The sequence below is a fragment of the Microbacterium rhizophilum genome (genome assembly GCF_039605615.1).
In the GTDB taxonomy this organism is placed as follows: domain Bacteria; phylum Actinomycetota; class Actinomycetes; order Actinomycetales; family Microbacteriaceae; genus Microbacterium; species Microbacterium rhizophilus.
Genome location: NZ_JBCNUN010000003.1, coordinates 113,578 through 167,111 on the forward strand (window position 1 = coordinate 113,578; position 53,534 = coordinate 167,111).

Annotated in this window: 65 protein-coding genes (2 of these 65 only partly in view); 23 read left to right on the forward strand and 42 right to left on the reverse strand. The window is 71.2% G+C overall.

Annotated features, from left to right (window positions below):
* The 5 genes from AAD528_RS07080 to AAD528_RS07100 all read left to right on the forward strand — a co-directional run.
* Positions 1-104 carry the final stretch of a hypothetical protein gene (locus tag AAD528_RS07080; protein ID WP_345751366.1) on the forward strand. The gene continues 160 nt to the left of window position 1, outside the view, so 104 of the gene's 264 nt are visible here — the last part of the coding sequence; its start codon lies beyond the left edge, outside the window; the stop codon is at positions 102-104.
* Positions 101-244, forward strand: a complete 144-nt coding sequence (locus AAD528_RS07085) for a hypothetical protein (RefSeq protein ID WP_345751367.1) — start codon at positions 101-103, stop codon at positions 242-244. The genes AAD528_RS07080 and AAD528_RS07085 overlap by 4 nt, the downstream gene beginning before the upstream one ends.
* Positions 245-314: 70 nt before the next feature.
* Entirely contained in the window at positions 315-491 is a 177-nt protein-coding gene (locus AAD528_RS07090) for a hypothetical protein (protein WP_345751368.1), read from the forward strand.
* 119 nt (positions 492-610) lie between these two features.
* Positions 611-1,459, forward strand: a complete 849-nt coding sequence (locus AAD528_RS07095) for a tyrosine-type recombinase/integrase (RefSeq protein ID WP_345751369.1) — start codon at positions 611-613, stop codon at positions 1,457-1,459.
* Positions 1,460-1,478: 19 nt separating this feature from the next.
* Positions 1,479-1,733 (forward strand): hypothetical protein, encoded by a 255-nt coding sequence (locus tag AAD528_RS07100; protein ID WP_345751370.1) that lies wholly within the window; start codon positions 1,479-1,481, stop codon positions 1,731-1,733.
* Positions 1,734-1,787: 54 nt separating this feature from the next.
* Here AAD528_RS07100 and AAD528_RS07105 read toward each other — a convergent pair whose 3' ends face one another.
* The 20 genes from AAD528_RS07105 to AAD528_RS07200 form a co-directional block, all read right to left on the reverse strand.
* Complete coding sequence (locus AAD528_RS07105) at positions 1,788-2,033, reverse strand: hypothetical protein (protein WP_345751371.1); 246 nt, start codon at positions 2,031-2,033, stop codon at positions 1,788-1,790.
* Between the two features lie 12 nt (positions 2,034-2,045).
* Complete coding sequence (locus AAD528_RS07110) at positions 2,046-2,273, reverse strand: hypothetical protein (protein ID WP_345751372.1); 228 nt, start codon at positions 2,271-2,273, stop codon at positions 2,046-2,048.
* Entirely contained in the window at positions 2,266-2,874 is a 609-nt protein-coding gene (locus AAD528_RS07115) for a M15 family metallopeptidase domain-containing protein (RefSeq protein ID WP_345751373.1), read from the reverse strand. The genes AAD528_RS07110 and AAD528_RS07115 overlap by 8 nt, the downstream gene beginning before the upstream one ends.
* Positions 2,871-2,999: a hypothetical protein gene (locus tag AAD528_RS07120; RefSeq protein WP_345751374.1), complete on the reverse strand. Its 129-nt coding sequence runs from the start codon at positions 2,997-2,999 to the stop codon at positions 2,871-2,873. Before AAD528_RS07120 ends, AAD528_RS07115 begins: the two co-directional genes overlap by 4 nt.
* 15 nt (positions 3,000-3,014) lie before the next feature.
* Positions 3,015-3,569 carry a hypothetical protein gene (locus AAD528_RS07125; protein WP_345751375.1) on the reverse strand — a complete coding sequence of 185 codons (555 nt, stop codon included), beginning with the start codon at positions 3,567-3,569 and terminating at the stop codon, positions 3,015-3,017.
* On the reverse strand, positions 3,569-4,687 hold the full coding sequence (locus AAD528_RS07130) for a hypothetical protein (RefSeq protein WP_345751376.1): 1,119 nt from the start codon (positions 4,685-4,687) through the stop codon (positions 3,569-3,571). The genes AAD528_RS07125 and AAD528_RS07130 overlap by 1 nt, the downstream gene beginning before the upstream one ends.
* Positions 4,684-6,078 (reverse strand): hypothetical protein, encoded by a 1,395-nt coding sequence (locus tag AAD528_RS07135; RefSeq protein ID WP_345751377.1) that lies wholly within the window; start codon positions 6,076-6,078, stop codon positions 4,684-4,686. Before AAD528_RS07135 ends, AAD528_RS07130 begins: the two co-directional genes overlap by 4 nt.
* Positions 6,075-7,868 (reverse strand): coiled-coil domain-containing protein, encoded by a 1,794-nt coding sequence (locus AAD528_RS07140; protein ID WP_345751378.1) that lies wholly within the window; start codon positions 7,866-7,868, stop codon positions 6,075-6,077. Before AAD528_RS07140 ends, AAD528_RS07135 begins: the two co-directional genes overlap by 4 nt.
* On the reverse strand, positions 7,868-8,368 hold the full coding sequence (locus AAD528_RS07145) for a hypothetical protein (protein WP_345751379.1): 501 nt from the start codon (positions 8,366-8,368) through the stop codon (positions 7,868-7,870). Before AAD528_RS07145 ends, AAD528_RS07140 begins: the two co-directional genes overlap by 1 nt.
* Positions 8,369-8,383: 15 nt before the next feature.
* Positions 8,384-8,821, reverse strand: coding sequence for a hypothetical protein (locus AAD528_RS07150; protein ID WP_345751380.1), 438 nt, complete (start codon positions 8,819-8,821; stop codon positions 8,384-8,386).
* Entirely contained in the window at positions 8,818-9,228 is a 411-nt protein-coding gene (locus AAD528_RS07155; RefSeq protein ID WP_345751381.1) for a hypothetical protein, read from the reverse strand. The genes AAD528_RS07150 and AAD528_RS07155 overlap by 4 nt, the downstream gene beginning before the upstream one ends.
* Before the next feature lie 3 nt (positions 9,229-9,231).
* A complete protein-coding gene (locus AAD528_RS07160) occupies positions 9,232-9,597 on the reverse strand; it encodes a hypothetical protein (RefSeq protein WP_345751382.1) in 366 nt (121 codons plus the stop codon).
* Positions 9,598-9,668: 71 nt separating this feature from the next.
* Positions 9,669-11,570, reverse strand: a complete 1,902-nt coding sequence (locus tag AAD528_RS07165) for a head maturation protease, ClpP-related (RefSeq protein ID WP_345751383.1) — start codon at positions 11,568-11,570, stop codon at positions 9,669-9,671.
* Entirely contained in the window at positions 11,567-12,715 is a 1,149-nt protein-coding gene (locus AAD528_RS07170; RefSeq protein ID WP_345751384.1) for a phage portal protein, read from the reverse strand. The genes AAD528_RS07165 and AAD528_RS07170 overlap by 4 nt, the downstream gene beginning before the upstream one ends.
* An 11-nt stretch (positions 12,716-12,726) precedes the next feature.
* Entirely contained in the window at positions 12,727-12,975 is a 249-nt protein-coding gene (locus AAD528_RS07175) for a hypothetical protein (RefSeq protein ID WP_345751385.1), read from the reverse strand.
* Between the two features lie 9 nt (positions 12,976-12,984).
* Positions 12,985-14,469, reverse strand: a complete 1,485-nt coding sequence (locus AAD528_RS07180) for a terminase large subunit domain-containing protein (protein ID WP_345751386.1) — start codon at positions 14,467-14,469, stop codon at positions 12,985-12,987.
* Complete coding sequence (locus AAD528_RS07185; RefSeq protein WP_345751387.1) at positions 14,462-14,779, reverse strand: hypothetical protein; 318 nt, start codon at positions 14,777-14,779, stop codon at positions 14,462-14,464. Before AAD528_RS07185 ends, AAD528_RS07180 begins: the two co-directional genes overlap by 8 nt.
* An 82-nt stretch (positions 14,780-14,861) precedes the next feature.
* The gene (locus AAD528_RS07190) at positions 14,862-15,167 is read right to left on the reverse strand and encodes an HNH endonuclease (protein ID WP_345751388.1); all 306 of its coding nucleotides are present in this window, start codon (positions 15,165-15,167) and stop codon (positions 14,862-14,864) included.
* A gap of 79 nt (positions 15,168-15,246) precedes the next feature.
* On the reverse strand, positions 15,247-15,615 hold the full coding sequence (locus AAD528_RS07195; protein ID WP_345751389.1) for a hypothetical protein: 369 nt from the start codon (positions 15,613-15,615) through the stop codon (positions 15,247-15,249).
* A gap of 61 nt (positions 15,616-15,676) precedes the next feature.
* Positions 15,677-15,871: a hypothetical protein gene (locus AAD528_RS07200; RefSeq protein WP_345751390.1), complete on the reverse strand. Its 195-nt coding sequence runs from the start codon at positions 15,869-15,871 to the stop codon at positions 15,677-15,679.
* A 492-nt stretch (positions 15,872-16,363) separates the two neighbouring features.
* Here AAD528_RS07200 and AAD528_RS07205 point away from each other — a divergent pair, with 492 nt between their 5' ends.
* Positions 16,364-16,609 (forward strand): helix-turn-helix domain-containing protein, encoded by a 246-nt coding sequence (locus AAD528_RS07205; protein ID WP_345751391.1) that lies wholly within the window; start codon positions 16,364-16,366, stop codon positions 16,607-16,609.
* Between the two features lie 219 nt (positions 16,610-16,828).
* Here AAD528_RS07205 and AAD528_RS07210 read toward each other — a convergent pair whose 3' ends face one another.
* Positions 16,829-17,269 (reverse strand): MarR family winged helix-turn-helix transcriptional regulator, encoded by a 441-nt coding sequence (locus AAD528_RS07210; protein ID WP_345751392.1) that lies wholly within the window; start codon positions 17,267-17,269, stop codon positions 16,829-16,831.
* Between the two features lie 41 nt (positions 17,270-17,310).
* Here AAD528_RS07210 and AAD528_RS07215 point away from each other — a divergent pair, with 41 nt between their 5' ends.
* Complete coding sequence (locus AAD528_RS07215) at positions 17,311-19,086, forward strand: DUF2207 domain-containing protein (protein WP_345751393.1); 1,776 nt, start codon at positions 17,311-17,313, stop codon at positions 19,084-19,086.
* 239 nt (positions 19,087-19,325) lie between these two features.
* Here the strand turns inward: AAD528_RS07215 and AAD528_RS07220 are convergent, their stop codons facing one another.
* Positions 19,326-20,342 (reverse strand): hypothetical protein, encoded by a 1,017-nt coding sequence (locus tag AAD528_RS07220; RefSeq protein WP_345751394.1) that lies wholly within the window; start codon positions 20,340-20,342, stop codon positions 19,326-19,328.
* Between the two features lie 34 nt (positions 20,343-20,376).
* Entirely contained in the window at positions 20,377-20,931 is a 555-nt protein-coding gene (locus AAD528_RS07225; protein WP_345751395.1) for a DnaJ family domain-containing protein, read from the reverse strand.
* Positions 20,932-21,047: 116 nt separating this feature from the next.
* Here AAD528_RS07225 and AAD528_RS07230 point away from each other — a divergent pair, with 116 nt between their 5' ends.
* The gene (locus AAD528_RS07230) at positions 21,048-21,980 is read left to right on the forward strand and encodes an alpha/beta fold hydrolase (protein WP_345751396.1); all 933 of its coding nucleotides are present in this window, start codon (positions 21,048-21,050) and stop codon (positions 21,978-21,980) included.
* An 81-nt stretch (positions 21,981-22,061) separates the two neighbouring features.
* Here AAD528_RS07230 and AAD528_RS07235 read toward each other — a convergent pair whose 3' ends face one another.
* Positions 22,062-22,820, reverse strand: coding sequence for an NRDE family protein (locus AAD528_RS07235; protein ID WP_345751397.1), 759 nt, complete (start codon positions 22,818-22,820; stop codon positions 22,062-22,064).
* A gap of 193 nt (positions 22,821-23,013) precedes the next feature.
* Here AAD528_RS07235 and coaBC point away from each other — a divergent pair, with 193 nt between their 5' ends.
* The gene (coaBC, locus tag AAD528_RS07240) at positions 23,014-24,213 is read left to right on the forward strand and encodes a bifunctional phosphopantothenoylcysteine decarboxylase/phosphopantothenate--cysteine ligase CoaBC (protein WP_345751398.1); all 1,200 of its coding nucleotides are present in this window, start codon (positions 23,014-23,016) and stop codon (positions 24,211-24,213) included.
* Between the two features lie 157 nt (positions 24,214-24,370).
* On the opposite strand, the gene AAD528_RS07245 is transcribed toward coaBC, so the two are convergent.
* A complete protein-coding gene (locus AAD528_RS07245; protein ID WP_345751399.1) occupies positions 24,371-26,611 on the reverse strand; it encodes an LLM class flavin-dependent oxidoreductase in 2,241 nt (746 codons plus the stop codon).
* Positions 26,612-26,695: 84 nt separating this feature from the next.
* On the opposite strand from AAD528_RS07245, the gene AAD528_RS07250 reads away from it, so the two are divergent.
* Genes AAD528_RS07250 through AAD528_RS07260 form a run of 3 tightly spaced genes read left to right on the forward strand, consistent with a single transcriptional unit; the run spans position 26,696 to position 28,651 of the window.
* On the forward strand, positions 26,696-27,184 hold the full coding sequence (locus AAD528_RS07250; protein WP_345751400.1) for a MarR family winged helix-turn-helix transcriptional regulator: 489 nt from the start codon (positions 26,696-26,698) through the stop codon (positions 27,182-27,184).
* A gap of 26 nt (positions 27,185-27,210) precedes the next feature.
* A complete protein-coding gene (locus tag AAD528_RS07255; RefSeq protein ID WP_345751401.1) occupies positions 27,211-27,759 on the forward strand; it encodes a hypothetical protein in 549 nt (182 codons plus the stop codon).
* Positions 27,760-27,799: 40 nt separating this feature from the next.
* A complete protein-coding gene (locus tag AAD528_RS07260) occupies positions 27,800-28,651 on the forward strand; it encodes an aldo/keto reductase (RefSeq protein WP_345751402.1) in 852 nt (283 codons plus the stop codon).
* A gap of 3 nt (positions 28,652-28,654) precedes the next feature.
* Here AAD528_RS07260 and AAD528_RS07265 read toward each other — a convergent pair whose 3' ends face one another.
* The 4 genes from AAD528_RS07265 to AAD528_RS07280 form a co-directional block, all read right to left on the reverse strand.
* The gene (locus AAD528_RS07265; protein ID WP_345751403.1) at positions 28,655-29,122 is read right to left on the reverse strand and encodes a VOC family protein; all 468 of its coding nucleotides are present in this window, start codon (positions 29,120-29,122) and stop codon (positions 28,655-28,657) included.
* 149 nt (positions 29,123-29,271) lie between these two features.
* The gene (locus AAD528_RS07270; RefSeq protein ID WP_345751404.1) at positions 29,272-30,120 is read right to left on the reverse strand and encodes an NAD-dependent epimerase/dehydratase family protein; all 849 of its coding nucleotides are present in this window, start codon (positions 30,118-30,120) and stop codon (positions 29,272-29,274) included.
* Between the two features lie 43 nt (positions 30,121-30,163).
* Positions 30,164-30,385: a PLDc N-terminal domain-containing protein gene (locus AAD528_RS07275; RefSeq protein ID WP_345751405.1), complete on the reverse strand. Its 222-nt coding sequence runs from the start codon at positions 30,383-30,385 to the stop codon at positions 30,164-30,166.
* A 52-nt stretch (positions 30,386-30,437) separates the two neighbouring features.
* A complete protein-coding gene (locus tag AAD528_RS07280) occupies positions 30,438-31,253 on the reverse strand; it encodes a siderophore-interacting protein (RefSeq protein WP_345751406.1) in 816 nt (271 codons plus the stop codon).
* A 138-nt stretch (positions 31,254-31,391) separates the two neighbouring features.
* Between AAD528_RS07280 and AAD528_RS07285 the strand changes: the two genes are divergently transcribed.
* From AAD528_RS07285 to AAD528_RS07300, 4 genes are read left to right on the forward strand one after another with little or no spacing between them, the layout of a single operon-like run.
* On the forward strand, positions 31,392-32,432 hold the full coding sequence (locus tag AAD528_RS07285) for a siderophore ABC transporter substrate-binding protein (RefSeq protein WP_345751407.1): 1,041 nt from the start codon (positions 31,392-31,394) through the stop codon (positions 32,430-32,432).
* Between the two features lie 7 nt (positions 32,433-32,439).
* On the forward strand, positions 32,440-33,453 hold the full coding sequence (locus AAD528_RS07290) for an ABC transporter permease (RefSeq protein WP_345751408.1): 1,014 nt from the start codon (positions 32,440-32,442) through the stop codon (positions 33,451-33,453).
* A gap of 34 nt (positions 33,454-33,487) precedes the next feature.
* The gene (locus tag AAD528_RS07295) at positions 33,488-34,471 is read left to right on the forward strand and encodes an iron chelate uptake ABC transporter family permease subunit (protein ID WP_345751409.1); all 984 of its coding nucleotides are present in this window, start codon (positions 33,488-33,490) and stop codon (positions 34,469-34,471) included.
* On the forward strand, positions 34,468-35,226 hold the full coding sequence (locus AAD528_RS07300) for an iron ABC transporter ATP-binding protein (protein ID WP_345751410.1): 759 nt from the start codon (positions 34,468-34,470) through the stop codon (positions 35,224-35,226). Before AAD528_RS07295 ends, AAD528_RS07300 begins: the two co-directional genes overlap by 4 nt.
* Positions 35,227-35,334: 108 nt before the next feature.
* On the opposite strand, the gene AAD528_RS07305 is transcribed toward AAD528_RS07300, so the two are convergent.
* From AAD528_RS07305 to AAD528_RS07325, 5 genes are all read right to left on the reverse strand, one after another.
* The gene (locus tag AAD528_RS07305; protein ID WP_345751411.1) at positions 35,335-35,763 is read right to left on the reverse strand and encodes a hypothetical protein; all 429 of its coding nucleotides are present in this window, start codon (positions 35,761-35,763) and stop codon (positions 35,335-35,337) included.
* A 219-nt stretch (positions 35,764-35,982) separates the two neighbouring features.
* A complete protein-coding gene (locus tag AAD528_RS07310; protein ID WP_345751412.1) occupies positions 35,983-36,171 on the reverse strand; it encodes a hypothetical protein in 189 nt (62 codons plus the stop codon).
* Between the two features lies 1 nt (position 36,172).
* A complete protein-coding gene (locus tag AAD528_RS07315) occupies positions 36,173-37,153 on the reverse strand; it encodes a DNA-3-methyladenine glycosylase family protein (RefSeq protein ID WP_345751413.1) in 981 nt (326 codons plus the stop codon).
* Between the two features lie 164 nt (positions 37,154-37,317).
* Complete coding sequence (locus AAD528_RS07320) at positions 37,318-38,043, reverse strand: winged helix-turn-helix domain-containing protein (protein ID WP_345751414.1); 726 nt, start codon at positions 38,041-38,043, stop codon at positions 37,318-37,320.
* Between the two features lie 381 nt (positions 38,044-38,424).
* Positions 38,425-38,988, reverse strand: coding sequence for a MarR family winged helix-turn-helix transcriptional regulator (locus AAD528_RS07325; protein WP_345751415.1), 564 nt, complete (start codon positions 38,986-38,988; stop codon positions 38,425-38,427).
* A gap of 61 nt (positions 38,989-39,049) precedes the next feature.
* Here AAD528_RS07325 and AAD528_RS07330 point away from each other — a divergent pair, with 61 nt between their 5' ends.
* Entirely contained in the window at positions 39,050-41,215 is a 2,166-nt protein-coding gene (locus tag AAD528_RS07330; RefSeq protein WP_345751416.1) for an MMPL family transporter, read from the forward strand.
* Between the two features lie 4 nt (positions 41,216-41,219).
* Here AAD528_RS07330 and AAD528_RS07335 read toward each other — a convergent pair whose 3' ends face one another.
* Positions 41,220-41,846 (reverse strand): hypothetical protein, encoded by a 627-nt coding sequence (locus AAD528_RS07335; protein ID WP_345751417.1) that lies wholly within the window; start codon positions 41,844-41,846, stop codon positions 41,220-41,222.
* Between the two features lie 103 nt (positions 41,847-41,949).
* Between AAD528_RS07335 and AAD528_RS07340 the strand changes: the two genes are divergently transcribed.
* Positions 41,950-42,249 (forward strand): GNAT family N-acetyltransferase, encoded by a 300-nt coding sequence (locus AAD528_RS07340; protein WP_345751418.1) that lies wholly within the window; start codon positions 41,950-41,952, stop codon positions 42,247-42,249.
* A 24-nt stretch (positions 42,250-42,273) separates the two neighbouring features.
* Here the strand turns inward: AAD528_RS07340 and AAD528_RS07345 are convergent, their stop codons facing one another.
* Entirely contained in the window at positions 42,274-43,731 is a 1,458-nt protein-coding gene (locus tag AAD528_RS07345) for an HNH endonuclease signature motif containing protein (RefSeq protein WP_345751419.1), read from the reverse strand.
* 109 nt (positions 43,732-43,840) lie between these two features.
* Between AAD528_RS07345 and AAD528_RS07350 the strand changes: the two genes are divergently transcribed.
* The gene (locus AAD528_RS07350) at positions 43,841-44,812 is read left to right on the forward strand and encodes an SDR family oxidoreductase (RefSeq protein ID WP_345751420.1); all 972 of its coding nucleotides are present in this window, start codon (positions 43,841-43,843) and stop codon (positions 44,810-44,812) included.
* On the opposite strand, the gene AAD528_RS07355 is transcribed toward AAD528_RS07350, so the two are convergent.
* A complete protein-coding gene (locus AAD528_RS07355; protein WP_345751421.1) occupies positions 44,809-45,690 on the reverse strand; it encodes a hypothetical protein in 882 nt (293 codons plus the stop codon). The genes AAD528_RS07350 and AAD528_RS07355 overlap by 4 nt on opposite strands.
* The gene (locus AAD528_RS07360) at positions 45,684-46,220 is read right to left on the reverse strand and encodes a hypothetical protein (RefSeq protein WP_345751422.1); all 537 of its coding nucleotides are present in this window, start codon (positions 46,218-46,220) and stop codon (positions 45,684-45,686) included. The genes AAD528_RS07355 and AAD528_RS07360 overlap by 7 nt, the downstream gene beginning before the upstream one ends.
* Before the next feature lie 77 nt (positions 46,221-46,297).
* On the opposite strand from AAD528_RS07360, the gene AAD528_RS07365 reads away from it, so the two are divergent.
* A complete protein-coding gene (locus AAD528_RS07365; RefSeq protein WP_345751423.1) occupies positions 46,298-46,726 on the forward strand; it encodes a pyrimidine dimer DNA glycosylase/endonuclease V in 429 nt (142 codons plus the stop codon).
* Here AAD528_RS07365 and AAD528_RS07370 read toward each other — a convergent pair.
* The gene (locus AAD528_RS07370) at positions 46,723-47,472 is read right to left on the reverse strand and encodes an alpha/beta fold hydrolase (protein ID WP_345751424.1); all 750 of its coding nucleotides are present in this window, start codon (positions 47,470-47,472) and stop codon (positions 46,723-46,725) included. The genes AAD528_RS07365 and AAD528_RS07370 overlap by 4 nt on opposite strands.
* 106 nt (positions 47,473-47,578) lie before the next feature.
* Between AAD528_RS07370 and AAD528_RS07375 the strand changes: the two genes are divergently transcribed.
* Complete coding sequence (locus AAD528_RS07375) at positions 47,579-47,977, forward strand: PNPOx family protein (protein WP_345751425.1); 399 nt, start codon at positions 47,579-47,581, stop codon at positions 47,975-47,977.
* Here the strand turns inward: AAD528_RS07375 and AAD528_RS07380 are convergent.
* The 3 genes from AAD528_RS07380 to AAD528_RS07390 form a co-directional block, all read right to left on the reverse strand.
* Positions 47,965-48,645 carry a nuclease-related domain-containing protein gene (locus tag AAD528_RS07380; protein ID WP_345751426.1) on the reverse strand — a complete coding sequence of 227 codons (681 nt, stop codon included), beginning with the start codon at positions 48,643-48,645 and terminating at the stop codon, positions 47,965-47,967. The genes AAD528_RS07375 and AAD528_RS07380 overlap by 13 nt on opposite strands.
* A gap of 195 nt (positions 48,646-48,840) precedes the next feature.
* On the reverse strand, positions 48,841-49,803 hold the full coding sequence (locus AAD528_RS07385; protein ID WP_345751427.1) for an SRA domain-containing endonuclease: 963 nt from the start codon (positions 49,801-49,803) through the stop codon (positions 48,841-48,843).
* Between the two features lie 9 nt (positions 49,804-49,812).
* Entirely contained in the window at positions 49,813-50,214 is a 402-nt protein-coding gene (locus AAD528_RS07390; RefSeq protein WP_345751428.1) for a (deoxy)nucleoside triphosphate pyrophosphohydrolase, read from the reverse strand.
* A 98-nt stretch (positions 50,215-50,312) separates the two neighbouring features.
* On the opposite strand from AAD528_RS07390, the gene AAD528_RS07395 reads away from it, so the two are divergent.
* Positions 50,313-51,500 carry an exonuclease SbcCD subunit D gene (locus AAD528_RS07395; protein WP_345751429.1) on the forward strand — a complete coding sequence of 396 codons (1,188 nt, stop codon included), beginning with the start codon at positions 50,313-50,315 and terminating at the stop codon, positions 51,498-51,500.
* On the forward strand, positions 51,497-53,534 hold the 5' portion of the coding sequence (locus AAD528_RS07400) for an AAA family ATPase (RefSeq protein WP_345751430.1). It continues 959 nt past the right edge of the window; only the first 2,038 of its 2,997 coding nucleotides appear in the window; its start codon is at positions 51,497-51,499; the stop codon falls past the right edge of the window. The genes AAD528_RS07395 and AAD528_RS07400 overlap by 4 nt, the downstream gene beginning before the upstream one ends.

A 53,534-nucleotide genomic window follows, 5' to 3' on the forward strand; every position in this document is an offset into this window, starting at 1 on the left:
GGCAGCGCTCGCGCGTCTCGTGGGCCGGGATCGCTCGAGCCACCGGCACGAGCCGACAGGCCGCATTCAAGCGCTGGGGTCACCTCGAGGCGGTCGCGTCGTGAGCCTCGATCACACGCTCGTCGTGTTCAACGCCGTGGACGTTCCCGAGGACGTTAAGTTTCAGATCGCCCGGCTCCTCGCGCCGTACAACTTCGACGTGTACTCGAGGCCGTGCGACGCGGACGGGTACACGTCGCGATGAGCACAATGCCCGAAATTGGCACGGCCGGCATGAGCACAATGCACGGTGCCAAGGTCGCGGGGCTGCTGTGGTGAGCGCCGTGCAGCGCCTCGCGGTCGGCGACCGCGTACGGCACCACGCGATCCCGCTCGAGGGCGAGGTCGTCAAGACGAGCCCGCGCAACGGCCGCGCGCTCGTCAAGCTCGACGACGGACGCACCATGACGCTCGAGGCATGGAAGCTCCGTCGCGTGTCTCCTGCTCACTAATAGTTTGGTGCGGTAACGATCTCCAAACGCTCGGCACGTCGCCCGGCGCTCCTATAGCAGACTCTCCCGCTGGGGGGAATAAGGAATATGGAAACTACATAGCGATGCACGCACGACCAGTGCCGCCAGAGTGGGCGGCAGCGATCGACGAGTTCATCCGGCACCTACGTGCCAAGGGGCAGCCCGCGACGACGCAGCGCGCGCGGATCGACCAGCTCCGGCACCTCGCGCGGCGCTCGCCCGTGGCGAGCCCGTGGGACTTGAAGTACCGGCAGCTCGAGGAGTACTTCGCCGAGCAGACGTGGGCGCAGAACACGCGGCGCGGGCGTCGGGACGCCTGTGTGCTGTTCTGGCGGTGGGGGCGCAAGCGCGGCTACTGCCGGAAGAACATCGGCGCGAGGCTGCCGATCGTGCCGCCCAAGAAGCCCCTCGCGCTGCCGGTGCCGGTGCCGGTGTACGAGGCCGCGATGCGTCGCGCCGACGAGCGGACGCGGCTCGTGCTGCGCATGGCCAAGGAGGCCGGGATGCGTCGCGGCGAGATCGCCGTCGCGGGCTCGTGGGATCTCATCGAGGATCTCGTCGGCTGGTCGATCATCGTGCACGGCAAGGGCAACAAGGATCGGCTCGTGCCGCTCACGCCTCGCCTCGCGCTCGAGCTGCGCACGCTCGGCGAGGGCCACTTCTTCCCCGGCGCGATCAACGGGCACCTGTCGCCGCGTCGCGTCGGCGAGCTGGCCGACGACGTGCTCGCCGAGCCGTGGACGCTGCACAAGCTCCGCTCGAGGTTCGCCACGGATGCGCTCGAGGAGTCGGGCGGCGACTATGGACTCGTGCAGGAGCTGCTCGGTCACGCGACGCCCAACACGACCAAGGCGTATGTCCCGGTCGATCAGTCGAGGATGCGTCGCGTCGTCGAGGCGGCTGCGCAGCCCGTCCCCAACAACGTCCGGCCGCTCCTGGCTGGCTGACCCGAAAGGATCCCCCCTCATGACCGAGCCCTCTCCCGAAGCGATCGCGCGCGTGCGCGAGCAGTACGGTACGCCCGTGCAGGCGGCGAAGCGACCGGCAAGCGGGCAGATTGCTGCCCTGTGGTGGATCGCGGCCGCTGCATGGGTGCTCGGCCTCGTGCTGCTCGTCGCTATCGGGCCGCTCGCGCTCATGCTGCTGGGCATCGGGTCGGTTGCTCCGGTCGGCGCGATCGTCCTCGCGGGCGTGCGCGAGCTGCTGCCGCCTCGAGCCTGACCAGACACGCGACAGCCCCGCATCCCTCGAGCTGGGATGCGGGGCTGTCTGCTGTCAACCCTCGGTTGACGCGTAATCCTCCGGGATGCCCCGGGCGGTGATGTCGAGCGCGGACGCAGTTCCGGCAAGCGCAGCGGTCACCACAGCGCCCGCCGCTCCGAGGGCGACGCCGAGCCAGAAATCGCCCGTCGTGCTGATCGCGATAGCCGAGGTCGGGATCGCCGAGGCGAGGGACTGCGCGGCCGTGCGGATGAAGCCTCGGGCGGCTGCGCGCTTCGTGTTCGCGGGAATGATGGTCATGAGGTAGCTCCTCTACTCGATGTCCTCGAGCCAGCCCTCGGGCGGCTCGGGGAGGGGAACGGCGTTGTGTCGGTATGCGTGGTCGATCAGTCGGCGGATGTAGAGCCACGACAGCCGGTCGCGGTGCTCGAGGCGCTTGATCCGGTTGTTGGTCCGGGCCTGCTGCGCGACGATCACGCCGAGGGCCGTGCCTGCCAGACCGATCAGCGCCACCACGACGGCGACGGGCAGCTCAGGCATCGTCGGCAGCCGCCTCCTTGATGAGCTTCGTCACGGTGCCGTCCGTGACGACGCCCTTCTTGCCGTTGCGGATCGCGGCGTCCACGCGCTCGATCATCGGCAGCGCGGCGACCACCTTCTCGAGCTTGGCGTCGAGCCCCTTCACGAGCTGAAGGATCGTGCCGTCGTTACGGACGCCCTTCTTGCCGCTGCTCACGGCGTCGTCGATCCGCTTGAGGGCTGCGGCCTGGTCTGCGTTCATGTCGTCCTCCTGGTCGTTGATGTGGTTGTCGAGGTAGGGGTAGTACTCGGCGTGCCACCACTCGCCGCGGGCGAGGGCGGTGCGCCGCCAGCCGTTGTCCTCGAGCACGGCGGCGGCGGCGGGGTCGAGCCACTCGTCGGAGTCCCATGCGTTGCCGGACTCGTGCTCGCTCGTGCCGACCGGCAGCGCGAACGGTCCGCCCGCGTTCATCCGATCGACCATCTGCTGCTGCTCCTGCGGGTCGCGCCCCGCGCTGTTGCTGTCAGCCGGTCGGCCGAGCTGCTCGTCGATGCGCAGCACGCTCTCGGCCGCGGGGCGGCTGAGCCAGCCGCGGCCATGCCCGAGGTCGGTGCGGATCATGCGGGCTCCTCGGGGCCGACGAGCTGCGCGCCGCACGGGCCGCAGATCACGACGTCGGAGGAGTCGGGCACGCTGATCGTGCGGCCCTTGTTGAGGCATCCCTCGGTGGTGCAGGTGACATCCATGCTGGCTCCTTGTGGTCAGAACGCGACGGCGATGAAGTTGACGGTGATCGAGAGGTTGCCGCCCGGGTTGTTGTGGCGCACGACGGCCGTGGCGCTGGTCGTGCCGTTCTCGCTGAGGTGGCACGGGAACTCGTAGGACGTGACGCCCGCACGCATGGCGATCGCGACCGTCGCGGGCGGCGAGCTGTACCCGGGCGGGAAGGTGACCGTCACGGTTGTCGGCGTGTTGGCCGGGACCGCTGCGGCCGACGCGCGGGCACGGAAGATGCTGCCGACCGCCGACGCCACGGCCGCGTCGCGCTGCGCGTCCACGTAGGACTTCGGCGTGGTGTGCCCGGCAGCGGTCGGGGCCGGGGCGATCGTGCGCCCGCTGGCGTCGCGGCGGACGAGCGCGCCGGGGGTCGCGTTGCTCGTCGCCTGGGCGAGCTCCTCGTCGATCTCCGTCATGCCCTCGACGAGCGTCTTCACGTCGAGATCGACCTTCTCGGCGAGCTTCTGCATGTCGAGCGGCACGTTGCCCGGGCCGTCGAGCGTCGGGTAGGGGTAGGCGCGGTTCGGGGTTTCGGGCATCATGCCTCCTCGGGCGTGCGGGTGCGGAGCTGCATCGTCGCGGCAGGCAGGTCGAACGTGACCGACGAGACGATGACGGAATGGGGCAGGTCGTCGGGCGTCGAGACGGTGACCGTCTGCGCGGCGCGGATCCACCACAGGGCGCGTGCGACCTCGGGCGCGACGACGCGACGCCGGGTGATCGCGCGGCCGAGCAGCGCGGCGGCGGCGTTGTCCGCTGCGGCCTGCGTGGTCGGCGTCGTGCGGACGATCGGGGGCAGGGTCTTGCGGCCGACCGTCTCGACGCCGAGCGGGCCGGTGAGGCGCTGCGCGCGGCCGACGATCTCGTGCTCGGTGTCGGTCGCGTCGCGCCAGCGGTAGACGATGACGACGGCGTTGCCCCACGCGCCGCGGTCGCGCGTGGCCTCGGTCGAGCGGATGAGCCCGCGACGGCCGGTCGTGATCGCGGCGACCGAGCCCGTATCGACGGCGGCGAGGTCGGCGCGCCAGCCGGTCAGGCCGTCGTGGTACGCGCGGCCGCTCACGCGGTCGGCGAGGTCGCGCATGAGCTGGCGCAGGTTGTCGTCCGCGTGCACGGTGAGCGTCTCGTCAGCGGGCAGGAACGTGGCGTGCTCGAGGGCAGGATCGACCGTGGCGGCGTCCGCGGCGGGCTGGCCGGCTATGGCTGCGATGAGCTGCCGATAGGCCGTCCCGAACGTCGTGGCGGCCGTCCACGGGCCGGGCACGGTCCACGGTGCATCGCCCATGAGGATCTCGTCGCTGTAGGCGTTGACCTGGATGCTCGGCGTCCCGCCCCGGCGCACGGTCGCGTCCTCGAGCAGCAGCTCGGCGACGACATGCGCGTCCTCCTCGCCGCCCGGGTAGACGTACCCGAGCGTCACGCGCAGCCGCACGGCCGCGCGCTCGTCGAGCACCTCGAGCGCGTCGGGCGTCGCGGCGATCGCACCGCTCAGCGCGACGTACGGCGTGCGGGCCTCGTCGTAGCTGAGCTGCGCGCTGACCAGCTCGAGCGCGCGCACGCCGAGCGTCGGGTGCACGGCCTCGAGGCGCGTGACGCACGTGAGGGCGGATGCGAGCGTGTCGTCGATCGCGCGGGCGTTCCACGGGGCCGTGCTCATGCCGTCTCCCGGTTGAGCAGCAGGTCGCGGTACGTCTCGAAGCTGTCGCGGATCCCGCGGTACGTGCCGTGCTCGGCGAGGATCGCGCCGTACGTCCACAGGGGCGCGGCGAGCAGCGGACCGGACGGGCGCTGCACCTCGACGAGGCCGAGCGTGACCGTCCACCGGACGCGGCCGGGGCGGGCGGTCGCGCGCTCGATGCGGGGTGCAACGCTGCGGATCTCGAAGTAGCCGTCGAGCCCCGGGAACGGGATCTGCCGGAGCATGACCGTCTCCTCGGCGGCGGCGATCGCCTCGAGCGCACGCACCGCGGTGTAGTCCTCGCACCACGCCTCGAGCGAGCCCGAGCGCATGCCGAGCGGGCCGCGGTTGACGATCGGGTCGGGGCGGTCGATCACGTCGCTCTGCGTGCTGTGCGACGTGCGGCTCATGGACCAGTCGGCGAACGTCACGCGCACGGCATCCTCGGGCACGACGGCCGGGTGCAGGATCCACGTGAACGGGTCGAGCGCGTCGAAGCTCACCACGGCGGACGCTCGCTGCTCGGTGCCAGCCGGGATGTACAGCTGCGAGGACGATGCGTTCGCTGCGCCGGTCCAACGCGCCCACGTGCCGGGGAGCGGAGTCGAGCCATCGAAGTACGGCAGTAGGTGATCGCCGCGCTCAGCGACCGCAGCCGAGATGCGAAGCGAGAAGCCGGATCCGATGCCTGCGAGGTTGGGGATTCGCGCACCGATCCGCACCCGCGTCGCCCCGGCCGGGACGATGGCTGTGACGCTCATGCGCGTCAGCTGGTCAGGCGGCATCGCCGTGAACGCCGTGCCCTGCACGTCGAGGCCGACGCCCTGACCGGACGCGTTGAAGAAACGCAGGATCGGGAACACATCGCGGGTCTGACTTACTCGCACGTAGAGGCTCGCCGTGATGGTCGATCCGGACTCGACGGTGATGTCTTGCTGCCCCGGCCGACCGAAGCCGAAGGTCGCGCCACCGCCTGCCGCCGCGGTCGTCCATGTCATAGTGGCCTCGTCGGTACCCGCGTGCCCGGTTGCGGGTGATGCCCCCAGCTCGCCGAGCCCACCCACGCCGTAACCATCGGTGTTCGCCGTGGTCGCGCCACGCGGGGACTTCACGAGGTTCTCGCGCAGCACCTCCTCGGCACCCGTGACGATCGTCGCCTCGTACTCGATGGGCCCGGTCAGCGCCGCCTCGTGGTCGTCCACGGTGAACGCCTCGAACGTCGAGGGCAGGATCGGCAGGCGCACGTCGGCCGCGCCGTTCGCGTCCGTGCGGCGCAGCGAGACGAGCGTCGAGCCGGGCGTGCCCGCGTCCACGACGAGGGAGACGGCGCGGCGCTCGGTGTCCGGCGTCGCGGTGATCGTGATGCTCACTGAAAGACCTCCACCTTGCGTGCGCCGATGTTGAGCCAGATCGTCGGCGGGACGACGGATCGCGCGGCGCTGTCCACGGCGTACTGCGGGTTCTCGACGTGGAAGCGGGCCGGGATGTCGGGGGCGTAGACGCTGCCGATCGCGTCGTTGACGCCTCGCTGCACGGCGCCGCTGTTGGCCCGGACACCCGCGCCGATGTTGTCGGAGACGGCCCCGCCCGTCGCACGCGCGTGCGCCTGGATCGCCTCGCGCTGCTGCTCGGGCGAGCTGGTCGCGATGACCTCGGCGACCGCCCCGGCGACGGCCGGTCCCTTGGCAGCCAGCTCGCGGGCGAGCGCGTCGCCACCGGCTGCGGCGATGATCGCGAGGCTCTGCTCGAACTGCGCGGCCTGCCGGGCCTGCTCGTTCCATGTGTCGATGAGCTGCTGCGTGCTGACCTTGGCGTCCTCGGCGTAGTCCTCCCAGCTATCCGACTGGTCGTCGGTGCTCTCGGCGATCGCCTCGGCCGTCTCACGGGCCTTGTCCTGCTGCTGCTGTAGCAGCGCGTCGTAGACCGCGACGGGATCGGCGAGCTGTTCGAGCGCGCTGCCGTACGCCTCCTCGGCCTGCGCCGTCTCGGCGACCTTCTTGCGGTACTCCTCGTACGCCTCGGTTGTCATGCCGAGCGCCTCGGCGCGGGCCTCTTGGATGAGGTTCTGCTGCGTCTGCACCTCGAGCTGCTGCTCGATCTCGGGGCGCAGCTTCTCGAGCGCGGCGCGCTCCTCGTCGAGCAGCTCGCGGGACTCGGCGCGCTTGAGTGCGGCCTCGTCGCTGATGCCGAGCAGGGCGGTCCACGAGTCGGCGTTGTTGTGCGCCGCCACGTCGTTGTCGGCGAGCCCGTCGTTGAGGTCGCTCACGCGGGTGTTGAGCGTGTCGAGCACGTCGGCCAGCTCGCGCTGCCGCTCGATCGGATCCGTGACGTTGAATGCGTCGGTGAACCGGGCCGCGATGTCGGCGTTGCTGTTGGCCACGTCGGCGACCTGCTCGATAGCCGTGATCGCGGAGTCCTGCCAGACCTCCCACCACTCGCGGCTGTCGGCGATCTTGGTGGACAGCTCGTCCCAGCGCTCGGCGAGGCTGGCGACGCGCTCCTCCTCGGTGGCCTGCTCCCACTCGATCGCGAGCTGACCGGCCTGCTCCTTGGCCTCGTTGATCTTGGTGGACAGATCGTCGAGCGACTTCATGCCGAGGCCGATGCCGAGGGCGATCGCGATACCGGCCGCTGCGCCGAGCGGGCCGAATCCGCCGAGCGCGTTGGCGGCGACCTCCTGCAGCGCCTCGAGCGCGTCGGCGGGCTCGCCCGAGAACGACGCGGCCATTTCGCGGGCGGTCTGCTGCGACTCGCCCTTCATCTCGTCGATGCCCTCGGAGGCGCGGCGGGTGCCGTCCTCTACGTCGTCGCCGATCTTCTTACCGGCCTTGCTCGAGTCCTTGGCGGCGTCGGCGAGATCCTTGAATCCGCGCTCGAGCTTGCCCGCGGCCTGCTCGCCGTCGCGCAGCTCGGCCGGGAGGTTCTCGGCCTTGAGCTTGTCGCCGACCTGTCCGCCCTCGCGGGCGGCGGACTCGAGCGCCGACTCGAGGTCGTCGGCGGCTCGCTCGCTGTCGCGCAGGCTGCCCTCGAGGTCGCTCGAGGAGGCGCGCTGCGCGAGGTCGTCGAGGCTGTCGGCGACGCCCTCGAACGCCGTCTCTACGTCCTCCGTGCCGCGCAGCAGGCGCGAGACGTTGGCGAGGAAGTCGATGTTGATGGGCATTAGCGGACCTCCGCCCCGGGCAGCTTGGCGAGCTGCTCGACGACGGTGCGGACCCACGTCGCCACGAGGCGCGTGCCCACCTTGCTCGCCGCGTCGAACGCGATCATTCCGTCACTGCTCCTTGATCTGAACTGCTTGCCCACGGTGGTGGTGCGGGTGAAGCGCTTGCCCTTGCGGGAGCGCTGCTCGACCGTCACGCGGCGGGGCGTCATGCCGAACTCGGCTGCCTGCCACTCGAACGACGGGACGAGGCCACCGGACAGTGCGCCGCCCGTCGCGGCGCGCAGCTTGAACCCGCGATCGCTCGGCGTCGCCGACGCGCGGTTCACGATGACCTGCCGCTCGAGCTGGTTGGCTGCCCGGGTGGACAGCTCCTCCCGCCACATGGGGCGGATGAGCTGCCGCGCATGCTTGTTGATGTCGCGGCGGATCTCGGCCCGCGCCGTGCGGAGCGCGAAGATCGTCGCTTGCAGCTCGCGCGACTTCATCACGTCCAGCACGGCGCGGGCTCCCGATCAGCCCTCGGCGGGGCCGGTGTACTCGACGGGCTCGCCGTCGCAGTCCATCGTCACCGTGTGGATGATGGGACCGGCCACGGTCACGTCGGTGTTGAGCGGCGGCTTGGCGAGGGTGACGACGACCGTCTCGGCGTACGTGCCGTCGTAGTGCGGCCACACGATGAGCGTGGCCTTCTTGCCCGCGTTCTTGCGCATGAAGCGCCACGGGCTGGCCTCGTTGTCGGTGTCCTGCGCGAGCTTGACGATCGCCTTCTGATCGACGCCCGCCTCGCTCACGCTGTTGCCGTCGCCGAATCGGGTGGTGGTCTGCTGCGGCACGGGCAGCTCGACGCCCTGCACGTGGCCCTGCCACTCCTCCTCGACCTGGGTCTCGGCGTTGGTGACGACGAGCTTGAGTCGCTTCGTCGCGCGGGCGGTGTTCTGGATCGCGGTCACGATGTCTCCTCGGTGATGTGTCCGGGTGCCTTGACGGTCACTCGGTATGCGGGCTTGGACTGGTCGAACTTGGCGCGCTCGGCGCGGCCGTCCCACACGTGATCGGGCAGGACGTTGAGGGCGCGGATCATGTGCTCGAGCGCCTCCTCGAGCCGGGCCTCGAGCACGTCGGGCTGATCGCCGCGCGAGCCGTCCACGACGATCCATGCGTGCAGCTCGGCCTCGACCGGGATGCGCTCCCCGTCCGACGACGTGACGCCGGACGCGATGCTGGTCTGCTCGACGACGAGGGCGACCGACTTGGCCGGATCCTCGAACGGGCCGAGGTTGACGGGGTAGGGGTAGATCGCCCACGACTCGGGGGCGTCGATCGCGATGAGCGCGGCGAGGTCGTTGCGTGCGCTCACGGATCAGCCGATCATCGAGCCGACACGGCCACGGTCGGCGGTCGGGCTGTCGGTCGCGTCAGGGCGGGGGATGATGAGCAGCGCCATGATCTTCCCGTCGAGCGGGCGGAGCTGCACGGTGTTGTCGCCGATGCCCCACTCGTCGGTCCCCGCCTGACCGACAGCGGTGGCGTTGCGGTTGGCGAGCGCCTGGTAGACCACGCCCTGCGCGAACGACTCGGACGGCGGCGCGGCGAGATCGAGCGGCAGCCCCTTGACGCGGAGGCACTGCTCGCGTGCGGCGGCGAGGCCCTTGTCGGTGACCGAGATCGCGAGCGCGCTGTGCGCGGTCAGGGCGTCGTACCACGTGGGCTGCTGGGGGTCGGGCATGATGCTCCTCGAGCTGCGGGGTGAACGGGGGACGCGGGGCGGGCCTCGGCCGGGAGGCCCGCCCCACGGGCTCAGGCCGCGGGCTCCTCGGCGACGGCGACCGTGTACTTGCGCAGCGCGCGGGCGTCGTTCGCGAGCACGCCGCCGTAGGCGTAGAAGCCCAGCTCGACGAGGCCCTTGCCGATGTTGTCGGCCTCGAGTCGCACGTTGGGCGACTGGCGCACCGTGAACGAGCGGCGGTCGTACGCGACGAGCGTGCGGCCGGTGAGCCCGAAGTCGATGTCGAAGCTCAGCGCCGAGGCGACCGTCGCGGATCCGTCCGTGAGGTTCACGAACCCGAGCTGGTTGGCGAGCCACGCGGGCAGCTCCACGATCTTGAGCTCGCTGAACTCCTCGAACAGCTCGCGGCTGACCCACACCTTGTTCAGCGCCGCGCCGATCGCCTTGAGGTCGAGCGCGGCGGCGGCGAGGGCGGCGACGATCGACGCCTTCTCGCCGCCCGCCGTCGCCGAGGCCAGCGCCTGCGTGCGCACCCATGCGTCGCTGTCGGCGTCGAAGTCGGCGGCGAGCAGGCCGAACAGGTCGGCGGTCAGGTCGCGCGAGCCGAGGTCCACGAGGATCCGATCGACCGCCGTGCCGACGCCCCAGCGCACGCCGTCCGCCTCGACCTTCTTGGTCTTGCGGATGCCGGTCGGCACGTCCGCACCCTTGCCCGCGTAGGACGCGACGCGCGCCTCGGTGTCATCGACACCGCCCGCGTACTCCTCCTTGCGAGCCCAGCGCCAGCCCTCGACCTTCATGCCCTGCATGGGCTTGACGCCGCCGAAGCTGTCGATCCACGGACGGCCCTCGGTGCGGGCCTGCCAGATCTCGCCGAGCCACTCGGGACGGCCGAAGTTCGCCTCGCCCGCGTCGTCGGCGTCGTCGATGATCGACAGCGCGTTGTTGATGGTGGCGATCGCCGCGCCGAGGTTCTGCGCCTCGATGTGCGGAAGGATCTCGGCGTGCACCTGGGCGAACGTCTTGGGGCGGTCGGCGACCTGGGCGCGCGGGCCGACGTGGTTCTGCGGCCCCTGCGCGTACTCGGGCGCGACGGGCTGACCGGCGTTGACCGGCAGCGCGCCGAGCGCGGCGGGCTGCGCTGCCGGGGCGGGCTCCGGCGTCGGTGCGTTGCCCTGCTCGAGCAGCGCGAGCGTGGCGATCGCGGTGTCGTGCTGGGCCTGCGTGATGGTGCCTGCGGCGAGGGCTGCGGCGAGCTGCTCACGGTTCACGGTGTTCTCCTTCGTGGGGTGCGCCAGAGCGGCGGCGGGACGGGGTGCCGGGGCGCTGGCGCGACCGGCGTGGGCGTACATGGACAGATCGAAGTTCGCGGCGGCGGCGGTCTCGCGATCGAGCGCGTCAGCGAGGCCGACCTCGACGGCCTCCTCGGCGGAGTACCACTGCTCGGCCTTCATGACGACGCGCCAGTCGGTGAAGTCACCGCCCGCCTTCTCGGCGTAGAAGGTGGCGATCGTGTCGCTGATCCGGTCGAGGTCGTCGGCGATCTCGCGCAGATCGTCGGCGTTGCCGATGCCGATGGTCCAGGCGTCGTGGATCATGATCTCGGCGCCGTCGCTCATGACGACGTGATCGCCCGCGGTGGCGATGAACGATGCGGCCGAGGCAGCGAGCCCGTCGATCACGACGCGAGTCGCGCCGGGGTGCTGCTTGATCGCGTTGCGGATCGCGATGCCCTCGTACACGTCGCCGCCCGGGCTATTGACGAACACAGTCAGCTCGTGGTCAGCGGGCACGGCGCGGATAGCGGGCACCAGCGCGGCGGCGGACACGTCGCCCCACATGGCACCGATCGCGCCGTAGACGTAGAGCGTGCTGACCTTCTGCTCGGGGTTGGCCTCTGCTGCCCAGTGGGCGGCGGGCTGCTGCGCGGTCGCGAACGCGAGGCGCGCGCGGAGCTGCTCGAGGAAGTTCACAGGCTGGATCCCTTCATGCGCTGGCCCTCCTGGGCCTCGATCCACGCCTGATCGATGAATCCCGCGTCGAGCCCGAGCTTGTACGTCTCGAAGCGGGTCTTCTGGTCGGGGCGCGTGAGGTCGTCTGTGTTGAACGTCGTGCGCCAGCCGAGCGGCGTTGCGTCGGGCATCGACAGGCGGGTCGCGATCGGCGTCATGTACGTGGCGAGGAACAGGTCGATCAGCTCCCACGCCCGGCTCGCGCGGTTCTGGTAGTTCAGCGTCGAGCCCTCGAGCGCGACGTCGAGCGCCCAGGCGGGAGCGCCCGCGACGCGAGCAAGCTCGAGATCCATCTGCTTGCGTCCGCCGAGGAGGAGCTGCGCCTCGGCTGCCGACATGGGCACGGCCTTGATCGTCTTGTCGGTGTAGGCGACGCCGTACTTCTTGCGGGCGCTGACCCACGAGTCGAGCAGATCCTTGATCTGGTCGGACTCGAGCGGCTGGTTGCCGCTGTACTCGAGGTTGACGCTCGGGACCGGGTTGGCCTCGGCGAGCGACGCGGCGCGGTTGAGGACTGCTGCGCGACGGATGAGCACCTTCTGATCGGCGAGCAGGCCGCCGTCCGGCGCGTCGAACTGGATCACGTCGCGGGGCTTGATCTCGTTGTCCTCGCCGATCTCCATGCCCCACGCGCTGCGCAGCTTGCCGTCCTTGTCGAACTGCGCGTCCGCGCGGTCGAGGAGCTTGATCCCGCCTCGAGCGGGCCAGCCGTAGGCGTCGCGCTTGCGCACGATCCACCACGTGCACGGCTGGAAGTACAGGGCATCCGCCGTCCATGTGAGCGTGGCGCTCAGGGGGCGATCGGCCTCGGGCTGCTCGAGGTAGGGCATCGTCGGGGCGGACGCGCTGCCCTTGGTGTTGACGAGGCTCATGCGACCGAGGTTGGTCGCGAGCACGCGGCGTCCCTTGGCCAGCGGCGAGAGGCCCATCGCCATGCCGCGCGTGACGATCAGGTCGCTGCGGTCGGCGAGGCCGTACAGCTCCTCGATGACCGACAGGCTGGCGGCGTCGCTGTACGGCGACGCGAGCGGACGGCCGTCGCCGAGCGACACGGCGACGGGCTGCGCGCTGAGCGCGTCGCGGATGCGGTCGAAGATCTTGGGCACGATGTAGACCCTCAGCGAGACATCTCAGGTTCGCGCGGCATTTCGCGTGCCGCGGCGGCGCGTCGCGCGTAGCTCTCTCGCTCGTAGCGCGCCTGTCGGTAGACCTGCGGCAGCTCGGGGTGAGCGATGCGCTCGTGCTGCTCGGCGCTCGTCCAGGCGTTCGGCTTGCCGATCGCGAGGGCGCTCCACCACGGGCACAGGTCGCACGTGAGGACGATGCTCGAGTCCGACTTGTCGAGCTTGATCGGGGAGGTAGGCATGGGGGCTCCTCAGTACTTGGTGACGGGCACCCACGTGGATGCGGGACGGTTGTCGTAGAGGTGGAGGCCGACTGCCGAGGCGATCACGGCGGCGACGGGGCCGGTCGAGTGCGATCGCGAGATCTTGGTGATCTCGCCCGCGTTGCGCAGCACCATGTGATCGACGGCGTGCTCGAACGTCTTGGATCCGTCGTGGATGAGGTCCTTCTCGTCACGGGCGGCGGTGAGCCATGTCTCGTCGGCGATGCCGCGGTCCTTGCCGCTGAGCATCTCGAGGCCGGGGCCGGGGATCTCGTCGTCCTCGCCGAGCTTGTACTTCTTGCGCAGACGGCGATCCACCTCGGCCGTGATCCGCCGCGTCGGCCCGCCGTCGTCAGCGCCGAACGCCGCGGGGGACCAGTCGTGCAGCTCGACGAGCAGGTCCACCATCCACTGCGTGCCGGGGGCCGCGTGCAGCACGCGCGTGCACGGTGTGCCCGCCTCGTCGCGCCACGTCGCCACGATCGCGCCCATAGCGTTCTCCGGCGCAACCTCCCACGTGATCGCGATGTCGCTGCGGCGCGCGCCGATCGTCGGGTCTGCCAGCGTGTCCCAGTGCGGGATGAGCGGATCCTTGGCCTCGGTCCAGCGGTTGCAGTAGGCGCGGATCCACGTCGCGTGATCGACGCGCTCCTCCTCGGGCGCGCGGCCGTCCACCTTGGACATGAGGTCGTCGATGTGCTGCGTGTAGCCGACAGCGGGGTGGAACGCCGCGATCGCGGCGGGGTCGTAGGGGTCGGCGTCGTCGGGCAGCGACGCCTCGAAGTACGCGAACCGGGGGTGCGACCCGGGCTCGGTGACCGAGCGCCGACCCATCGCGACGAGCCGCTTCATGTAGGTTGACTCGGCCGTGCCGGCTGTGGACATGAACCAGATCTGACGCTTGCCGCGCAGGGTGATCTGCGCGGGCACGATCGCGTCGTCTACCAGCTCCTTGCCTTGCAGCTCGTTCCATACCCAGATCTCGTCGAGGCCCACAAGGTGCGGCGTCTTGCCGTGCATCTTGTCGGCGGTCGGAGGGAACGCCCAGACCTCGGACTTGTTGGGCGGGAACACGAGGCCCGTCTGCGCGGCCGACCGCTTGCCGTCGATCCAGCGGCGCAGCGGCGACGCCTCGACGCGGCCGATCAGCGTCTTCATGAGGGTGCGGGCGTCGTCGCCGGTCTGCGCGCTGAAGTAGATCCGTGCGCCGTCCATCTCGAGCGCGCGGTGAATCTCGACCGGGCCGAACATCGTGGTCTTGCCGGACTGCCGAGGCACCGTGACCATGACGCGCTCGTAGACGTAGTTGCCGTCGTCGTCCAGCTCGGTCGCGACATCCCACACGTGCTGCTGCCACGGCATCGGCGTCCAGCCGAGCATGCCCGCTATCTCGGCGATCTTGTTCCCGCGGCTGCGACGAGCAGGGTTGCGCTTCGTCGCGTACGTGAAGCCCGCCCACGTCGGCTCAGTCATCGGACCTGAGCTGCGCGACGAGAGCGCGGAACTCGTCATCGCCCTGCGCGGCTGCGGCCTCGTGCAGCAGCTTCATGATCTCGACGGCCTCGCGCGTCGCCTGCGACACGGCGTACGCCTTCCGTTCGCTGTCGATGATCTCGGCGAGGCGCAGCAGGTTCACGCACAGGCCCTCGTGCATGTCGTCGAGCACGCCGTCGCGGCGCATGCGGTCGATCGTCTTGGCGTAGGCGTCACGGACGCCGCCAGTCAGCGGAGCGGGCTCGAGGCCGGGGATGAACGGCGAGGATCCGGCGAGGTCCGTTGTCATCTCGGGGCCTTTCGTCGCGGGCGGGTTTTTGTGGGGTTGATCGGGAGAAAATAGACGGGGCTGCGCGTGGGTGTCCTCAGAGTCATGGCTTAAAGAACGCGAGCCCGCTCTCGATCGGGATGCCGATCGGCTTGAGCGCTCGCTTGCCGCGCGCGTAGTTGCAGCGGCGATGCGCGGGGCCGAGGTTCTCGAGGTCGTAGACCGCGCCGCCGTCCGCTCGAGGGATGATGTGGTCCGCGCTGTCGGATCCGGGTCGGCCGCAGATGATGCACAGGTCGCCGTACTCGGCGATCGTGCGCACGACGTACGCCTGCGCCCTCGGCCCGCCCCATCGCTCGGGCTTGGCGTCGGGCTCGGCGTACTTGCCGGGGCCGTGGCGGAGCTGCATCAGCGTGCCCGGTGGATCGCGGCGACGAGCCACAGCGCGGTCGCGACGACGGCGGCGAGGGCAATGCTCGTGGTGTCGATCATCGGACGGTCCCGGCGAGGGCGGCGTCGAGCTGGCGGCGGCGGCCGAGCATGGCCTCGAGCTTGCGGCGCTTGGCGATCGTGCTCTTGAGCAGCTCGAGGGCCGCGTCGCGGTACGCCTCGACCACCGCACGGGTGGCGGGCTCGCCGCCGAGGACGATGCGGCCGAACGCCTCGAGCACGTGGGCCGAGTTGAGCAGCCGACGACGAGTGAGGCGCATGCCCTCGTGGGACCAGTGGTCGGCCTCGATCTCGAAGCGGCCCGCAAGCTCGAGCAGCTCGTGCGCGAGGCCGATGCGGTCGGTCAGCCCCTCGGCCTCCTCGTGGCGCAGCATGGCGTCCCACGCGCCCTCGCTCATGCGATCCACCGAGCGACGAGCTTGGCCACGCGCTCGCGGTGCTCCTCGGCAGTGAGAGCGAGGGGATCGATCATCGGGGGTATCTCCTGTCGTGCACGGTCTGTATGCGGGTCTGGATCTGGGCGAGCTGGTCGGGCGTGTAGTTCGGGCCGGGCTCGAGGTCGGTGCCACCGGGGGCGGATCGTCGTCCGTCGTCTCGGTGGGGGTAGGTCTGGCACGTGAGGCACCAGCCCGAGGCGTCGTCCCAGACGTGGTGTCGAGGCATGGCAGCTCCTGCGGGGATGGTGAAGGGTTGAGGGAGCACGGCCCCCCTACGCACGAGAGATGTGCTTCGGAGGGGCCTGCGGTACACGGAGCCAGAGCTTCGGTCGCGTATTGGCACGGCCCTCTCGGGCCGTCACGGACGGGATATGCGGATCGGGGTCGTGGTGTGGGTGCAGCGCCCGGTCATGCCTTGACCGCTGCTCCCGATCCGCTCGGGTTGGTACCTCGTGCTCGTGAGGTCGGGGGCATCTTGTTTCGCGGAGCGCCTCCCGCGTGTCTCGCTCACGTGATCGTGAGCGGCTGCCCTTGGCCGTCGTCGCGACGGTCGAGCGGGCGTCCCCTATCCACGAGGGGACCGCTGGTGGTGGGCGAGCTGCCCAGATGGTGTGATTTCGTTCCATGTCGAGCATGGGAACACCACTCACACCATTAGGTAGGGATTTCCTACGGCGTGTCGCGTTTTCGCACCACGTGGCGCGCTAGCCTGCTGACCATGACGATGATCCAGATTGAGGCGAGCACGCTGCCGGATCTCCTCGCGGCGACGAGGCGGCTGCTTGGCCTGTCAATGCGAGCAATGGGCGAACGCCTCGGCGTCGCCCACACGACGATCGCGGCGTGGGAGCACGGGGTGAGCGAGCCGTCGTTCTCCCAGGTGGTCACGTGGGCTCGGCTCACGGGCCAGCCCCTCAGCGTCTTCGTTGACGCCCTCGGCCGTGACTACCAATCAGAAGGTTAGGGGTTCGAGTCCCTTCGGGCGCACAGGTTCTTCGGAACCGCAGGAACTGTGTTGAGACAGTAACGAAACGGCTCGCTTCGGCGGGCCGTTTCTCATTTCCGCGTCGGCGCGGACCTCACGCCACGGTCCCGCTGGCGGCCGCTGCTCGGTGCGCCGCGCCGACCGCTCGGCCACGCGCCGCCACCACGCGGTCCCGTTCGCTCAGAGCGAACAACCGTCTCACTCGCTGGGACGGGTGCCGCGGAGCTTCTGCGTGAGGTCGCGCAGCTGCCGCAGCTCGTCCTCGTCCAGCACCGACATCCGCTCGGCGATCGAGCGGCCGTGCGCGGTGGCGATGGTGCGGAACGCGTGGGCGCCCTTGTCCGTGGCCGTGATGATCGCGCCGCGGCCGTCCGACGGATCCGAGCACTTCGTGACCAGGCCGCGCGTGACCATCCGGTCCACCAGGCGCGAGACGCTCGGCTGGCTGATGAGCATGTTCGCGGTCACGTCGCGCAGCCGGGCGGCCATGCCCTCGGCGCGCGTCACGGTGAGCAGGACGTCGTACTCCGGCTGGGTCAGATCCGTGCCGCTGAAGTCGGAGGCGACCTGCGCGAAGACCTCGTACTGCGCGCGGAACAGGCTCTCCCACGCCTCCACGGCGAGCCTGCGATCAGCCATGACTCCAGAGTATCCGCGCGCCCTGGCCATAGCGTGTGGGCATGACCTGGATCAGCGGAGCGGGGCGCGCACGCGCGGCACTCGGAACGCTCGCGGGGCTGATGCTCGCGATCGCGATCGCGGTCCCCGCGGCGGCCGACGTCGACGACTTCGCCTTCGACGGCCTCACGGTGGATGTCGCGCTGTCGCGCGACGGGGACGGCGCGGGCGTCGCGCGGATCACCGAGACGTTCGTCGCGGTGTTCCCGGACGTCGACCAGAACCGCGGCATGCAGCGCCGCCTCCCGCTCGACGACGAGGGAGTGCCGCTGCATCCGACGCTCGTGTCCGTGACGGACGAGCGCGGCGGGCAGCGTCCGGCCGAGACCGAGACCGACGACGGCGAGCTGATCATCACGTCCGCCGTCCCCGAGGGCGAGTTCGTGCACGGCCGGCAGACCTACGTCTTCACGTACACGCTCGACAACGTCGCGGGCGCGAAGGACAGCGGCGTCGACGAGTTCTACTGGAACCTGCTCGGGGCTGAGTGGTCGCAGCCCTTCGGCGCGGTCGAGGTCGCCGTGACGGTGGACGCCTCGCTCGCGGACGCGCTCACCGGGGATGCGCGCTCCTACGCGGGCGACGCGGGATCCACCGACTCGGCGGTGCTCGAGCCGGCGCGGCAGCCCGACGGATCCGTCCGGTTCGAGGCGCGCGCCGAGGACGTGCGGCCGCACCAGGCCGTGACGTTCGCGATCGGCTTCGAGCCCGGGACGTTCACGCCGTTCGACGCCTCGGTCGCGTCGTCGCCGGCCGCGCTCGCGCAGATCGGCGGCGGCGTGCTCGGCGCGGTCGCGCTGGTGTGGGCCGTGCTCGTGCGGCGCCGGCGGCTGCGGGACGACCCGGGCCGGCCGGTCGTGATCGCCGAGTACGACCCGCCGTCGGGCATCGACGCGGCGACGGCCGCGGCCATCCTGGGACATGCGGGCAGGATCGTGCCCGCCGAGATCCTCGAGCAGGCCGTGAACGGGACGCTGCGCATCATCGCGTCCCAGGGCTTCCTCGGCACCTCGAAGTTCACCGCCGAGCTGATCGACCCGCGCCGCGCGGACGAGAACGGGCGGATCATCCTGAAGGGCCTGTTCGGCGACGACCTGCGCCCCGGCGAGACCTTCGTGTTCGGCACGACCAGCACGCGCTTCTCGACCGCGGCGCACCGCCTGATGTCGTGGGCGGGCGCGCGGAACAGGTCGTACCGCCGCGGCACGGGCTTCCGCTTCGGGACGTGGCCCGTGATCCTGGCGATCGCCGGATTGGTGGTCACGGTCGGGGCGGGGGTCGCGGCGCTGCTCGCCTACGTCACGCCGCTCGTGCCGATCCTGCTGCTGATCTTCGGGTCGCTCGCCTTCGTGGGAGTGCTCGTGATCCTGGCCCGCAACCCGCTGACGAGCGAGGGTGCGGAGATCCGCGATCACCTGCGCGGGCTCGAGCAGTTCATCGCGTGGGCCGAGGAGGACCGTATCCGGATGCTGCAGTCGCCGCATGGCGCCGAGCGCCGGCCGGTCGACGTGAACGATCCGCGCGAGATGCTCGTGCTCTACGAGCGGCTGCTGCCGTTCGCGGTCGTGTTCGGACAGGAGAAGCAGTGGGCCGAGCGCCTCGCGGTGATGTACCCCGGCGATTCGCCCGGCTGGTACGTCGGATCGGGGCCGCTGAACGCCAGCGCGTTCGCCGCGAGCATCAGCGCGATGTCGAGCGCCTCGAGCTCGTCGGGCGGATCGTCCGGCGGCGGATCCGCGGGCGGTGGCGGGGGTGGAGGCGGCGGCGGGGGTGTGTGAGCCGCCGCGTCCGGACATGGTGAGGGGCCCGTCGGAGAGGCATCCGACAGGCCCCCTGTCCCTTGCACCAAGAGTGTCCTGCAATCACATGTCCGACGTCCGCCACAGCAAAACGTCCGCCGGTGAGATGACTCTATAACGGTGCGGTAACGGCGCACAAGGGTTCGTCGTTACTTTTTCGTGACTCATATCCCGGGCATAGCGGACGGCCAGGATCGGCCCGTTCCGACGCCGCCCGGCTACTGCGCCACGGGCTCGCTGCGGTAGCCGAGCTGCGAGTGCCAGTCGCCCAGGACCTCCTGCTGCGACGCGTCACAGGTGCGCCCATAGCCCACGCTGACGTCCCAGTACTGGAACGAGCTGACCCACACGCGGTGGTCGAGACTCCACCCGTCGAGGTAGGTGAGGGCGAAGCAGTCGGCCATCCACTCATGGTCGCCGTCGAATGCCGCGAGGGCGCTCTCCGTCGGCGCGGGGTTCGTCAGCTGCAGGACGTGCGCGTACTCGTGGTACGCGATGCCGGTCTTCAGCCAGTCGGTCATGTAGGGCAGCGCCGCGCCGGCGGCGTCGATGTGCACGGTGCGCGGGCCGGCGCTGTCGACGCACCCGAGCACGTCCGCGCCGCAGAGACGGTCGGCGTCGTCGATCGAGGTCGTGGCGAACCCGTCGCCGAGCCGGTCGACGACCTCCTCGTAGACGCTGCCGGTGGAGTTGCCGGATGCCTGCGACCTCGCGTCCATGAGCCGCGTCGAGAGCTGCGCCATCAGCGCGATCGCCTCGTCGGTGCCGCGCTCCACCGCCGCGGCGTCGTAGCGGTGCCGCCAGGCCGACTCGGCGAGATAGCTGAGCTGCCACGAGGGTACGAGGCCGCCCACCCCCACTCCCTCGAACTCCCGGGCGGTCGCCGTGAGCTCCTCCATGGCGGTTCCGAACGTCTCCTTCCGGTCGATGAGGCCCTTCTGCTCCTCGATCTGCCGCTCCTGCTGCTCGATCCGCTCCTGCTGCCGCTCCATGCGGGCGTTCATGCTCTGGAGCTCGAGCAGCAGGAGCGCCACCCCGACCGCCAGCGCGATCACGCCGATGCCGAGGGCGACGATCCATCCGGTGCGACGTCGCGGTCGTGGAGGGCTGACGGGCTCGGCGGGGGCATCGCGCGGGACGTCTTCGGCGTCGTGCGCCGCACCGTCCTGCGCGGCCGCGGCGGCCTGCTCGTTCGCGATGACGACACCTCCTTGCGGGCAAGCGTAAGCGGACACGTGCCCGTGATGGCGCGGCTCGTCCACCGCGCGGTCAGGCGCGCTCGCGCCGGCGCCACCGCCGCCGGCGGGGCTCGGGCGCTTCGGCCGCCGCGGCCTCGCGCGCGGCACGGCCGCGCTCCTCGCGGCGCTCGTGCCACGCGGCGATCTCGGCCTCGACGTCGCGCGTCGGCGTCACGACGGGCGGCCCGCCGAGCAGCTGCAGGCGGGCGTGCTTCACGCGCCGGTTGAAGTCCTCGAGCGTCTCGCGCACGTCCTGCTCGCGCGTCATCCGGTCGAGGCGGTCGTCCAGCTCGGCGTCCTCGACCCGCAGCGCGAGCGCGGGCGGGCCGAGACCGCGCAGGTTCTCTTGCTCGATCTTGCGGCGGATCCACCAGTCCGGGTCGTGCGACTGCCCGAGCCCGGTGAGCGGCTTGCCCGCGCCGGGCAGGTTCTCGAACTCGCCACGCCGGATCGCGTGCTGGATCGCCTGCTCCACGACGGCCGCGCGCTCCTCCGGGGTCGACCACGAGGGCGTCTCGTCCTCCGCGGCCTGCCCGACGTCACGCTCGACCCGGTAGCGGGCGGCGGCTTCCCGCGGATCCGTCATGGGCACCCCCCCGGGGACGTTCGGTCCCTCCAGGCTATGCCCGTCGGGCCTGCCAGAGCTCGTCCGGCGCCGCAAGGGGCTCGCCCCGGCGACGCCCCGGGCGCGAGAGTGGGGCGATGAGCGACGACGCGATCACGTTCCGTTCCGTCACGATCCGCACCAGTGCGCTGGAGATCGCCGCCCAGGTCGCGGGGCCGGAGGGCGGCAGCGCGGCGGTCCTGCTGCACGGCTTCCCGTACGGGCCGCTCTCGTACGAGGCCGTGGCCTCGCGCCTGGCCGCGGCCGGCATGCACGTCGTCGTGCCGTACCTGCGCGGCTTCGGCCCCACGCGATTCCGCGACGACCGGATCGCCCGGTCCGGTCAGCAGGCCGCCATCGGACGCGACGCGGTCGAGCTGGTCGAGGCGCTCGACCTGGACCATCCCATCCTGGTCGGCTACGACTGGGGCGGACGCGCCGCGAGCGTCGCCGGCGCTCTGCGGCCGGATCTCATCGGCGGGGTCGTCGCGCTCGGCGGCTACACGATCCAGGACATCGCGGCGGCCGGCGAGCCCGGCGTGCCGGCCGACGAGCGGCTCGCGTGGTACCAGTACTACTTCCACGGCGAGCGGGGCCGGGCGGGGCTCACGCGCCACCGGCGCGCGCTCGCGTTGCAGCTGTGGCGGGAGTGGTCGCCCACGCGCGAGATCGACCCCGCCGAGTTCGATCGCACGGCGCCGGCGTTCGACAACCCGGACTTCGTCGACGTCGTGATCCACTCGTACCGCCACCGCTACGGGCTGGCGGAGGGCGCGCCGGAGTACGCGGCCGACGAGGCGCGCCTCGCCGCCCTGCCGCCGGTCGCCGTGCCCGCGATGGTGCTGGACCCCGTGGACGATCCGATGATCGTGCCCCAGGGCCGCGCACATCATGAGCGGCACTTCGCGGACCTCCGTGATCACCGGCTCGTGCCGGGCGGGCACAATCAGCCGTTCGATGCGCCCGCGGAGGTCGCCGCGGCCGTCCTCGACCTCGACCACGAGGTCCGGGGCGGCGTCACCCGAAGCTGAGCGCGTTCTCAGGAGATGACGGCTTCTCCGGATCGATCCCGCGCGCCCGCACCTGAGAACGCGGCATCTCCGGAGAACCCGTCAGTCGAAGCTGAGCGCGTTCCAATGGCCGGGGCGCTCGAGTTGCGCGTAGTGCACGTCCGAACCGTCCGGCCGGATCTCGGCCACGCACGCGAGCAGCGACACCGTCGGGTAGCCGTGCGCGTGGTTGTCGCGGATGATGGCGCGGTCGTCCGACGGATCCAGCATCGCGCTGTCGCCGAGCACGCGGATCCACGGCTCCCACCACTCCGGCCCGTCGCCCCACTCGTCGTCGACGCCGCCCGGGGCGTCCGCGAACGCCGTGTCCTCGAACGAGTGGTGCCACGCGGCGATGCGCGGCGTCGTGGCGTCGTCCACGTCGTCGTGCGCGAGCATGTGGGTGCCGGGCGCGAGCGTCTCGCGCCGCAGCGCCACGCCGTCCCACGCCGTGACCGCGACCTCTGCGCCGGCCGACGTGCCGTCCACCTCGACGAGATTGAAGCCCAGGGTGCGCGGCGCGCCCTCGGGCGAGGTGCCCGCGACCGACGCGAGCACGATGCCGCCGCGCGACTCGACCTCCTCGGCGCGCACGCCCGACGGCTCCCCGGCCCGATTCAGCAGCACCGCCAGCCGCGGACCCTGCGCGGCCAGCCACGCGCCGCCCGCGACCCGGTCCTGCACGCCCACCAGACCCGGGCGATCCGGCCACCACTCGCCGAGCGGATTCCACGGGCGCTGCGGATCCTCGTCGCGCACCGCGAGCAGGCGGACGGGTTCGGACGAGCCGGGCTCGGGGACGCGGATCACGACGGTGCACATCCTTGTCATTGTCTCGCACGCTCGGGGCCGCAAGCGGCGCCCTCGCGAGCGAGGGCGCTGTCGCTTCGCTCCATCGCCGGCAGCGCTGCGCGCTGCGGGGCCGCATCCGCGGCACGCTCGCTTCGCTCGCACAGCGGCAGGACCCCGCCGGGTTCGACCACGCGCGGCCGGGAAAGACGGCAGACTGGCGCGCGTGAACATCGTCGTGGGAGTGACCGGCGGGATCGCCGCGTACAAGACGGTGCAGCTCGTGCGGCTGCTCGTGAAGGACGGGCACGACGTGCACGTCGTGCCGACCGACGACGCGCTGCGGTTCGTCGGGGCGCCGACGTGGGAGGCGATCAGCCGGCACCCCGTCACGACCTCGGTGCACGACGACGTCGCGCGGGTGCGGCACGTGGCGCTCGGCCAGGAGGCGGACCTCGTGGTGATCGCCCCGGCGACCGCCAACACGATCGCGCGGATGGCGGCCGGTCTCGCGGGCGACCTCCTCGGCACGACGCTGCTCGCGACGCAGGCCCCCGTGCTGATCGCCCCGGCGATGCACACCGAGATGTGGCTGCACCCCGCGACTCAGGCGAACGTCGCGACGCTGCGTGCGCGCGGCGTCCGGCTGATCGGCCCCGACAGCGGCCAGCTCACCGGCGACGACAGCGGCCCGGGCCGGATGAGCGAGCCCGACGCGATCCACGCCGAGGTCGGCCGGCTGCTCGCCGCCGCGCAGGACCTCGCCGGCATCCGCGTCCTGGTGTCGGCGGGCGGCACGCGGGAGCCGATCGATCCGGTCCGCTTCATCGGCAACCGCTCCAGCGGACGGCAGGGCATCGCGATCGCGGTGGCCGCGGCCGAGCGCGGCGCCGATGTCACGCTCGTCGCGGCGCACGTCGAGGAGGGCGTGCTCGCGACCGTGCCCGACCGGATCCGGATCCATCACGCCGGCACGGCCGCCGAGCTGGGGGAGCGGATGACCGCGCTCGCCGCGGACGCCGACGTCGTGATCATGACCGCCGCGGTCGCGGACTACCGCGTCGCCACGGTGTCGGATCGCAAGCTCGCCAAGGAGGACGGCGCGCCCACGCTCGCGCTCGTCGAGAACGCCGACATCCTCGCGGGCCTGGCCGCCACGCGCAGGCCGGGCCAGACCGTCGTGGGGTTCGCGGCCGAGATGCCGACGGACGACGAGACCGTGCTGGAGCGCGGCATCCGCAAGCGCCGCCGCAAGGGCGCCGACCTGCTCGCGGTGAACGAGGTCGGCTGGGAGGCCGGCTTCGAGCGTGCCGACAACACCGTGGCGGTCATCGGCCCGGACGACGCGGTGGTCGCCGAGGCGACCGGCTCCAAGCGCGAGGTCGCCGACGCCCTGCTGGATGCGGTGGTCGACGTGCGACGCTGAGCGGGCCGAAAAAGCTCACCCGGGCGACATGTCCCTGTGGGAGCGAAGCGACCGTGCCGCGGATGCGGCCGACCAGCGCGCGGATGGAGCGAAGCGACAACCCATGGAGCGCGAGTGCCGGCGCGAAGCGTCGGCCGAGCGATCGATCCGCGCGCGGCTAGGGGACAGTGATCGGGAAGTTCGCGCGGAACACGTTGTCGGGGTCCCAGGCCCGCTTGACCTCGCGCAGGCGCGGGAGGTTGGCGCCGAACGCGTCGACGAGGCGCTCCGGGCGCTGGTCGGTGTCGAACGACAGGTAGAGGCCGTTCGTGTGCGGCGCGACCACGCCGTCCCAGAACGGGTCGAGCTCGGCGTGCGAGCGGCCGAGCGCCGTGAGCAGGAAATTCTGGTGCCGGTGCGGGTAGGCCATGGCGTCGGGCGCCACGTCGTGCGCCGCGCCGCCGGTCGCGCGTACCTGCAGGAAGTACGCCGCGCCGGATCCGGCGAGGTCGGCGAACGCGCGCGCCGTCGCAGGATCGAGGTGGTCGACGAGCCCCGTGCGGGAGACGGGATCGCCGCCGCCCTGATGGTGCCGGTCGCCCGGCGCGACGACGCCGGAGTACGGCATCACGTACGCCTTGTGGTCGAGCAGCGGTCCCGCGTCCGCGAGCCTCTCGAGCGCCGTGATGGCGGCATCCGTGTCGTCGCCCGCGAACACCGTCATGAGCTGCGCGACGGACTGCTGGCCGGGCCGGATCGGCGACAGGATCAGGAAGCTCGTCAGCTCGCGCGGCGCCGCCTCGACCGCGGCGCCCCATCGCTCGAGCAGGCCCGTCGTGTCGCTCGCGTCGAACACCATCTGCGAGTACACGACGTTCCCCAGGCGCATGGCCTCGATCTCGACCGCGGTCACGATGCCGAGGTTGCCGCCGGCGCCGCGCAGCCCCCAGAGGAGATCCGGATGCTCGTCCGCGCTCGCGCGCAGGATCCGTCCGTCCGCGGTCACGACGTCGGCCGCCACCACGTGGTCGATCGTGAGGCCGAACGTGCGGCCGAGCAGGCCGATGCCGCCCGTGGTCGCGAGGCCGCCGACACCCACGCCGCCGTAGTCGCCCGAGCTGATCGCGAGCCCGCGCGGGGCGAGCGCCTGCGCGACCTCGCCCCACGTCGCGCCCGTGCCGATCCGGATCCGGGTGCCCGCTCCTTCACCGGCTTCGAGCGGCTCGATGGCGGCGAGCCGGCGCAGATCCACCACCACGCCGCCGTCGTTGGTCGAGCGGCCGCTGACGCCGTGGCCGCCCGAGCGGACGCCGAGGGGCACGTCCTGCGCGCGGGCGTAGCCCAGCGCCTCGGCCACCTCCGCCGGCGTCGAGGGCAGCAGCACGAGCCCCGGGCGACCGGAGCGCAGGTAGTTGTGGCGCACGTCGTCGTAGCCGCGGTCGCCGGGCTCGATCGCGCTCGCGGCCAGCGAGGCGGGCACGGCGTCATAGTCGATGCCGTCGCGGCGCAGGGCCAGCGCGGTCGCACCGCGGCGGGCGTTCGCCGCCACGGTGCCGCGGTCCGCGCGCTCGCGCCCCACGGCCTCGCGCACGGCCGGCGCGATGTCCTCGCCGAACGCTTGCAGCGTCGCCGGGTCGTCGCTCGCGAGGATGAACGCCGAGACGCCGTCCTCGAGCGCGAGGCCCGTGAGCTCGTCGATCCAGCGGTCGGACTGCTGCTGCGGCGCGATGTTGAGCAGGCGCCGGATCTCCGACGGGCTGCGGCCCGCCTTCTCGGCCGCCTCGTCGATCGTCGCGTTGCCGCGGCGCAGGTCGCCCGGCTGCATGTACGCCTGCGACGGCAGCCAGCCGTCCGCGGCCGTGCCCGTCAGGCGCAGCATGCGCGGCTTGTACGCGCCGAGCCAGATCGGCACGTCGTGCGCGGGTCGGGGGCCGCGCTTCGCGCCCGCGACGCGGTGGAAGCGCCCGTCGACCTTGAGGGGCCGCCGATTGCCGGCGTCCCAGATGCCGCGGATGATCTCGATCGCCTCGCCGAGGGCGGTGACGCCCTCGCCGGGCGTGAGCCGCGTGCCGCCCATGCCCTCGATCGCGTCCCAGAAGCCGCCGGCGCCGAGGCCCAGCGCGAAGCGCCCGCCGGACAGCAGATCGAGCGACGCCGCCGAGCGCGCGAGCACGGCGGGCTGGCGCAGCGGGAGGTTCAGGACGTTGCCCGAGACCGTGATGGTGCTCGTGGACGCCGCGACCCAGCTCAGCAGCGTCCACGTGTCGTGGAACGCCGGCTGGTAGGGGTGGTCCTGGAACGTGACGAGGTCGAGCCCCGCCTGCTCCGAGAGCTGCGCGAGCCGCACGGGCTGCTGCGGGTCGGCGTTGGCGGGCGTGAGGAACGAGCCGAAGCTCAGGTCCTGACCGTAGTCGGGCATCCGGTGTCTCCTGAAAGTTCTGTCGAGCAGATCGTCTGCTTCACAACTCATCTGCATCACATCCTATTCCGGTACGATCGGGGCATGGCCGCCACCGACGAGATCCGCCCCCGCACCGCTCCCAGCCGGTCGATGCTCGGCTGGTCGCTCACGGCGCTGCTGCGTGAGTGGAAGGCGCGCGTCAGCGCGGTCGCGGAGGAGCTGCCGCACGGCGACCGCAGCTACCAGGTGCTCGCGATGAGCGCACAGGAGGAGCCGCCGACCCAGGCCGCCCTCGCCGCGCGCCTCGGCATCGACCGCACCGTGATGACGTACGTGCTCGACGACCTCGAGCGCGCGGGCCTGATCGAGCGTCGGCTGGATCCGTCGGATCGCCGCGCGCGCCGCGTCGTCCTGACCGAGGCCGGGCAGCGCGTCGTGGACGATCTCGACGCCCGTGTGCTCGAGGCCGAGGCCGAGCTGCTGGCGGGTCTCGCGCCCGAGCAGCGCGACCTGCTGTGCGGGCTGCTCGAGCACGCCGCCTCCGGCGCGGCGCCCGGCGACGACCGCTGCGGCGTCGTCGCCCGCGGGTGACAGCGGCGGGGTCGTAGTCTCGTGCCATGAGCACGGGATGGGCGGCGCGGCCCCTCGTCGACGACGACACGATCCGCGCCAGCACGGGGCGCGGCTGGGACGACTGGGCGGCGGCGATCGACGACGGTCCCGGCGCGGGCGCGGGGCACACCGCGATCGCGCGCTGGCTCGTCGCCGACCAGGGCGTCGATGCGTGGTGGGCGCAGAACGTGACGGTCGGCTACGAGCGGATCCGCGGCCTGCGGCTGCCTGGCCAGATGCCCGACGGCACCTTCTCCGTGCAGCGCAGCCGCACGGTCGATCGCGAGGCCGACGGGATCCGATCCGCCCTCCTCGACGACGCGGCGCGCGCCGACCTGCTCGACGGGCTGGACACCGCCCTGCGCTCCCGCGCGACGTCCAAGGGGCTGCGGTTCGCGGTGACCGAGGGCGGGCACGACGCCGGCGTCGTGATGTTCACGTGCGAGCCGGCGGGCGAGCGCACGAAGCTCGGCGTGACGCACGAGAAGCTCGTCGGGCCCGACGAGGCAGAGCGCTGGAAGGCGCACTGGGCCGACTGGCTCGCCGCGCTCTGAGCCGGGACGCTGCGTCCGGCGCGCCGATAGGCTCTTTCGCATGGCCGACATCGACATCCCCGCGATCACCCTGAACGACGGCACGACGTTCGCCGAGCTCGGTCTCGGCACGTACAAGCTCACCGGCGAGGAGGGCATCGCCGCGATCGAGGCGGGCATCCGCACCGGGTACCGCGTGATCGACACCGCCGTGAACTACGGCAACGAGCACGAGGTGGGCGAGGCCGTGCGCCGTGCGGTCGCCGCGGGCGTGGTCGAGCGCGACGACATCGTCGTGACGACGAAGATCCCCGGGCGACACCACGGCTACGACGAGGCCATCGCGAGCGGCCGCGAGTCGAACGCCACGCTCGGGCTCGGCCGCATCGACCTGCTGCTGATCCACTGGCCGAACCCCAGCGTCGGCAAGCACCTCGACACCTTCAAGGGCATGCTCGCGCTGCGCGAGGAGGGCCTCGTCCGGTCGGTCGGCGTCTCGAACTTCACCGAGGCGATGCTGCAGGAGCTGATCGACGCGACGGGCGTCGTCCCGGTCGTGAACCAGGTCGAGCTGCACCCGTACTTCCCGCAGGGCGCGCTGCGCGCGTTCCACGCCGAGCACGGCATCCGCACCGAGAGCTGGAGCCCGCTCGCCCGCCGCACCGAGCTGCTGACCGAGCCGCTCATCCGCGACCTCGCCGAGGCGTACCAGGTGAGCCCGACGCAGGTCGTGCTGCGCTGGCACGTGCAGCTCGGGTCCACGCCCATCCCGAAGTCCTCGGATGCGGACCGCCAGCGCGAGAACGCGGACGTCTTCGGCTTCGCGCTCGACGACGACCACGTCGAGGCGATCTCGGCGCTCGAGCGGGGCCGCCTCTGGGACGGCGACCCCCTCACGCACGAGGAGTTCTAGGGCCTACTCCTCCTCGTCCTCCTCGACGTCGTCGTCCAGGTCGTCCTCGTCCTCGTCGTCGTCCTCCTCGTCGAGGATCGAGATCATCCACTTCACGCCGAAGCGGTCGGTGCACATCCCGAACAGGCCGCCCCAGTCCGGCTCGGACAGCGGCAGCGTGATGGTGCCGCCCTCCGAGAGGGCCTCCCACCACTCGCTGAGGTCCTCCTCCTCGTCGCCGCTGATCGACACCGAGTGGCCGCCGGGGCCCTCGTACGGCACGCCCGAGGGTGTGTCGCTCGCCATCAGCACCATCCCCTCGGGCGTCTCGAGCACGGCGTGCAGCACGAGGTCGGCGTCGTCCGGGTGGTGGTCGAGCTCGCTGTCGCCGAACGTCTCGATCTCGAGCTCGCCGCCGAACACCGAGCGGTAGAACTCCATGGCCTCGCGGGCGCTGTCGCGGAAGGTCAGGTAGGGATTGAGCACGGGCACAGCGGACTCCTGACTGCACTGTCTGGGCGGGGATCGGGTTCAGTCTTCCCGCCCCGCCGACCCGCTGGCAAGGGTCGGGACGCCCGCGTGTCGGAGGCCCGGGGGCGCTCGCCTCGGCGGCGCACGGATCTCCGTATCGCGGGTGCGGGTCAGTCGCCCTTGTGGTCGCGCCAGCTGTGGACCGGCGCGTAGCCGAGCAGGCGGCGGGCCTTGTCGATCGAGAGCAGCGTCGTGTGCCGGCCGACCTCGCCGAGCACGGGGACATCGGGGAACACGTCGGCCAGCAGCTCTGGGTTCGGCCGGGTCGTGACGGTGTCGGCCGCGGCGATGATGAACCGGTCGAAGCCTGCCGGGGCGACCTCGAGCGCGCGCTCGACCGCGTGCGCGCCGTCGCGCGCGTCGATGTAGCCCCACAGGTTCCACTTGCGCGCGGACGGGTCGGCGTCGAACGGGAACTCCGCGTAGTCCTCGGGCCACATCACGTTCGAGAACCGCAGCGCCGTGATCGACAGGGTCGGGTTCCAGCGGGCGAGCTCGATCGCGAGCTGCTCCTCGAGGTGCTTCACGAGCGAGTAGACGGACTCGGGCCGGGCGGGGTACTCCTCGTCGACCGGCACGTAGGGCGGCGGCACGTCGAACGGCAGGCCCAGCACGGTCTCGCTGGACGCGTAGACGATCCGGTCGATCCCGAGCCGCACGGCGGCCCAGAAGACGTTGAAGGTCGTCGCGATGTTGTTGTGGAACGTCGCGACGTCGGGCGCGAGGCCCGGCGCCGGGATCGCCGCGAGGTGCACGACGGCGTCGACGCCGTCGTGCGTGTCGCCGACCGCGGTCAGCGCGTCGACCACCTGGCCGTAGTCGGTGAGGTCCACCCGCACGAAGTCGCGGCCGCGCTCGCCGACGCGGTCGAGCCCGACGACGTGGTGGCCGAGCTCGCGCAACTCGCGAGCGACGACCGATCCGAGCTTTCCCGACGACCCCGTGAGAGCGATGCGCATGCTGTCCACCCTGCCACGGCCCGTCGCGCAGCGCCCGTTCGGATCAGCGCTTGACGCCGCCGACGAAGTACGCCAGCGGGCCGACCCAGTTGATCAGGATGATCGGGATCCACGCGGGCTTGGTCATCCGGACCTCCTTCGCGGGGCGGGCCCAGAGGTCCGAGAACGCCGCGAGCGCGAGTCCGATCTGCACGACGCCGAGGAGCGAGAGGACCACCTTGCCCAGGGGCGAGGGCTTCTTCGCGGACATGTTCTTCGTGGTCATGCCGCCATTGTGCGCCGCGCCGGCGCCCGGTGTCACGGGGCTTGACGGGCCGTCAGCGCGCGCCCGGCCCGTGCGGCGCGTGGTACTCGGCCTCGCCGCGCTTCCAGTAGCCCTTCACCACGATGCGGTCGGGCTCGAGGGCCCAGCGCTCGACGAGCAGCGCGCGTCCGGTCTTCACGATCGCCTGCTCGGCCGCGACGAACGCGAACACGTCGCCGGCGGGGCGCTCGTCGGCCGCGATCGCCTCGAGGCGCAGGTTCAGCGCGCTGCCCGCGGGGCGGTCGCCGCGGTGGATGTACTCGACCGGCACGGGACCGTCGATCGCGACCTCGTGCTCGGCGTCGGCGACCTCGATCAGGATCGTGGCGGCCGCGCCCGCCGGGATCAGCGCGGCGTAGCGCCGGATCTGCGGGATCGCGGTCTCGTCACCCGCGAGCAGCCAGGCGTCGGGCGCGCCCGCGATGCGCAGCGAGCCGCGCGGGCCGCCGACGCCGATGCTCGAGCCCAGGGGAGCGGTCGCGGCCCACACGCCCGCGACGCCCTCGTCGCCGTGGACCGCGAACTCGAGGTCGAGCCATCCGGTGTCCCCGTCGACGCCCCACCGCAGCGGAGTGAACTCGCGGCTCGGTGCGGCGCGCATCTCCTCGACTGTGGTCGGCACGGATGCCGCGGGGTCCGGGAGGAAGATCCGGATGTGGTCGTCGTGCCCGTTCGATCCGAACCCGACGAGGTCGGCGCCCTCGACGCGCACCCGCACGTAGTCCGCGGTGATCCACTCGCGGGAGGCGAGGGCGCCGAAGCGGAACCTCAGCTCCAGGGGCTCCCGCTCGAGGGTGAAGGCGTGCGGGATCGTGGTCGCGTCGGTCATGGAAGTTAGGCTAGCCTACCCAGCGGTGGGGTTAGGTTCGCCTTAGCTGAATCTGTACGCGCGCTGAGCGTGCTCCCCGCTGATCCCTCTTCACCGAAAGACCGCGGCTGATACCGCGCTCTGGACAGGAGCACCGCCATGTCTGACATCCGACGTACCGCCGCCAGGCCGATCGCCGCGCTCGGCCTGCTGACCGCATCCGCGATCGCGCTCGCCGCGTGCGCCTCGACGCCCGCCGCGAGCGATGCGCCCACCGAGGCTCCGGCCGACGAGACGCTCACGTACACGTGGGACCGCAACACCGCGACCGAGGAGGGCGCCGAGCCCGTCTTCGAGGAGACCACGGTGGAGGTGCCGGCGGATCCGCAGAAGATCGTGGTTTTCGACATGGCCGCGCTCGACACGATCGGCGCGCTCGGCGGCGAGATCGCCGGGGCGCCGCTCGAGTCGGTGCCCGACTACCTCGAGGGCTATCTCGCCGACGACGCCTTCAACGCCGGCACCCTGTTCGAGGCGGACCTGATCGAGATCGAGGCGCAGCAGCCCGACCTCATCGTGATCGGCGGTCGCTCCTCCGGCATGTGGGAGGACCTCAACGAGATCGCGCCGACGATCGACCTGTCGATGCGCGGCGGGTTCCTCGCCACGCTGGAGGAGAACACCACGTTCCTCGGCGAGGTGCTGGGCGCGCAGGACGAGGCCGCGGCCGCGATCGAGTCGCTCGAGGGCGGCATCGACGACGCCAGGGCCGCGGTGGCCGAGGCCGGCGGCTCGGGCCTCGGCATCATGGTGTCCGGCGGCGAGCTCAGCGCCCTGGCTCCTGCCCCGAAGGACGCGCAGACACCCGCGGTGCGCGGCGGGCTCCTCTACGACGTGTTCGGCGTCGAGCCGGTCGTCGAGGATGTGCAGGCCGCGACGCACGGCGAGCCGATCAGCTTCGAGTTCCTTCTCGAGCACGACCCCGAGTGGCTGTGGGTCGTCGACCGCGACGCCGCGATCGCGACCGAGGGTGCCCAGGCGGCCGAGGTCGTCCTGGACAACGAGATCGTGAACCAGACCACCGCGGCGCAGGAGGACGACATCCTCTACCTCGACCCCACCGCCTGGTACATCGTGTTCGGCGGGATCGACACGACCCAGCGGATGATCGACGACGTCCTGCAGATCGCCGGCCGCTGAGCCGTCCGTGACCGCCGTCGCCACGACCGTCGCCCCCGTCCAGGCCCGCCCCCGGCGCGCCTGGACGGGGGCGACGATCGGCGCGGCCCTGGCAGGCCTGTCGGTCGCGAGCCTGTTCATCGGCGTCTCGGATGTCTCACCGCTGGCGCTGCTGGCGGGCGGCCCCGAGAGCCGGGCGGCGTTCCTGCTGCTGGTCAGCCGCATCCCCAGGACGCTCGCGCTGCTGCTGGTGGGGGCGTCGCTCGCGATCGCCGGGCTCATCATGCAGATGCTGGTGCGCAATCGCTTCGTCGAGCCCGGCACGACGGGCGTGAGCGAGTTCGCGACGCTCGGCATGCTCGTCACGATGGTGTTCTGGCCCGGCATGGCGCTGGTCGGCAAGATGGGTGTCGCCGCCCTCTTCGGGCTCGCGGGCACCTGGGTGTTCCTGCGGATCATCCGCGCGGTCCCGGTCCGCCAGCTGGTGCTCGTGCCGCTCGTCGGGATCATGCTCGGCGGGATCGTCGCGGCCGTCACGACGTTCTTCGCGTACCGCCTCGACCTGCTGCAGTCGCTCGGTCAGTGGGCGCAGGGCAGCTTCGCCGGCGTCATGCAGGGCCGCTACGAGTTCCTCTGGGTGGCGGGCCTCATGGGCGCGATCGCGTGGGTCGCCGCCGACCGCTTCAGCGTGATCGGACTCGGCGAGGAGTTCGCCACGAACCTCGGCCTCGACTATCGCCGCGTCGTCGCCATCGGGATGATGATCATCGCCGTGACCACCGCGGCGGTCCTCGTGACGGCGGGGATGATCCCGTTCCTCGGACTGGTCGTGCCCAACGTCGTGAGCCTCATCATCGGCGACAACGTGCGCCGCTCCATCCCCTGGGTCGCCGGGCTCGGCGCGGTGTTCGTGGTGGGGTGCGACATCCTCGCCCGCGTGCTGCGGTTCCCGTACGAGATCCCGCTCTCGGTGATCGTCGGGATCATCGGCGCCGGGCTGTTCCTCTGGCTGCTGCTGCGGAGGGGGAGCCGTGCTCACTGAATCATCTGCCGCTGCCGCTGGGGGAACACCGTCGGTGCCGGCGATCGCGTCGGCGCCCGTTCCCGCATGGCGCCGTCCGGCGGTCCGGATCGCGGCGCTTGCCGCGGTCGTGCTGGCGCTCGTCGCGCTGTTCCTGTTCACGGACGTGCCGGGATCGCTCGCGTTCGCGCTGAAGATCCGCGGGCTGAGCGTCGCGGCGATGCTGGTCGTCGCCACCGCGGTGGGCGTGTCGACGGTGGTGTTCCACACGATCACGCAGAACCGGATCCTGACGCCGTCGATCATGGGGTTCGACGCCTTCTACATGCTGATCTCCACGATCGTCGTGTTCTTCTTCGGGGCGACGTCGTTCCTGACGCTCGATCCGCTGATCCTGTGGGGCGCGCAGGTGGCGGTCATGGTGGCGTTCAGCGTGCTGCTGTTCACGTGGCTGTTCGGCGGGAAGCGGCGGTCGATCCACCTGATGCTGCTGGTGGGCATCGTGCTCGGCACGTTCTTCCGCTCGTTCACCGAGTGGATGCAGCGGATGCTCGATCCGGTCGCGTTCCAGGTGCTGAGCGATGCCGGTTTCGCGTCGCTGACCCGGCCGGACGAGACCCTGCTCGTCCTCACGGCGGTCCTGGTCGTGCTCGGCTGCGCCGCCGTGATCCCGCTGCTGGCGACGCTCGACGTGCTCACGCTCGGCGAGCCGGCGGCGGTCGGGCTCGGGGTGAACCACCGCCGCACGGTCATGATGCTGTTCGCCATCGTGTCGGTCATGGTCGCGGCGTCGACCGCGCTGGTCGGTCCGATCCTGTTCTTCGGCCTGATCGTGGCGAACCTCGCGTACTCGTACGCCGGATCCTTCCGGCACGCGTGGACCCTGCCGACATCCGTGCTGCTGGGCATGGTCTGCCTGCTGGGCGGACAGCTGCTGATCGAGCGCGTCTTCGCCTTCACTGCGACGCTGTCGACCGTGATCGAGTTCGCGGGCGGCCTGTTCTTTCTGTTCCTCGTCTTGCGAAAGGGGGCGCGATGATCGCGCTCGAGGGCGCATCCAAGCGCTACGGCGGGACCACGGTCCTGGACTCCGTGACCGTCTCGTTCGGCGAGGAGGGCATCACGGCGCTGATCGGACCGAACGGGGCCGGCAAGTCGACGCTGTTCGGCATCGTCGGCCGGCTGATCAAACCGGATGCGGGGCGCGTCACGGTCGACGGGCAGGACGTCGCCACGGCGTCCTCGTCGGAGCTCGCGAAGGTGCTGGCCGTGCTGCGGCAGGAGAACCACATCGCCGCGCGGCTCACGGTGCACGACCTCGTCGAGTTCGGGCGCTTCCCGCACTCGAGGGGGCGGCTGACCGTCGCCGACCGCGAGCACATCGAGCGCGCCATCGCCTACCTCGACCTGGGGCAGTACCGCGACCGGTTCCTCGACGAGCTCTCGGGCGGGCAGCGACAGCGCGCGTTCATCGCCATGGTTCTCGCGCAGGACACGAAGTACGTGCTGCTCGACGAGCCGCTCAACAACCTCGACCTGCGCCACCAGACCTCGATCATGAAGCTCGTGCGCCGCATGGCCGACGAGCTCGGCCTGAAGGTCGTCGTCGTGCTGCACGACATCAACTTCGCCGCGACGTATGCGGACCGGATCGTCGCGATGCGAGACGGACGGATCGTCGCCGACGCGCCGAGCGCGGAGATCATGCGCCCCGACGTGCTGGAGGCGGTCTACGACACGGCGGTCGACGTGCGCGAGATCGACGGCCGCCCGGTCGCGCTGTACTACGGCTAGAGCCGCGCGCCGTCGTCGTACTCGTCGCGGCCGGGGTGCCGAGGTGGGCGCCCGAGGATGCCGCCGGCGATCAGTACGGCGCCGCCGCGGGATCGCAGCGCGGGACCCCTAAGGCTGAGGGCTGCTCGCCGCCGCCGAGGCGCGAGCGGCGGAGGCGGCGCGCGCCGACCGGTATTCGCTGTAGCCCGGACCGATGAGAGCGATCAGGCTGCCCCAGCCGACGAGCTGCAGGAACATGCCGTAGGCCGCGTCTTCGAGGGCGGGGATCTCCGCGAAGACGCTCACTCCGACGAGCGTGATCATGAGAAGCCACGCCGCTTCGATCGTCCGAATCGTGGAGGTGCCTCTGATGAAGTCGTCGTCCGAGAGCCGCATTCCACGGACGGATGAGGTCGCGACTGCGCCCAGGAGACACGCTGCGGCTCCGGCCAGCAATGCGGCCACATCGCGCACGGGGTCCTCCGCGACCAGGCTCGGCACCAAAGCCGCCAGACTCAACACCAGCAGCGCCCAGCTCCCGGCGATCCAGTGGAGCACATTCCAGCGCGTCTGCAGCCGCGAGTGTCTTCGTGACCTGGCAGCGCCACCCGAGTCGAGCGCGCCCCACGCGCTGCCATCCCACCACCGCTGGGACCCGGATCCGTCGTCGTACCATCCTGCCGGTGCGGTCATCGCAGTGCCCTCTCGCGCTCGGCTCGCCGCTCTCTGCGCCCATCATGGGGTCAGGAAGAGCAGGGCGGAAGACCGGCCCCGGGTTCAGAGCCGCGCGCCGTCGTCGTGCTCGTCGCGGCCGGGGTGATTCCCCTTCCGCGCCTCGAACGCGAGGAACAGACCGAGAGACACGAGCAGACCGATCAGCAGGCCGAGCCACGGGCTGCCGAGGTAGGCGGCGCCGAGGACGCCGCCGGCGATCAGCACGGCGACGCTGCGCAGGATCAGCCACACGTCAGTGGCTCCGGTGGTCCTCGGGGTGCAGGCGCGGCGCGCGGCGCGGCTCGCTCACGCCCGAGGCGAAGATGTACCGGATCGCGCGCTGGCGCTGCCCCGCCCACGGCGCGAGCAGCTCGAGCATGCCGTCGTCGTCCACCCGGCTGCCGGTGAGCGCGTAGCCGACCTCGTGCGCGAGGTTGTAGTCGCCGACGCTGACCGCGTCCGGATCGCCGAACGCGCGGATCCGGGTCTCCGCCGACGTCCACGGGCCGATGCCGGGGAGGGACGTCAGGATCGCGTCGCGCGCGTCGGGCGCGGCGCTCTCGACCGCGCGGACGAGAGAGTCGCCGCGGCGGGCGACCTCGACGATCGTGCGGCTCTGCGGCGGTTCGAGGCCCGCGCGGTGCCACGCCCACGACGGGATGCGTCGCCAGCCGTCGATCGACGGGGGAGCGAACATCGGCTTCGGCGTCGGGCCGGGCACGCGCTCGCCGAACCACGTCACGAGCCGGCGCCACGCGGCGAACGCCTGGATCGCCGTCACCTTCTGCTCGGTGATGGACTGCGCGAGCAGGTCGAACGTGAGGTCGCCGCGGCCGATGCGCAGGCCGGGGTTGCGCCGATGGGAGTCCGCGATGAGCGGGTGCGGCGACGGGTCGAAGCCGGTGTCGTCGTCCTCGGCACCGCACAGCGTGGGCGCCTGCGCGATCGCCCACTCGCGTCCCGGTCCCCACGACGCGGCGCGCACGGATCCGTCGCCCATCTGCCGCAGCGCGAGGCTCGCGACGCCCTGCGGGGTGCGGATCGCGCGCCAGATCACTCCGGCGCTCCACGCCTGCGTCGGATCTCCCGGGCCGCGCTGGAACACCGCGACGGTCGCGTACAGGTCCAGCGGCCGCGCGGGCCGGTACACGGTCTCGAGGCGGGGCCCTGGATCCGGTCGAGGGTCGCGCTCGCGGACGGCGAGGCGCGACTCGAGCGCGGCGGACGGGATCATGCGCTCACGCTACGTGACGGGTCTGACAATCCCGGCGCGCGACGTCCGATCGCCGTCCGGTTGCTGAGCGAGCTTGCGAGCCGAAGCGACCGAGTCGACGTCGCTCTCGCGCTTGCGGTTGGTGATCTCGACTCGCTGGCGCTCGCTCGATGACCGCGCCCGGATCAGAAGCGGTCGGGCGAGGGCGCTCCCGAGCCGTAGCGCACGGCGACGTCGGCGTGGCGGTCGAAGCGGTAGCCGACGCCGCGCACCGTGCGCACGATGTCCTGGAATGCGCCGAGCTTCGAGCGCAGGCGGCGCACGTGCACGTCGATCGTGCGCTCGCCCGGGGCGTCGGCGTCGTTCGCGTCCCACAGGGACGAGACGAGCTCGGTGCGCTCGATCGTGCGGCCCTCGCGCAGCACGAGGTACTGCAGCAGCTCGAACTCCTTGAAGGTGAGGCCGGCCGACTCGCCGTCGATCACGACGCGCTTGCGGGAGATGTCGACCACGACGCCCCGGGCGGCCTCGGCCTGCTCGTCGGTCTCGGCCTTGGTGCGTGCGACCGCGCCGGGCTCGTGCAGTGCGAGCCGCACCACGTCGACGTCGCGGCCGCCGGCCTGCTGCGGGGCGAGCGCGACGGCCGCGTAGGTCTCGGCGCTGGGCGCGAGGTCGGCTATCGTGCGGCGCAGCGCCTCGACCAGCACCGGCAGGCTGACGCCGTCGGCCGCGGCCTTCAGCTCGTCGAGCCCGACGTACAGGGCGAATCCGCGCGGTGCGGCGGCGGGCTTGGGGACGGCCACGACCTCGGGGCGGTGGTCGGCGACCTGCGGCAGCGGGCGCAGGTGCCGCACCGGCGCGGGGGCGGTGACGGCGGTCGGTCGGTCGAGGAGGGCGGGAGCGTTCGTCATGATGATGTGTCCTTGCGGGATGCACCGTGGCGGTGCGGCTGTGCGTCGTGTCGACCGATCGCGCTCAGATGGCGACGGTCCCGGGGTGAGGGTCCGGTGATCCGGAGTCTCCGCTTCGCCGCCGCGGAGCGGCGGGCGAGGCTGGTGCGCTGGGGGTGGGGTCAGCGGCACATTCGACAGCACATGACAACGCGGCCGGGCATCATCATCCCGGTGGTCCCGTTCGCCTCCTGGGCGGACAGAAGCGTGGCGTTGTCAGACATGCGGCAATTGTGACCGGGCGTGTCGCAGCGTGTCAAACCGTTTCAGCGTTCCCCGCCTCACATGACGCAATGTGACATCCGACGTCCGCGCCCGGACGTCATTGTGCGAGAAACCGAGTCAGGCTGCTGAATCGCGCGAAGGATCGTCCTCGGTCGCCGCGAGGTCGCGCAGGAACCGGATCACCACGTCGCGCTGCTGACGCGTGAGGGCTGCCGCGAGGTCGAAGCGGCGGGCGTGCGAGCGGCCGATGCTGTCGCGCGCGGCGCGGCGCGTCTCGTCCAGCACCTCGACCACGACGCTGCGACGGTCGGTCGGGTGCGGCAGCCTGCGGATGTGCCCCGCGGCCGCGAGCCGGTCGAGCAGCTTGGTCGTGGACGCGGTCGAGATCCCGAGGTGCGCCGCGATCGCGCCCGGGGTGACGGCCTCCCCGTTCTCCAGGCCCACGATGATGAACCGGAGCGCGCGCATGTCGGTGGCGCCGAGCTTCATGTAGCGGCGGGAGGCCTCGCTCATCCGCTCGTCGGCCTCGCGCCACAGCCGCAGCGACCGCAGCACCTCGACGACCTGGTCGATCTCGGCGTCGTCGAGCCCGGAACGCGAGACGATCTCCTGCGCCGGGTCGAGCACGCGCGGATCGAACAGCGACGGATCGTCGCTCATGCGCGGTGTCGGGCGGGCCACACTCGAATGATATTCCCGCGGGAAGTAGGTAGCCATGAAGGTATCTAGCTAGGCTAGTGACATGAGCACGCGTCGCGACCAGGGTTCGTCGATCCGCGGAGTGCCGATGTGGCTGCGGGTGCTGCTGCCGGCGGCCCTCATCCTGATCTGGCTGACCGGCGCCGCGATCGGCGGCCCCTACTTCGGCCGCGTGGACGAGGTCTCGTCGAACGACCGCACCGCCTACCTGCCGACGACCGCCGAGGCGACCGAGGTGCAGGATCGGCTGGCCGGGTTCACGGAGGGCGACGCGATCCCGGCGGTGGTCGTGTTCGCCTCGGACGCCGAGATCGGCGCGGACGCGCTCGAGACGATCGCCGCGCGGATCGACGCCGCGGCCGCGGGCGACCTCGTCGTGGGGGAACCCTCGCCCCCGATCCCCTCGGAGGACGGGCGCGCGGTGCAGGCGTTCGTGCCGCTCGACGGCGACGCGGATCTCGGAGACGCCACGGTCGAGCTGCGCGACATCGTCGCCGACGGCCTGCCCGCGGGGATCGACGTCTACATCACCGGACCCGCCGGGTTCACGAGCGACCTCGTCGGAGCGTTCGCGGGCATCGACGGTCTGCTCCTCGGCGTCGCGCTGGCAGCGGTGCTGCTCATCCTGATCCTGGTGTACCGGTCGCTCCTGCTGCCCCTCGCGGTGCTCGCGACGAGCATGTTCGCGCTGTGCGTGGCGCTGCTGACCGTGTGGTGGCTCGCCAAGGCCGGCGTGCTGCTGCTCAGCGGGCAGACGCAGGGCATCCTGTTCATCCTCGTGATCGGCGCGGCCACCGACTACGCGCTGCTGTACGTCGCGCGCTACCGGGACGAGCTCGTGCGCACGCCGCACCGGTGGACCGCGACCGTGCGCGCGCTGCGGGGGTCGGTCGAGCCGATCGTCGCTTCGGGCGGCACCGTGATCGCGGGACTGCTGTGCCTGCTGCTGAGCGATCTGCGCTCGAACAGCGCCCTCGGACCCGTCGCGGCGATCGGCATCGCGTTCGCCATCCTCTCGGCCCTGACGCTGCTGCCGTCGGTGCTGCTCGCGCTCGGCCGCACCGCGTTCTGGCCGCGCCGGCCGCGCTTCGACCCGGACGTGCCCGAGGCGGGCGCCGCCGGCGGGCCATGGGCGCGCCTGTCCCGCGGGATCGCCCGGAGGCCGCGGACGATCTGGATCGTCACGGCCGCGGTGCTGGCGCTCGGCTGCATCGGATTGACGCAGCTGCAGGCGTCGGGTGTGCCGCAGTCGGAGCTCGTGCTCGGATCGTCCGAGGCGCGCGACGGCCAGCGGGTGCTCGGAGAGCACTTCCCGGCCGGATCGGGCAGCCCCGCCTCGGTGATCGCGCCCGAAGACCGCCTGCAGGATGCCGTGGACGTCCTGCTCGCGCACGATGGCGTGGCGGACGTGGCCGCGATCGTCGACCGCAGCGGCATGACCGCACCCGTCACGGAGGACGGAGTCGGCGCCTTCGGCCCGCCCGGCACACCCGCGCCCGAGCCCGTGGTCTCGGACGGCGCCGTGCTGCTGCAGGCGACGCTGTCGGACGCCGCGGATTCGCTCGCCGCCGAGCAGACCATCCGGGACCTGCGCGCCTCCTTCGCCGACGCGGCGCCCGGCGTGCTCGTCGGAGGATCCACCGCGACGGACCTCGATACGAACGAGGCGTCGATCCGCGACCGGACGCTGATCGTGCCGATCGTGCTCGGCGTGATCCTGGTGATCCTGATGCTCCTGCTGCGGTCGGTGCTCGCGCCGATCCTGCTGACGCTGACGACCGTGCTGTCCTTCGGCACCGCGATGGGCGTCGCGGCGCTCGTGTTCGAGCACGTGCTGGACGTCCCCGGAGCGGATCCGGCCGTGCCGCTGTACGGCTTCGTCTTCCTCGTCGCGCTGGGCATCGACTACAACATCTTCCTGATGTCCCGCGTGCGCGAGGAGTCGCTCGCGCACGGCACGCGGGAGGGGATCCTGCGCGGGCTGCGTCTCACAGGCGGCATCATCACGTCGGCGGGGCTCGTGCTCGCGGCGACGTTCACCGCGCTGTCGGTGATCCCGGTGCTGTTCCTCGTGCAGATCGCGTTCATCGTGGCCTTCGGCGTTCTGCTGGACACGTTCGTGGTGCGCTCGCTGCTCGTGCCGGCCCTCGCGACGGACGTCGGCCGCGCGATCTGGTGGCCGTCGAAGCTGTCGCGCGGGGAGCGGTGATGCGTCATCCGCACGCCTCTCCGCCGGCGGATCCGGCATAGGCGACGACCAGAGCGCCGCCCGGGCCGTCGGCGGTGAACAGCAGGTCGATCTCCTGGAGGGCGGTCGGGCGACCGAGGACGGCGCCCTCGAGGTCGACGTACTCCACGGCGGAGGCGTCGAGGCACGCGCGGGCGGCCACGTCGGCCGTCGCGGGCGTGATCGCCATCGCGTAGTCGGCGGGGACCTCGACATCCTTGGGATCGAGCGTGCGGAACCGGGGGATCTCATGGCGGCCGCGCTGCACGATGCCGTCCGCCGTGAAGCCGGACAGCCTCCACTGCAGCGCGGTGTACACCTCGTCGCTGCTGCGATCCGCGAGCGTGCGCAGCGAGGTCGCGGTGTACTGGGCCGTGAGGAAGTCGTCCTGCGCGCCGATCCACGCGGCATAGGCGTCGCGTGCGGCGTCGGTCTCGGACGCGACGACGACCGCGTCCGGCGGGATCGTCGGCTCGGCATCCCCCGTCGGCGTCGCGTGTCCCGCCGGCGGGCGCTCCGTCGGTGCCGTGTGCCGCGCGGCTGCGTCGCTGCAGCCCGCGAGGAAGACGATCGCGACCAGGACGAGGGCGGGAGGGATCCGGAGGTTCGCCATGATGCCGACGCTAGGTTTCGGCCCGGGCCCGGATCCGGTCGTCCACAGCGAATCGCCAGCGCGGAGCGATCCTGTGGGCTGTGGACGGACGTAATCTCTCTGCGTGACCGAGTTGAGCTTCACGAATGACAAGACCGCCTCGCGCTACGAGCTGCGCCGTGGCGACGAGCTGGTGAGCGTGCTCGACTACCGCGACAACGGCCGGACGGTCGCGCTCACGCGCGCGTTCACGAACCCGGTCCACCGCGGCCACGGGTACGCCGCCGTCGTCACCGACCGCGCCGTCGCCGACATCGAGGCCGCGGGCGACCGCACCGTGCTGCCCGTCTGCTGGTACGTCGCCGACTGGTTCGCCGAGCACCCCGAGCGCGCCGCGGTCCTGGAGGGCGCCGGCGCACGCTGACCCGCCGCCGATCCGGGGCAGCTGTCAGACGGGCAGGGCGTCGTTCGATCCGACCCGCAGCGCGGGGCGCGCTCGACCGCGGGCTCGGCGCCGGGTGAGTGCCGAGGGCGCCGCGCGGTAGATGCCGCGGGGATCGATCCACGGTGGGGCCTTGATCTCGGGCACGCCGCGGTTCATCCGGATCGCCCAGCCCGCAGTGTCGATCGTGTGGTGGTGCCACCAGCACAGGAGCACTCCGTTGTCGGTATGCGTCGGTCCGCCCTTGGCATGGTCCTCGACGTGGTGCACCTCGCACCACGCGGCCGGGATCGTGCACCCCGGGATCACGCAGCCGCCGTCGCGGGCGGTGATCGCCCGGCGCTGGTGGTGGTTGAACAGACGCTCCTTCGTGCCGAGCCGGACGATCCTGCCGGCGCGGTCGAACACGACCTTCTGCACGGCTCCCGTGCATGCGATGCGGTGGGCGAGCGCCGCGGGCGCGGGCGTATCGATGCCGTCGATCGTGGCGACCCCGGTCGGTGAGACGAGGTCCTCGAGCGCGACGTGCACCAGTAACGTCGGCGCGGCGCCGCCGAGGGACGGCGTCTCCTCGCTGCGCGCGGCGGCCTCGAGCGCGATCAGGAGCACGTCGTGCCGCTTCTGCGCGGCGGTGCGCAGGTCGGGGATGACGTCGTCTCCCGTCCAGGGCTCATCCGGATCCTTGAGCCCCGGTTCGGTGCCGAAGCGGACGGCGGGGTTCCCGTGGGCGTCGTTCAGGCGCTGCAGCTGCGCGGCGAGCTCGGGCGTTCCGGCCCCGTGGATGCGGTGCAGGCCGTCTCTCAGTGGGCCGATCGTGATGCCTCGCCGCGCGGCTGCGCGCTCGGGGTCGGGCGGTGTGCCGTCTTGATCCAGCAGCATGCTCCAGGTCTGGACGTGCACCTTTAGCTCGGCGAACGTCGCCGGCAGCGCACCCGTGCCGGATCCCGTGGCCAGGTCGACGAGCGACTCCTCCGCCAGGGCGGCCACCTCGGGGTCGGAGCGGTGCTCCACGCTCTGGAGCATGCCCGAGATCAGGCCTGCCGCGTCGGTGCCGATGCCGCCGGCGTCGACCGCCGCGGCCAGCGCGGGGAGGAGGGGAGGCATGGTCTCGCCGGTGAGCGACTCGCGAGGCGACGTCCGGGCATCGAGCCGGACGCGTCGCCACACCTCGGCGGTCGGCGCCTGCGTCAGCCGTTCCACCAGCTCGGCGCCGTTCCGACAGCCGTGCCGAGCGGCGAGGTTCTCGTCCCCGAGGCGCTGGGAGCGCTTCGCGATCTCTCCCGCGGCGCGCACGCGCAGCGCATCGATGATGCGGCCGCTCGCCTCGACCTCGCGGGCGAAGTCGAGCACGTCCGCGTCGGAGAGGCCGCCGATCCTGGCGAGCTGGTCGCGCAGCTCCCACCCGGCGAGCCCGACTCGACTGACCGCGTCGAGCGGATCTTCGAAGTCGGGTGTGTGGTCCATGATCTCAGTATAGTACGTAGATACGACATTGGAAAGAGCTCGGTGGAACGAGTTTCGAAGAGAGATTCGAGTGAGCCGCACCCTCGGAAGCCGCGATAGCGTGGCGCGCATGCGCATCCTGATCATCGGCGGCACCGGCAACATCAGCTCTCACGTCACCGCTCGGGCGGTGGAGCGAGGGCACGAGGTGACGCTGCTCAACCGCGGCAACCGCCCGCTGCCCGACGGCGTGCGGGGAATCATCGGTGACGCGGGCGATCCGGAATCCATCGCGAGCGCGATCGGCGACGAGACCTTCGACGTCGTGGCGAACTTCCGCAGCTTCTCGCCGCAGCAGGTGGCCGACGACATCCGGATCTTCGACGGGCGCGTGGGGCAGTACCTCTACATCTCGAGCGCGTCGGCGTACCAGAAGCCGATCGCGCAGCTGCCGATCGTCGAGTCGACGCCGCTGCGCAACCCGTTCTGGCAGTACTCGCGCGACAAGATCGCGAGCGAGGACCTGCTGGTCGCGGCATATCGCGAGAGCGGCTTCCCGGTCACGATCGTGCGCCCGAGCCACACCTACGGCGAGTCGCTGATCCCGATCGAGGGCGCGTGGACGGCGCTGCAGCGCATCCTGGACGGCCGGCCGATCGTGGTGCACGGCGACGGGACGAGCTGGTGGACGCTCACGCACTCCCGCGACTTCGCGCGCGCGTTCGTCGGCCTGTTCGGCAACCCGCACGCGATCGGCCAGGCCGTGCACATCACGAGCGACGAGAGCCTGACGTGGGACGAGATCGCTCGGCAGCTCGGCCGGGCGCTCGGCCGCGAGCCCGAGATCGTGCACATCGCGTCGGAGGCGATCGCGCGGGAGATCCCGGCGATGGGGCCGGGCCTCGTCGGCGACAAGGCGCACTCCGTGATCTTCGACAACACGCGGATCAAGCAGCTCGTGCCCGGATGGGTCGCGACCACGCCGTTCGCGGAGGGCGCCCGTGAGATCGTCGCCTGGTACCTCGCCGACGAGTCGCGCCAGAAGGTGGATCCGGATCTGGATGCCGCGTTCGACCGCCTGATCGCGAGACACGGGGCCTAGGAGCAGCCGGCGCCGGAGGGGTCCTCGATGCAGTCCTGCTGGACGAGCGCGGTGTGGACCTCGACGATCCGGATGTCGCGGGCCGCCGCCGGCGCGGAGATCACGCCCTCGACGGTGCGGGTTCCCCACTCGCCGAAGTCGACGACGGCCGTGTAGAGCGCCGTGACGGTCAGCGTGTAGGTGCCCTTCTCGGCGTAGGCGTGGCTGGTGTCGGTCGGGCTGAACTCGGCCTGGCCGAGGGTCTGCCAGGCCGCTCCGCCGTGGCCGGACTCGGTGACGGCGCCGTCTCCCCAGTCCTGCCGGAAGCCGGCCGGGGTGAAAGTGACCGCGACCGGGAACCCGAACAGCTCGCCGCCGATCGTCTGCGCGCTCGAGCGGGAGATGCTGTTGAGCGGCATGTTCTTCGCACCGACGCCGTCGGGCTCGGTCGCGACCGACGGCGGCGTCGGCACGAAGCTCGCGAGGTCGGTGATCGTCACCACCTCGGGCGGGGCGACGGGCTCCTCGGGCTCGGGGTCGGTCTCCTCCGGCTCGGGGACGTCGATCGCGCACTCCGTGCCGACGACGGTGTTCGTGTCGTCGAGGCAGACGATCGGGGCGTCGGACTCGTCCGGGGGAGGGACGTACGGGGCTGGGCCGGTGGGTGGGGCGTAGGAGCCGATTGGGGTGTGGCCAGAGTCCGGTGTGGCTTGATTGTCATTGCCGAGGTCGACCGTTGCGCCGATGTCGACTCCGGCGCCGGTGTTGGTCGCAGCCGGGGCGGTTGCGCTGCAAGTTCCGGTGCGGATTTGGAACGCTGTGCAATACGAACCTGCGCCGGTTGCGGATATCGGCACGATCGTGAGCGCCGCCGCGATCGCCACGATCGTCTTCAGCATGACTCGCTCAATAGCTTGCTCTCGGCAACCTTCATGGTGTCTGGCTGGCGTCCGGACATTGTGATGCCCAGCAGATACAGCTTGGGTGCATCAGGAAGCGTGACGTCCTTGCCATCCGCGTTGATAAGCCGCAGGTCCGTGTCGTCCACGCAGACATTGAGCAGGACGTCTGCGAGTCCGGCGGTGATCGTGACGCCACCGCGGTCAATGCTCTTTAGTGTCGTTTCGCCCTCGAACCGCAAACCGGCGGCTTCCGCTTGTCGACGAATCTCCGCGTCGGTTTCCCGAACACCTCCAGTGAGGAAATCCAACGGCTCCGCGGAACTGTCCCCTGAGTAGTAGGCGTTCACTGCTGCGTTGTACGCCCGATATCGATCCTCAGCCGCCGCAAACGCCTCCTCTTCACTCGCGAACCCGGTCGCACTCGGCGAAGGCGACTGCGACGGATCCGGTGCCGGCGTGGCGGCGCATCCGGCCAGCCCCAGCGCGAGCAGGGCGACAAGACCGGCGGGGGCACGACGCGACAGCATGCCCCCAAGGTAGGGCGCAAGCGCGACCCGTCGCGTGATTTATCCCCAGTCGCAGGCATCGCCATAGGGTCGATCGCATGAGGCTGTGGTCCCTGCATCCGTCGCTGCTCGATCGGCAGGGTCTCACCGCCGCGTGGCGCGAGGCGCTGCTCGCGCAGGCGGTGCTGCTCGGACGCACGCGCGGCTACACGAGGCATCCGCAGCTCGAGCGCTTCCGCGCACAGGAGCACCCCGCCCAGGCGATCGGCGCGTACCTCGCCACCATCGCCGAAGACGCCACGCGCCGCGGCTACCGCTTCGACGAGACACGCATCGACACGGCCGCGGCCGGACCGGTCGAGATCCCCGTCACATCGGGCCAGATCGAGTTCGAATGGCAGCATCTGCTGCGCAAGCTGGCGCAGCGATCGCCCGACGTGCATGCCGAGGTCTCGCGAGGCGGGCCCATCCTGCACCCGCTGTTCACCGAGATCCCGGGCGAGATCGCGTCCTGGGAGCGAGGCTAGAGCCCGAGCCACTCCAGGATCAGGTCGGCCGCCGGATCCGGGTTCTTGATCATGGTCTCGTGACCGCTGCCGGGGACCTCCTCCAAGCGGGCGCGCGGCAGCGATGAGGCGACGAACTCGCACCACTCGCGGGGTGCGACCGTGTCGGCCCCGCCGCGCAGCACCAGCGCGTCGCCGGTCACGCGCGGATACGCGAGCTCGGGCCTGTGGACGAGCATCGCGCGCATCTTCTGGTGCAGGTGCGGGCCGGAGCGCAGGTACTCGCGCGCTCCCGTGAGCAGCACGCGGGGGCTCTCGTCGATCAGGTCGCGCGCGAGCTTGCGCACCTGGATCCACGTGCGGCGCTGCCCGACCTCGACGGTCGGCCCGAGCAGGACGAGGCGCGCATCCGGATCCGGATGTCTCGCGGAGACCTCGACGATCACCTGCGTGCCCATGGAGTGTCCGATGAGGACCGGATCGCGCACGTCCTGCGCGCGCAGGAACGCCGCCACGACGTCCGCCAGCCGTTCGACCGTGGGCGTGCGCGGCGGCTCGGGCGCCTCGCCGTAGCCGGGCAGGTCGATCGCGATGACGCGGCCGTGCGGCGCAAGCAGCTCGGCGAGCCCGGTGAAGACCGTCCGCCCCATGCCGATGCCGTGGACGAGCACGAACGTGACGTCGCCGGATCCGCGCGCCTCCCAGATCAGGGTCGCCCCGTCGTGCGTGAACGGGGTCGCCGGATGGTGGGTCGGATCCGAGGGCATGGATAGAACGTAATGGAGCGCCCGCGAGTCCGACCGACACCCCGATCGTCGAGTGAGCACGACGGCGCGGGTCGAAATGAACCTCCGCGGTGGCCATGCTTGGCGCATGGGTGGCTTCAAGCGGTGGTTCCTGCGGGTGCTGAATCGGACGCTCAATCCCCTGACTCTGCGCGCGGCGCGATCGGGGCGCGGGCCGTTCTCACTGGTGGAGCACGTCGGGCGGAGGACCGGGCGGGTGTTCGAGGCGCCGCTGATCCTCGCCCGGGTCGACGGCGGGTTCGTCGCCGAGCTGACGTACGGGGACCAGGTCAACTGGTACCGAAACGTCGTGACAGGCGGCGGGCGCGTGCTGTGGCGCGGCGAGTGGTACCGGATTACCGGTGTCTCGCCCTGCGGCGTGGACGAGGGGATGCGGGCGTTCGGGGTCCCGGCAGCGTGGGTGCTGCGGGTGCTGAGGCGGCGGGAGTTCCGGTTGCTGCGGGTTGAGGCGGATCAGCCGACGTAGGCCTGCAGCAACGTCATGGCGTTCGGCAGACCGAACGCGAGGAGGGAGACGACGATCGCGCCACCCCATGCCATGCGCACGCGCTTCGCCCCGTGCACCTCGCGCTGAAGCGCCGCGAAGCGCTCGACGTCGGCGGGGTCATAGAGAGGCAGGGCGCCCCACCGGGTCGCATCGCTAACGGCCTGCTTCAAGGTCGTGAGCGTTGGCGCGTCGAGCACGAGCGGCTGCCGCTGAAGCCACCTCGCGATCTTCGTGGCCTTCATCACAACAACGTCCTCGGGTTGCTCACGAATGGTGATCTCGCGGGCGCCGACGACGGCCAAGACCGGCGTCACCGGTACCGTTCCGAGATCCGCGAAGATCTGGCGGACGCGCTTAGCCTCGAAGCGCGAATTTCGAAGGTGCTCGGTCTTCTGTCCGTTCACCAGAATGCGGCGGCTTCCGACCCACACCTTCGCGTTCTCGTGGAACTTGCTGTTGATCGTGAAGACGCCCGCGGCGCCGACGGCCACGTGGTCGATATCGCTGCCGCGTGTGCCGACCGGTACGGAGTGCAGGACGAGCCACTCCGGGCCGAGGGAGCTGAGATAGCCGGCGACTTCGAGCTCGCCGAGGGCGCCGAGATACCAAGGGCGAGTGTCAGTAGACAGTGGGCTGCGGCCGAACATCCGGGACAGGACTGACCGTGTAGAGGCTGCCCCCTGGATACGCAGACACTCCGCAATGACCGAGGCAGCTGGCGAGCAGTGAGACAACACCGGGGGCACGCAGAAACCCTAGTGGTACTCGTGCGAAGACGAGATCGCTAGCGCCGCTTGATGGCGCTGGTTCCTGCCGCAAACGCGAATCGACGACGACTCCTACTATCGGTTCGTTGGCATCGACGTCAGCCGCGCTGGCGCAGCGAACTGAAATTGCTCGCCGTCTCGGAATACAAGCCCGAGTCCAACTCCCTCCAGATAGTCTCGCAGGTCTGCCGTGGGGCGCTCGGGCAGCAGTACGGAGCACCGCAAGTTATCGACGGCGACGTGACGCTTGTAGTCGTAAAGCTGACCCACCGCCATGCGGATGTCCGAGCGATTTGAGAACGCTTTGGCTTCATACAGGACCTTGTCGGTTTTGTCGTAGACATCGGTGAGGAGGCGAGTTCTCTCACTTGGGATATCGATCGCCCACCGGGTGAACTCGTGACCGCGCTGAGACGAGATGAAGCGATCAACCAGAGTCGACTCGCGTCGGATGGATAGGCCGCCTAAACGATTGCTAGTTTCGAAGAACTCAGTTGAGTTGATTTCTCTGGGTACTTCGAATGAGCGAAGCTCGCGCGGAACTCCCGAGGGGCCAACCGATTCCATGACGCTCGCAGGGATCGAATCCACCGGACGCAAGCGGAACACAAGTACGGTGCGGAGCTTGCCGTCCTCGCCTCTCCCGGGATGACGCTCATAGGGCGTCACCGCGTCTAGGTGGAACTCGCCGATGTACTCGTGAATCCGTGTCTGCTTGCCTGGCACTGTGCCCACGGCGTGGAAGGCGTGCAACCTTCTGTTTCGCGTGGCATGGGTCAGAATCGAAGAGTTCCCGCCCTTCGTGGTTTGATCCCCGGATGGGCCCGCGCCTGTGTAGTAAAAGATGGAACCGTCGGGCGAGAAGCCGTCGTACACATAGCCGAACTGGCTACTCTTCTCCGGATCGGCGAACACAAAGACAGTGTTGGATGTGTCGCTCGCGACGATTCCACCCGAGGACACGGCGCCACCGTATTCAACGACGAGGTCGCTTCTTGTGTAGTAGTCACCAATGACGAGCGGGAGAGCCGAGGACACGATGCGATGCTACCTGAATACGGCGAGCGTGTTCAGCAAGAGAAGCGATGGAATGTCAGCGGGGGCCCACTGAATGGTGTGAAGTGAGCTACGTGGGAGCCAGCGTAATTCCGCGTGCTCTCGCGCGCGCGGCTCGCCGGCCAGAAGACGGCATATAAACGTAGTGAGATGCACGATCCCAAACGGGTACTCGTGCGAGTGAACTCCCAGGGGGCTATCCACACGGATCTTGCAGCCGAGCTCTTCCTGAATCTCGCGAACAACTGCGTCCTCGGGTGTTTCGTCGGCCTCGATCTTCCCGCCGGGGAACTCCCACATCCCGGGGAGGGACTGATCCGGTCCGCGCCTGGCGCACAGCACCAGCCCATCGCGGACGATCACCGCGCCGACGACGTGGATCTCCTTGACCATGACCCTCCGTTCGCGGCCAGCCTAGGGCGAGCTGAGCATCCGACCCCTCCCCGGCGGTCCTCCACGGCAATGTCCGACCCCGTCCTTACCGTGGAGGCATGCGGATCCTGCACACCTCTGACTGGCACATCGGGCGGTCCTTCCACGGGCACTCCACGCTCGAGGCGCTGCGCGGTGTGCTCGCGGAGCTGACCGCGCAGGTGCGCGAGCACGAGGTCGACGTCGTGGTCATCGCGGGCGACGTGTTCGACTCCGCGACGCCCGCGGCCGCGTGCTACACGCTGCTGACCGACGTGCTGCGCGAGATCAGCGGCACCGGGGCGCAGATCGTCCTGACGAGCGGCAACCACGACAACGCCGCGCGCCTCGGGTTCATGGCGCCGCTGCTGCGCGACGGGATCCATGTGATCACCGACGCCGCGAGCGTTGGCACGCCCGTGACGCTCGCCGATGAGCACGGACCCGTGCACTTCTACGGCATCCCGTACCTCGAGCCGATCCTCGTCCGCAGCGTGTGGGCCAGTGCCGAGCTGCGCACGCAGGAGCAGGCGATCGGACACGCGATGGGCCTGATCGGGGCGGATCGTGCGGAGCGTGGCGGGCGGTCGATCGTCGTGTCGCACTGCTTCGCCGCCGGTGTCGAGCCGAGCGCGGGCGTGGAGCGCGAGATCCGACAGGGATCGCTCGACGTCGTCCCGCTGGCGAGCTTCGACGGGCCCGACGGTGCTGATCGACCGAGTTATGTCGCGCTCGGCCACATCCACGGACGCAGCCGCCTCGCCGACCACATCCGGTACAGCGGCGCGCCCCTGCACTACAGCTTCAGCGAGGCGGACAAGCCGCGCGGCTCGTGGCTCGTCGACCTCGACGCCGACGGGCTCGCGCGCGTCGAGTGGCTCGCGCTGTCCGTGCCGCGCCCGCTCGTCACCCTGCGCGGCACGCTCGAGGAGCTGCTCACGCTCGCCGAGCACGACGCACACGTCGACTCCTGGATCTGCGCCGTGCTGACCGACGCGACGCCGCAGTCCGACCCGATGCGCCGCCTGCAGCAGCGCTTCCCGTTCTGCGCCACCATCCAGCCCGACCCGCAGGGCCGCGCCGCGGACGACGGTCTCAGCTACCGCGCCCGCGTGCAGAAGGCGGTCAGCGACGTCGAGCTCATCGACACCTTCCTCACCCACGTGCGCGAGGGCGAGGGGCCGACCGGCGGCGAGAGCGAGCTCATCCGCGAGATCGTCGACACCCGCAGGATCGCCGAGAACGAAGCCGCGGAGGTGACGGCATGAGGATCCACCGGGTCGAGATCGAGGGGTTCGGGCCGTTCCGCGCGCGCCAGACCGTCGACCTCGACGCGTACGCCGACGACGGCATCTTCCTCATCTCCGGCCGCACCGGCGCCGGCAAGTCGAGCATCCTCGACGCCATCTGCTTCGCGCTGTACGGCTCCGCCCCGCGCTACGAGGACGGCGGCGACAAACGCCTGCGCAGCGACCACGCCGAGCCCGAGGACCCGACCGAGGTCGCCCTCGAGTTCACCACCGGCGGCCGCACCTGGCGCATCGAGCGCAGCCCCGAGTTCTTCCGGCCCAAGAAGCGCGGCGAGGGCTTCACCCCGCAGAAGGCCGAGGCGCGCATGTTCGAGCGCGTCGACGGCGAGTGGATCGGACGCGCCTCGCGCCCCGTGGACGTCGGGACCCTCATCGACGAGGTCATCGGACTCACGCAGCAGCAGTTCCTGCAGGTGATCCTGCTCGCCCAGGGCCGCTTCGCCCGCTTCCTGCTCGCCAAGAACGACGAGCGGCAGGCGCTGCTGCGCACCCTGTTCGGCACCAAGCGCTTCGAGGAATACGAGAAGGCGCTCGACGAGCGCCGCAAGGATGCCCTCGCCCGCGTCGAGAGCCAGGGCCAGGCGCTGACCGCCCGCCTCGATCACGCCGAGGGCACCGCCCGCGACATCCTCGAACCGCTTGACGGCGATCCGTCGCTCGATGAGCGGATCGGATGGATCGGCCGCGCCGCCCTGCGCGCCCGACACCTCGCAGAGGAGGCCGACGCGCACCAGCAGCAGGCGATGCGGGCGCTCACCGCGGCCGAGGCCGTGCACTCCGAGCGCACCGCGCAGCGCGACAAGCAGCAGCGACGCGACACCGCGCGGGAGACCCTCGCCGGGCTCGAGGAGCGCGCGGGGGAGATCGCCGCGCTGCGCGCCGAGCGCGATGCCGCCCAGCGGGCCGAGCCCGTCCGCGCCCCGAAGGACGCCGCCGGCCGCGCGCTGGTCGCGCTCAATGCCGCCAACGACTCGCTGGACGACGCCCGCGCCTCGTGGGGCGACGCCGCCCAGGCCCACGGCGATGCAGCAGCGCTCGATGAGTTCATCGGCGCGGCGCAGCAGCGCATCGGCGGGTGGCTTCCGCTGCGTGAGGTCGAGACCCGCCTCGACCTCGACGAGCAGACCCTCGTGGCCCTGCGCGAGCAGGCCCAGGATGCCGCTCGCCGCGCGACCGACCTGGACGAGCGCGCGAAGGCGCTGCCCGCGGAGCGCGAGCGGATCCAGGCTGCGCTCGACCGTGCCACGCACGCCGCCGCGACGCTCGACTCGGTGACCCAGTCCGTGACCGTGCTCGAGACGCAGCTGGCCGCCGCGCGCTCGGTCGCGGCGCTCGCCGAGGCGCAGCGCGCCGCATTCGATGCGCTGCAGCAGGCCAAGACCCGCAAGGCCGAGGCCGAGACGCACCACGCCGACCTGCAGGCGCGGCGGTTCGCCGGCATGGCGGGCGAGCTCGCCGCCGAACTCGTCGACGGCGAGGCCTGCGCGGTCTGCGGTTCCACCAGCCACCCCGCGCCCGCCACGCGCGGCGACGACGCCGTCACGGTCGAGGACGTCGACGGCGCCGACGCCGCGCGCCGCGAAGCGACCGCCGCGTACGAGGCCGCCAACGCCGCTTACACCGATGCCGACCGCACCCACTCCGACGCGCAGAAGGACGCCGGCGGGCGCACGGTCGACGACCTCACCGCGGCCCTCGACGCCACGCGCACCGAGCTCGAGACCGCCGAGGCCGCTGCGACCGAGAAGGAGCGGCTCACGGCCGAGCGCACAGCGCTCGACGCCGAGGAGCAGCGTCACGACGCCGAGCGCGCCACCGTCATCGCCGAGCGCAGCGACCTCGACGCGCGCATCCAGGCCGCCTCCGCCGCGCTGGAGAAGGACCGCGCGGCCGTCGCCGAGGCCCGCGGTGACGCGGACTCGGTCGCCGCGCGGATCGACGCCGAGCAGTGCCTGGTCGTCCTGGCCGGCGCGTACGCCGAGGCGCAGCGCG

Coding starts and splice junctions, on each gene's coding strand:
- AAD528_RS07100 (WP_345751370.1), top strand. CDS start 1,479: ATGACCGAGCCCTCTCCCGAAGCGATCGCGCGCGTGCGCGAGCAGTAC.
- AAD528_RS07105 (WP_345751371.1), bottom strand. CDS start 2,033: ATGACCATCATTCCCGCGAACACGAAGCGCGCAGCCGCCCGAGGCTTC.
- AAD528_RS07110 (WP_345751372.1), bottom strand. CDS start 2,273: ATGCCTGAGCTGCCCGTCGCCGTCGTGGTGGCGCTGATCGGTCTGGCA.
- AAD528_RS07115 (WP_345751373.1), bottom strand. CDS start 2,874: ATGATCCGCACCGACCTCGGGCATGGCCGCGGCTGGCTCAGCCGCCCC.
- AAD528_RS07120 (WP_345751374.1), bottom strand. CDS start 2,999: ATGGATGTCACCTGCACCACCGAGGGATGCCTCAACAAGGGCCGCACG.
- AAD528_RS07125 (WP_345751375.1), bottom strand. CDS start 3,569: ATGCCCGAAACCCCGAACCGCGCCTACCCCTACCCGACGCTCGACGGC.
- AAD528_RS07130 (WP_345751376.1), bottom strand. CDS start 4,687: ATGAGCACGGCCCCGTGGAACGCCCGCGCGATCGACGACACGCTCGCA.
- AAD528_RS07140 (WP_345751378.1), bottom strand. CDS start 7,868: ATGCCCATCAACATCGACTTCCTCGCCAACGTCTCGCGCCTGCTGCGC.
- AAD528_RS07160 (WP_345751382.1), bottom strand. CDS start 9,597: ATGCCCGACCCCCAGCAGCCCACGTGGTACGACGCCCTGACCGCGCAC.
- AAD528_RS07175 (WP_345751385.1), bottom strand. CDS start 12,975: ATGCCTACCTCCCCGATCAAGCTCGACAAGTCGGACTCGAGCATCGTC.
- AAD528_RS07180 (WP_345751386.1), bottom strand. CDS start 14,469: ATGACTGAGCCGACGTGGGCGGGCTTCACGTACGCGACGAAGCGCAAC.
- AAD528_RS07185 (WP_345751387.1), bottom strand. CDS start 14,779: ATGACAACGGACCTCGCCGGATCCTCGCCGTTCATCCCCGGCCTCGAG.
- AAD528_RS07190 (WP_345751388.1), bottom strand. CDS start 15,167: ATGCAGCTCCGCCACGGCCCCGGCAAGTACGCCGAGCCCGACGCCAAG.
- AAD528_RS07200 (WP_345751390.1), bottom strand. CDS start 15,871: ATGCCTCGACACCACGTCTGGGACGACGCCTCGGGCTGGTGCCTCACG.
- AAD528_RS07205 (WP_345751391.1), top strand. CDS start 16,364: ATGACGATGATCCAGATTGAGGCGAGCACGCTGCCGGATCTCCTCGCG.
- AAD528_RS07210 (WP_345751392.1), bottom strand. CDS start 17,269: ATGGCTGATCGCAGGCTCGCCGTGGAGGCGTGGGAGAGCCTGTTCCGC.
- AAD528_RS07215 (WP_345751393.1), top strand. CDS start 17,311: ATGACCTGGATCAGCGGAGCGGGGCGCGCACGCGCGGCACTCGGAACG.
- AAD528_RS07225 (WP_345751395.1), bottom strand. CDS start 20,931: ATGACGGATCCGCGGGAAGCCGCCGCCCGCTACCGGGTCGAGCGTGAC.
- AAD528_RS07230 (WP_345751396.1), top strand. CDS start 21,048: ATGAGCGACGACGCGATCACGTTCCGTTCCGTCACGATCCGCACCAGT.
- AAD528_RS07235 (WP_345751397.1), bottom strand. CDS start 22,820: ATGTGCACCGTCGTGATCCGCGTCCCCGAGCCCGGCTCGTCCGAACCC.
- AAD528_RS07245 (WP_345751399.1), bottom strand. CDS start 26,611: ATGCCCGACTACGGTCAGGACCTGAGCTTCGGCTCGTTCCTCACGCCC.
- AAD528_RS07250 (WP_345751400.1), top strand. CDS start 26,696: ATGGCCGCCACCGACGAGATCCGCCCCCGCACCGCTCCCAGCCGGTCG.
- AAD528_RS07255 (WP_345751401.1), top strand. CDS start 27,211: ATGAGCACGGGATGGGCGGCGCGGCCCCTCGTCGACGACGACACGATC.
- AAD528_RS07260 (WP_345751402.1), top strand. CDS start 27,800: ATGGCCGACATCGACATCCCCGCGATCACCCTGAACGACGGCACGACG.
- AAD528_RS07270 (WP_345751404.1), bottom strand. CDS start 30,120: ATGCGCATCGCTCTCACGGGGTCGTCGGGAAAGCTCGGATCGGTCGTC.
- AAD528_RS07275 (WP_345751405.1), bottom strand. CDS start 30,385: ATGACCACGAAGAACATGTCCGCGAAGAAGCCCTCGCCCCTGGGCAAG.
- AAD528_RS07280 (WP_345751406.1), bottom strand. CDS start 31,253: ATGACCGACGCGACCACGATCCCGCACGCCTTCACCCTCGAGCGGGAG.
- AAD528_RS07285 (WP_345751407.1), top strand. CDS start 31,392: ATGTCTGACATCCGACGTACCGCCGCCAGGCCGATCGCCGCGCTCGGC.
- AAD528_RS07300 (WP_345751410.1), top strand. CDS start 34,468: ATGATCGCGCTCGAGGGCGCATCCAAGCGCTACGGCGGGACCACGGTC.
- AAD528_RS07315 (WP_345751413.1), bottom strand. CDS start 37,153: ATGATCCCGTCCGCCGCGCTCGAGTCGCGCCTCGCCGTCCGCGAGCGC.
- AAD528_RS07320 (WP_345751414.1), bottom strand. CDS start 38,043: ATGACGAACGCTCCCGCCCTCCTCGACCGACCGACCGCCGTCACCGCC.
- AAD528_RS07330 (WP_345751416.1), top strand. CDS start 39,050: ATGAGCACGCGTCGCGACCAGGGTTCGTCGATCCGCGGAGTGCCGATG.
- AAD528_RS07335 (WP_345751417.1), bottom strand. CDS start 41,846: ATGGCGAACCTCCGGATCCCTCCCGCCCTCGTCCTGGTCGCGATCGTC.
- AAD528_RS07345 (WP_345751419.1), bottom strand. CDS start 43,731: ATGGACCACACACCCGACTTCGAAGATCCGCTCGACGCGGTCAGTCGA.
- AAD528_RS07350 (WP_345751420.1), top strand. CDS start 43,841: ATGCGCATCCTGATCATCGGCGGCACCGGCAACATCAGCTCTCACGTC.
- AAD528_RS07355 (WP_345751421.1), bottom strand. CDS start 45,690: ATGCTGAAGACGATCGTGGCGATCGCGGCGGCGCTCACGATCGTGCCG.
- AAD528_RS07360 (WP_345751422.1), bottom strand. CDS start 46,220: ATGCTGTCGCGTCGTGCCCCCGCCGGTCTTGTCGCCCTGCTCGCGCTG.
- AAD528_RS07365 (WP_345751423.1), top strand. CDS start 46,298: ATGAGGCTGTGGTCCCTGCATCCGTCGCTGCTCGATCGGCAGGGTCTC.
- AAD528_RS07370 (WP_345751424.1), bottom strand. CDS start 47,472: ATGCCCTCGGATCCGACCCACCATCCGGCGACCCCGTTCACGCACGAC.
- AAD528_RS07375 (WP_345751425.1), top strand. CDS start 47,579: ATGGGTGGCTTCAAGCGGTGGTTCCTGCGGGTGCTGAATCGGACGCTC.
- AAD528_RS07380 (WP_345751426.1), bottom strand. CDS start 48,645: ATGTTCGGCCGCAGCCCACTGTCTACTGACACTCGCCCTTGGTATCTC.
- AAD528_RS07390 (WP_345751428.1), bottom strand. CDS start 50,214: ATGGTCAAGGAGATCCACGTCGTCGGCGCGGTGATCGTCCGCGATGGG.
- AAD528_RS07395 (WP_345751429.1), top strand. CDS start 50,313: ATGCGGATCCTGCACACCTCTGACTGGCACATCGGGCGGTCCTTCCAC.